Annotated in this window: 60 protein-coding genes (2 of these 60 running past the window's edge); 34 read left to right on the top strand and 26 right to left on the bottom strand. The window is 60.4% G+C overall.

Going from position 1 to position 54867, the window contains the following annotated elements; translation table 11 throughout:
* The 13 genes from rplR to bfr form a co-directional block, all read left to right on the top strand.
* Positions 1 to 57: the final stretch of a 50S ribosomal protein L18 gene (gene rplR, locus BLU71_RS18895; RefSeq protein ID WP_003186037.1), read on the top strand. Its footprint begins 294 nt before the window's first position; 57 of the gene's 351 nt are visible here — the last part of the coding sequence; its start codon lies beyond the left edge, outside the window; it ends in the stop codon at positions 55 to 57.
* A 3-nt stretch (positions 58 to 60) separates the two neighbouring features.
* Complete coding sequence (rpsE, locus tag BLU71_RS18890) at positions 61 to 561, top strand: 30S ribosomal protein S5 (RefSeq protein WP_007955637.1); 501 nt, start codon at positions 61 to 63, stop codon at positions 559 to 561.
* A 2-nt stretch (positions 562 to 563) separates the two neighbouring features.
* On the top strand, positions 564 to 740 hold the full coding sequence (gene rpmD, locus BLU71_RS18885; protein WP_003176408.1) for a 50S ribosomal protein L30: 177 nt from the start codon (positions 564 to 566) through the stop codon (positions 738 to 740).
* 3 nt (positions 741 to 743) lie between these two features.
* Positions 744 to 1181, top strand: coding sequence for a 50S ribosomal protein L15 (gene rplO / locus BLU71_RS18880; RefSeq protein ID WP_003228720.1), 438 nt, complete (start codon positions 744 to 746; stop codon positions 1179 to 1181).
* Entirely contained in the window at positions 1182 to 2510 is a 1329-nt protein-coding gene (gene secY, locus BLU71_RS18875) for a preprotein translocase subunit SecY (protein WP_042610655.1), read from the top strand.
* Between the two features lie 27 nt (positions 2511 to 2537).
* Positions 2538 to 2654 (top strand): 50S ribosomal protein L36, encoded by a 117-nt coding sequence (gene rpmJ, locus BLU71_RS18870; protein WP_002555468.1) that lies wholly within the window; start codon positions 2538 to 2540, stop codon positions 2652 to 2654.
* Between the two features lie 130 nt (positions 2655 to 2784).
* Positions 2785 to 3141 (top strand): 30S ribosomal protein S13, encoded by a 357-nt coding sequence (gene rpsM / locus BLU71_RS18865; protein ID WP_083353677.1) that lies wholly within the window; start codon positions 2785 to 2787, stop codon positions 3139 to 3141.
* Between the two features lie 30 nt (positions 3142 to 3171).
* Positions 3172 to 3561, top strand: a complete 390-nt coding sequence (rpsK, locus tag BLU71_RS18860; protein WP_002555466.1) for a 30S ribosomal protein S11 — start codon at positions 3172 to 3174, stop codon at positions 3559 to 3561.
* A gap of 18 nt (positions 3562 to 3579) precedes the next feature.
* Positions 3580 to 4200 (top strand): 30S ribosomal protein S4, encoded by a 621-nt coding sequence (gene rpsD / locus BLU71_RS18855; RefSeq protein WP_003176404.1) that lies wholly within the window; start codon positions 3580 to 3582, stop codon positions 4198 to 4200.
* A 22-nt stretch (positions 4201 to 4222) separates the two neighbouring features.
* Positions 4223 to 5224 (top strand): DNA-directed RNA polymerase subunit alpha, encoded by a 1002-nt coding sequence (locus BLU71_RS18850; RefSeq protein ID WP_016772946.1) that lies wholly within the window; start codon positions 4223 to 4225, stop codon positions 5222 to 5224.
* A 42-nt stretch (positions 5225 to 5266) separates the two neighbouring features.
* On the top strand, positions 5267 to 5653 hold the full coding sequence (gene rplQ / locus BLU71_RS18845) for a 50S ribosomal protein L17 (protein ID WP_003176402.1): 387 nt from the start codon (positions 5267 to 5269) through the stop codon (positions 5651 to 5653).
* A gap of 240 nt (positions 5654 to 5893) precedes the next feature.
* Entirely contained in the window at positions 5894 to 7348 is a 1455-nt protein-coding gene (locus tag BLU71_RS18840) for a catalase (protein ID WP_065615574.1), read from the top strand.
* A gap of 149 nt (positions 7349 to 7497) precedes the next feature.
* Positions 7498 to 7965: a bacterioferritin gene (bfr, locus tag BLU71_RS18835; RefSeq protein ID WP_042610653.1), complete on the top strand. Its 468-nt coding sequence runs from the start codon at positions 7498 to 7500 to the stop codon at positions 7963 to 7965.
* A 65-nt stretch (positions 7966 to 8030) separates the two neighbouring features.
* On the opposite strand, the gene uvrA is transcribed toward bfr, so the two are convergent.
* The gene (gene uvrA / locus BLU71_RS18830; RefSeq protein WP_042610652.1) at positions 8031 to 10865 is read right to left on the bottom strand and encodes an excinuclease ABC subunit UvrA; all 2835 of its coding nucleotides are present in this window, start codon (positions 10863 to 10865) and stop codon (positions 8031 to 8033) included.
* A gap of 191 nt (positions 10866 to 11056) precedes the next feature.
* Here uvrA and BLU71_RS18825 point away from each other — a divergent pair, with 191 nt between their 5' ends.
* Together BLU71_RS18825 and BLU71_RS18820 are read left to right on the top strand one after the other, a co-directional pair.
* Positions 11057 to 12454, top strand: a complete 1398-nt coding sequence (locus BLU71_RS18825) for an MFS transporter (RefSeq protein WP_083353676.1) — start codon at positions 11057 to 11059, stop codon at positions 12452 to 12454.
* A 9-nt stretch (positions 12455 to 12463) separates the two neighbouring features.
* Positions 12464 to 12985, top strand: coding sequence for a single-stranded DNA-binding protein (locus BLU71_RS18820; protein ID WP_042610650.1), 522 nt, complete (start codon positions 12464 to 12466; stop codon positions 12983 to 12985).
* A 197-nt stretch (positions 12986 to 13182) separates the two neighbouring features.
* Here BLU71_RS18820 and BLU71_RS18815 read toward each other — a convergent pair whose 3' ends face one another.
* From BLU71_RS18815 to BLU71_RS18785, 7 genes are all read right to left on the bottom strand, one after another.
* Positions 13183 to 14340 carry a glutathionylspermidine synthase family protein gene (locus BLU71_RS18815; protein WP_083353675.1) on the bottom strand — a complete coding sequence of 386 codons (1158 nt, stop codon included), beginning with the start codon at positions 14338 to 14340 and terminating at the stop codon, positions 13183 to 13185.
* 1 nt (position 14341) lies between these two features.
* Positions 14342 to 15040: a DUF1190 domain-containing protein gene (locus BLU71_RS18810; protein ID WP_083353674.1), complete on the bottom strand. Its 699-nt coding sequence runs from the start codon at positions 15038 to 15040 to the stop codon at positions 14342 to 14344.
* Positions 15041 to 15058: 18 nt separating this feature from the next.
* Positions 15059 to 15484, bottom strand: a complete 426-nt coding sequence (locus BLU71_RS18805; protein ID WP_083353673.1) for a DUF350 domain-containing protein — start codon at positions 15482 to 15484, stop codon at positions 15059 to 15061.
* Positions 15485 to 15498: 14 nt separating this feature from the next.
* Positions 15499 to 16149, bottom strand: coding sequence for a DUF2491 family protein (locus BLU71_RS18800; protein WP_042610647.1), 651 nt, complete (start codon positions 16147 to 16149; stop codon positions 15499 to 15501).
* 212 nt (positions 16150 to 16361) lie between these two features.
* Positions 16362 to 17060: a PspA/IM30 family protein gene (locus BLU71_RS18795; RefSeq protein WP_042610646.1), complete on the bottom strand. Its 699-nt coding sequence runs from the start codon at positions 17058 to 17060 to the stop codon at positions 16362 to 16364.
* A 17-nt stretch (positions 17061 to 17077) separates the two neighbouring features.
* Entirely contained in the window at positions 17078 to 17659 is a 582-nt protein-coding gene (locus BLU71_RS18790; protein WP_223259112.1) for a YjfI family protein, read from the bottom strand.
* Between the two features lie 230 nt (positions 17660 to 17889).
* Positions 17890 to 18444, bottom strand: a complete 555-nt coding sequence (locus tag BLU71_RS18785) for a cysteine hydrolase family protein (RefSeq protein ID WP_083353672.1) — start codon at positions 18442 to 18444, stop codon at positions 17890 to 17892.
* Between the two features lie 101 nt (positions 18445 to 18545).
* Between BLU71_RS18785 and BLU71_RS18780 the strand changes: the two genes are divergently transcribed.
* From BLU71_RS18780 to BLU71_RS18770, 3 genes are all read left to right on the top strand, one after another.
* Positions 18546 to 19526: a GlxA family transcriptional regulator gene (locus BLU71_RS18780; RefSeq protein ID WP_083353671.1), complete on the top strand. Its 981-nt coding sequence runs from the start codon at positions 18546 to 18548 to the stop codon at positions 19524 to 19526.
* A gap of 302 nt (positions 19527 to 19828) precedes the next feature.
* Positions 19829 to 20938 carry a DUF3182 family protein gene (locus BLU71_RS18775; RefSeq protein ID WP_083353670.1) on the top strand — a complete coding sequence of 370 codons (1110 nt, stop codon included), beginning with the start codon at positions 19829 to 19831 and terminating at the stop codon, positions 20936 to 20938.
* Positions 20928 to 21686, top strand: a complete 759-nt coding sequence (locus BLU71_RS18770; protein ID WP_083353669.1) for an alpha/beta hydrolase family protein — start codon at positions 20928 to 20930, stop codon at positions 21684 to 21686. The genes BLU71_RS18775 and BLU71_RS18770 overlap by 11 nt, the downstream gene beginning before the upstream one ends.
* Before the next feature lie 114 nt (positions 21687 to 21800).
* Here the strand turns inward: BLU71_RS18770 and BLU71_RS18765 are convergent, their stop codons facing one another.
* From BLU71_RS18765 to BLU71_RS18750, 4 genes are read right to left on the bottom strand one after another with little or no spacing between them, the layout of a single operon-like run.
* A complete protein-coding gene (locus BLU71_RS18765) occupies positions 21801 to 22787 on the bottom strand; it encodes a lysylphosphatidylglycerol synthase domain-containing protein (protein WP_083353668.1) in 987 nt (328 codons plus the stop codon).
* A complete protein-coding gene (clsB, locus tag BLU71_RS18760) occupies positions 22784 to 24058 on the bottom strand; it encodes a cardiolipin synthase ClsB (RefSeq protein WP_083353667.1) in 1275 nt (424 codons plus the stop codon). The genes BLU71_RS18765 and clsB overlap by 4 nt, the downstream gene beginning before the upstream one ends.
* A complete protein-coding gene (locus BLU71_RS18755) occupies positions 24055 to 24852 on the bottom strand; it encodes an endonuclease/exonuclease/phosphatase family protein (RefSeq protein WP_083353666.1) in 798 nt (265 codons plus the stop codon). Before BLU71_RS18755 ends, clsB begins: the two co-directional genes overlap by 4 nt.
* The gene (locus tag BLU71_RS18750; RefSeq protein WP_083353665.1) at positions 24849 to 25775 is read right to left on the bottom strand and encodes a DUF72 domain-containing protein; all 927 of its coding nucleotides are present in this window, start codon (positions 25773 to 25775) and stop codon (positions 24849 to 24851) included. Before BLU71_RS18750 ends, BLU71_RS18755 begins: the two co-directional genes overlap by 4 nt.
* Positions 25776 to 26164: 389 nt before the next feature.
* Here BLU71_RS18750 and BLU71_RS18745 point away from each other — a divergent pair, with 389 nt between their 5' ends.
* On the top strand, positions 26165 to 28267 hold the full coding sequence (locus BLU71_RS18745; RefSeq protein WP_083353664.1) for a mechanosensitive ion channel family protein: 2103 nt from the start codon (positions 26165 to 26167) through the stop codon (positions 28265 to 28267).
* Between the two features lie 115 nt (positions 28268 to 28382).
* Here BLU71_RS18745 and BLU71_RS18740 read toward each other — a convergent pair whose 3' ends face one another.
* The gene (locus BLU71_RS18740; protein WP_083353663.1) at positions 28383 to 32669 is read right to left on the bottom strand and encodes a DEAD/DEAH box helicase; all 4287 of its coding nucleotides are present in this window, start codon (positions 32667 to 32669) and stop codon (positions 28383 to 28385) included.
* Positions 32670 to 32945: 276 nt separating this feature from the next.
* On the opposite strand from BLU71_RS18740, the gene BLU71_RS18735 reads away from it, so the two are divergent.
* On the top strand, positions 32946 to 33830 hold the full coding sequence (locus BLU71_RS18735; RefSeq protein WP_083353662.1) for a sugar nucleotide-binding protein: 885 nt from the start codon (positions 32946 to 32948) through the stop codon (positions 33828 to 33830).
* Complete coding sequence (locus tag BLU71_RS18730) at positions 33823 to 34755, top strand: NAD-dependent epimerase/dehydratase family protein (RefSeq protein WP_064364004.1); 933 nt, start codon at positions 33823 to 33825, stop codon at positions 34753 to 34755. Before BLU71_RS18735 ends, BLU71_RS18730 begins: the two co-directional genes overlap by 8 nt.
* A 355-nt stretch (positions 34756 to 35110) precedes the next feature.
* Here BLU71_RS18730 and BLU71_RS18725 read toward each other — a convergent pair whose 3' ends face one another.
* The 8 genes from BLU71_RS18725 to BLU71_RS18690 form a co-directional block, all read right to left on the bottom strand.
* The gene (locus tag BLU71_RS18725) at positions 35111 to 35809 is read right to left on the bottom strand and encodes an OmpW/AlkL family protein (protein ID WP_042610632.1); all 699 of its coding nucleotides are present in this window, start codon (positions 35807 to 35809) and stop codon (positions 35111 to 35113) included.
* A 196-nt stretch (positions 35810 to 36005) separates the two neighbouring features.
* Positions 36006 to 36524, bottom strand: a complete 519-nt coding sequence (locus BLU71_RS18720) for a DUF3299 domain-containing protein (RefSeq protein WP_064364147.1) — start codon at positions 36522 to 36524, stop codon at positions 36006 to 36008.
* Positions 36525 to 36535: 11 nt separating this feature from the next.
* The gene (locus tag BLU71_RS18715) at positions 36536 to 37801 is read right to left on the bottom strand and encodes an ABC transporter permease (protein WP_083353661.1); all 1266 of its coding nucleotides are present in this window, start codon (positions 37799 to 37801) and stop codon (positions 36536 to 36538) included.
* 1 nt (position 37802) lies between these two features.
* A complete protein-coding gene (locus BLU71_RS18710; RefSeq protein WP_042610630.1) occupies positions 37803 to 38513 on the bottom strand; it encodes an ABC transporter ATP-binding protein in 711 nt (236 codons plus the stop codon).
* Positions 38514 to 38652: 139 nt separating this feature from the next.
* Complete coding sequence (locus BLU71_RS18705) at positions 38653 to 39246, bottom strand: DUF2796 domain-containing protein (RefSeq protein WP_065615587.1); 594 nt, start codon at positions 39244 to 39246, stop codon at positions 38653 to 38655.
* 153 nt (positions 39247 to 39399) lie between these two features.
* Complete coding sequence (locus BLU71_RS18700; RefSeq protein ID WP_064364007.1) at positions 39400 to 39966, bottom strand: hypothetical protein; 567 nt, start codon at positions 39964 to 39966, stop codon at positions 39400 to 39402.
* Positions 39963 to 40910, bottom strand: coding sequence for a CHAP domain-containing protein (locus tag BLU71_RS18695; RefSeq protein ID WP_083353660.1), 948 nt, complete (start codon positions 40908 to 40910; stop codon positions 39963 to 39965). Before BLU71_RS18695 ends, BLU71_RS18700 begins: the two co-directional genes overlap by 4 nt.
* On the bottom strand, positions 40907 to 41245 hold the full coding sequence (locus BLU71_RS18690; protein WP_223259113.1) for a hypothetical protein: 339 nt from the start codon (positions 41243 to 41245) through the stop codon (positions 40907 to 40909). Before BLU71_RS18690 ends, BLU71_RS18695 begins: the two co-directional genes overlap by 4 nt.
* Before the next feature lie 378 nt (positions 41246 to 41623).
* Between BLU71_RS18690 and BLU71_RS18680 the strand changes: the two genes are divergently transcribed.
* The gene (locus BLU71_RS18680; protein WP_083353659.1) at positions 41624 to 41983 is read left to right on the top strand and encodes a hypothetical protein; all 360 of its coding nucleotides are present in this window, start codon (positions 41624 to 41626) and stop codon (positions 41981 to 41983) included.
* Positions 41984 to 42095: 112 nt separating this feature from the next.
* Here BLU71_RS18680 and trxA read toward each other — a convergent pair whose 3' ends face one another.
* The 4 genes from trxA to BLU71_RS18660 all read right to left on the bottom strand — a co-directional run bounded on the left by trxA (position 42096) and on the right by BLU71_RS18660 (position 45443).
* A complete protein-coding gene (gene trxA / locus BLU71_RS18675; protein WP_042610625.1) occupies positions 42096 to 42968 on the bottom strand; it encodes a thioredoxin in 873 nt (290 codons plus the stop codon).
* A 112-nt stretch (positions 42969 to 43080) separates the two neighbouring features.
* A complete protein-coding gene (locus BLU71_RS18670; RefSeq protein WP_083353292.1) occupies positions 43081 to 44052 on the bottom strand; it encodes an IS110 family transposase in 972 nt (323 codons plus the stop codon).
* A gap of 273 nt (positions 44053 to 44325) precedes the next feature.
* Positions 44326 to 44982, bottom strand: a complete 657-nt coding sequence (locus BLU71_RS18665) for a class I SAM-dependent methyltransferase (RefSeq protein ID WP_083353658.1) — start codon at positions 44980 to 44982, stop codon at positions 44326 to 44328.
* Positions 44979 to 45443 (bottom strand): YbaY family lipoprotein, encoded by a 465-nt coding sequence (locus tag BLU71_RS18660; RefSeq protein WP_083353657.1) that lies wholly within the window; start codon positions 45441 to 45443, stop codon positions 44979 to 44981. Before BLU71_RS18660 ends, BLU71_RS18665 begins: the two co-directional genes overlap by 4 nt.
* A gap of 128 nt (positions 45444 to 45571) precedes the next feature.
* Here BLU71_RS18660 and nrdR point away from each other — a divergent pair, with 128 nt between their 5' ends.
* The 12 genes from nrdR to BLU71_RS18600 all read left to right on the top strand — a co-directional run bounded on the left by nrdR (position 45572) and on the right by BLU71_RS18600 (position 54466).
* Complete coding sequence (gene nrdR / locus BLU71_RS18655) at positions 45572 to 46036, top strand: transcriptional regulator NrdR (RefSeq protein WP_003228656.1); 465 nt, start codon at positions 45572 to 45574, stop codon at positions 46034 to 46036.
* A complete protein-coding gene (ribD, locus tag BLU71_RS18650) occupies positions 46033 to 47166 on the top strand; it encodes a bifunctional diaminohydroxyphosphoribosylaminopyrimidine deaminase/5-amino-6-(5-phosphoribosylamino)uracil reductase RibD (protein WP_083353656.1) in 1134 nt (377 codons plus the stop codon). The genes nrdR and ribD overlap by 4 nt, the downstream gene beginning before the upstream one ends.
* A 48-nt stretch (positions 47167 to 47214) precedes the next feature.
* Positions 47215 to 47877 carry a riboflavin synthase gene (locus BLU71_RS18645; protein WP_039761896.1) on the top strand — a complete coding sequence of 221 codons (663 nt, stop codon included), beginning with the start codon at positions 47215 to 47217 and terminating at the stop codon, positions 47875 to 47877.
* A gap of 21 nt (positions 47878 to 47898) precedes the next feature.
* On the top strand, positions 47899 to 48990 hold the full coding sequence (ribBA, locus tag BLU71_RS18640) for a bifunctional 3,4-dihydroxy-2-butanone-4-phosphate synthase/GTP cyclohydrolase II (protein ID WP_064364013.1): 1092 nt from the start codon (positions 47899 to 47901) through the stop codon (positions 48988 to 48990).
* Between the two features lie 169 nt (positions 48991 to 49159).
* Positions 49160 to 49636, top strand: a complete 477-nt coding sequence (gene ribE / locus BLU71_RS18635; RefSeq protein ID WP_042610620.1) for a 6,7-dimethyl-8-ribityllumazine synthase — start codon at positions 49160 to 49162, stop codon at positions 49634 to 49636.
* Entirely contained in the window at positions 49633 to 50133 is a 501-nt protein-coding gene (gene nusB, locus BLU71_RS18630) for a transcription antitermination factor NusB (RefSeq protein WP_042610619.1), read from the top strand. The genes ribE and nusB overlap by 4 nt, the downstream gene beginning before the upstream one ends.
* Before the next feature lie 27 nt (positions 50134 to 50160).
* Positions 50161 to 51126, top strand: a complete 966-nt coding sequence (thiL, locus tag BLU71_RS18625) for a thiamine-phosphate kinase (protein ID WP_083353655.1) — start codon at positions 50161 to 50163, stop codon at positions 51124 to 51126.
* Positions 51123 to 51626: a phosphatidylglycerophosphatase A gene (locus tag BLU71_RS18620; RefSeq protein ID WP_039761886.1), complete on the top strand. Its 504-nt coding sequence runs from the start codon at positions 51123 to 51125 to the stop codon at positions 51624 to 51626. The genes thiL and BLU71_RS18620 overlap by 4 nt, the downstream gene beginning before the upstream one ends.
* Before the next feature lie 25 nt (positions 51627 to 51651).
* Entirely contained in the window at positions 51652 to 52389 is a 738-nt protein-coding gene (locus tag BLU71_RS18615) for a substrate-binding periplasmic protein (RefSeq protein WP_083353654.1), read from the top strand.
* 243 nt (positions 52390 to 52632) lie between these two features.
* On the top strand, positions 52633 to 53250 hold the full coding sequence (gene ribA, locus BLU71_RS18610) for a GTP cyclohydrolase II (protein WP_042610616.1): 618 nt from the start codon (positions 52633 to 52635) through the stop codon (positions 53248 to 53250).
* Positions 53247 to 53666 carry an MFS transporter gene (locus tag BLU71_RS18605; protein WP_083353653.1) on the top strand — a complete coding sequence of 140 codons (420 nt, stop codon included), beginning with the start codon at positions 53247 to 53249 and terminating at the stop codon, positions 53664 to 53666. Before ribA ends, BLU71_RS18605 begins: the two co-directional genes overlap by 4 nt.
* Complete coding sequence (locus BLU71_RS18600; RefSeq protein WP_083353652.1) at positions 53666 to 54466, top strand: cobalamin-binding protein; 801 nt, start codon at positions 53666 to 53668, stop codon at positions 54464 to 54466. The genes BLU71_RS18605 and BLU71_RS18600 overlap by 1 nt, the downstream gene beginning before the upstream one ends.
* Positions 54467 to 54603: 137 nt before the next feature.
* Here the strand turns inward: BLU71_RS18600 and BLU71_RS18595 are convergent, their stop codons facing one another.
* Positions 54604 to 54867 carry the 3' portion of a TonB-dependent receptor domain-containing protein gene (locus BLU71_RS18595; protein ID WP_083353651.1) on the bottom strand. 1620 nt of this gene lie beyond the right edge of the window, so 264 of the gene's 1884 nt are visible here — the last part of the coding sequence; its start codon lies beyond the right edge, outside the window; its stop codon occupies positions 54604 to 54606.

The following is a 54867-nucleotide window of genomic DNA, read 5'->3' as shown; positions in this document are numbered from 1 at the left end:
CACGGCCGCGTTAAAGCGCTGGCTGATGCTGCTCGTGAAGCTGGGCTGGAGTTCTAAGTTATGTCAAATAACGACCAAAAGCGCGACGAAGGCTACATCGAGAAGCTGGTTCAAGTTAACCGCGTAGCCAAAACCGTTAAAGGCGGCCGTATCTTCACTTTCACCGCGTTGACCGTGGTTGGTGATGGTAAAGGGCGTGTTGGCTTCGGCCGTGGCAAGTCACGTGAAGTGCCTGCTGCGATCCAGAAGGCAATGGAAGCTGCTCGCCGCAACATGATTCAAGTTGACCTGAACGGCACCACTCTGCAGTACGCAATGAAGTCCGCTCACGGCGCTTCGAAGGTGTACATGCAGCCTGCTTCTGAAGGTACCGGTATCATCGCTGGCGGCGCTATGCGTGCTGTCCTCGAAGTTGCTGGCGTTCAGAACGTTCTGGCCAAGTGCTACGGCTCGACTAACCCGGTAAACGTGGTTCACGCCACTTTCAAGGGTCTGAAGGCTATGCAGTCTCCTGAGTCCATCGCTGCCAAGCGTGGCCTGCGTGTTGAGGAGATCAAGTAATCATGGCTACCGTTAAAGTAACGCTGATCAAAAGCATGACCGGCCGCATCCCTAACCACAAACTGTGCGTTAAGGGTCTGGGTCTGCGTCGCATCGGTCACACTGTAGAAGTCCAGGATACTCCCGAGAATCGCGGGATGATCAACAAGGCTTACTACATGCTGCGTGTCGAGGGTTAATCGATGAAACTCAATGATCTGAGTCCAGCGCCGGGTTCCCGTCGCGAAAAGCATCGTCCGGGCCGTGGTATCGGTAGTGGTTTGGGCAAGACTGGTGGCCGTGGTCACAAAGGTCAGACCTCCCGCTCCGGTGGCACCATTGCTCCAGGCTTTGAAGGCGGTCAACAGCCGCTGCATCGTCGCCTGCCCAAGTTCGGTTTCGTTTCCCTGAAAGCCATGGACCGCGCAGAAGTGCGTCTGTCCGAGCTGGCCAAAGTGGAAGGCGACATCGTTACTGTGCAGTCCCTGAAAGATGCCAACGTGATCAACGTCAACGTACAGCGTGTGAAAATCATGCTGTCCGGTGAAGTGACTCGCGCTGTCACTATCGGCAAGGGAATCGGCGCCACCAAAGGTGCGCGTGCGGCTATCGAAGCAGCTGGCGGCAAGTTCGAGGAATAAATGGCTAAGCAAGGTGCTCTCTCTGCGCTCGGCAAAGGCGGTATGTCTGAACTCTGGGCTCGTCTGCGTTTTCTGTTCCTGGCGATTATCGTCTACCGAATAGGCGCACACATCCCGGTTCCAGGTATCAACCCGGACCGACTCGCAGACCTGTTTCGACAGAATGAGGGGACCATTCTTAGCTTGTTCAACATGTTCTCCGGCGGCGCGCTGGAACGGATGAGCATCTTTGCACTGGGGATCATGCCGTACATTTCGGCATCGATCATCATGCAACTGATGACCGCCGTCAGCCCGCAGCTGGAGCAGTTGAAGAAGGAAGGTGAAGCTGGCCGTCGCAAGATCAGCCAGTACACCCGCTACGGCACCGTCGTCCTCGCTCTCGTTCAGGCTATTGGCATGTCCATTGGCCTGGCGGGGCAGGGCGTTGCGTTCACTGGTGACTTTGGCTTCCATTTCGTCGCGGTAACCACTTTTGTGGCTGGTGCGATGTTCATGATGTGGCTGGGTGAGCAGATTACTGAGCGTGGTGTAGGCAACGGTATCTCGATGTTGATCTTTTCGGGTATCGTCGCCGGTCTTCCGAGAGCAATCGGGCAGTCTTTCGAGTCTGCGCGTCAGGGTGATATCAACATCTTCGCCCTGGTTGCCATCGGTTTGCTGGCAGTAGCGATTATCGGTTTCGTGGTGTTCATTGAGCGTGGCCAGCGTCGTATCGCTGTTCACTACGCCAAGCGTCAGCAGGGCCGCAAGGTTTTTGCTGCGCAGACAAGCCACTTGCCGCTGAAGGTGAACATGGCCGGTGTCATTCCGGCTATTTTCGCGAGCAGCATTTTGCTGTTCCCGGCTTCGTTGGGTGCCTGGTTCGGTCAGTCTGAAGGTATGGGCTGGTTGCAGGACATCTCGCAGTCGATCGCTCCTGGTCAGCCGTTGAATATTCTGCTGTTTAGTGCAGGGATTATTTTCTTCTGCTTCTTCTATACGGCGTTGATGTTCAATCCGAAAGACGTAGCGGAAAACCTGAAGAAGTCCGGTGCCTTTATTCCGGGCATCCGTCCAGGTGAGCAGTCTGCGCGCTATATCGATGGCGTTCTGACCCGCTTGACCATGTTCGGTGCTCTTTACATGACGGCCGTGTGCCTGTTGCCCCAGTTCCTGGTGGTTGCAGCAAACGTTCCGTTCTACCTTGGCGGGACCTCGTTGCTGATCGTGGTCGTGGTTGTGATGGACTTCATGTCCCAAGTACAATCGCACCTCGTTTCGCACCAGTACGAATCCCTGATGAAGAAAGCCAACCTGAAGGGTTACGGCAGCGGCATGTTGCGCTGAGTACCCATAAGGTTCGAGGAGTTGGTGATGAAAGTTCGTGCATCGGTGAAAAAGCTGTGCCGTAACTGCAAGATTATTCGCCGCGAAGGTGTTGTTCGAGTAATTTGCAGCGCGGAACCGCGTCACAAACAGCGCCAAGGCTGAGTGTGATTGTGCTTCAAGCCCGGTAGCTAGTGCGCTACCGGGTTGATTATTTGTTATTACAGCGATATTATCTCGCGCCCTATTTCTTGGCTTCCGGGGCGTAGGTAGCTGTCAATTGGAGTCCCACTGAATGGCCCGTATTGCAGGCGTTAACATTCCAGATAACAAGCATACTGTTATCTCGCTGACCTACATCTATGGTGTTGGTCGCACTACTGCGCAGAAGATCTGTGCAGTGACTGGGGTAAGCCCAGCAGCAAAGATCAAAGATCTGAGCGACGAGCAAATTGAACAGCTGCGTGGCGAAGTGGCGAAGTTCACCACTGAAGGTGACCTGCGCCGCGAAATCAACATGAAAATCAAGCGCTTGATGGACCTCGGTTGCTATCGCGGTCTGCGTCATCGTCGTGGTCTGCCAGTACGCGGTCAGCGTACCAAGACCAACGCGCGTACCCGTAAAGGTCCGCGTAAGCCGATCCGCAAGTAATCGCCCCAGCGAATCGACAGGAATTTAATCATGGCAAAACCTGCTGCTCGTCCTCGTAAAAAAGTTAAAAAGACAGTGGTTGATGGCATCGCCCACATCCATGCATCTTTTAACAACACCATCGTGACCATTACCGACCGTCAAGGTAACGCTCTTTCCTGGGCTACCTCCGGTGGTTCGGGTTTCCGCGGTTCCCGCAAGTCCACCCCGTTCGCTGCTCAAGTAGCTGCTGAGCGTGCTGGTCAAGCTGCGCTGGAATACGGCCTGAAAAACCTCGACGTCAACGTCAAGGGTCCAGGTCCAGGTCGTGAATCCGCAGTCCGCGCTTTGAACGGCTGTGGCTACAAGATCGCCAGCATCACCGACGTGACGCCAATCCCGCACAACGGGTGCCGTCCGCCGAAGAAGCGCCGCGTGTAATCCAGGAGATTGTAAAGAATGGCTCGTTACATTGGTCCAAAATGCAAACTCGCTCGTCGCGAAGGCACCGATCTCTTCCTGAAGAGCGGCGTGCGCGCGATCGAATCGAAGTGCAACATTGAAGCAGCACCTGGTATCCACGGCCAACGCCGCGGCCGCCAGTCCGACTACGGCACCCAACTGCGTGAAAAGCAGAAGGTCCGTCGTATCTACGGCGTTCTCGAGCGTCAGTTCAGCGGCTACTACAAAGAAGCTGCTGGCAAGAAAGGTGCAACCGGTGAAAACCTGCTGCAACTTCTCGAATGCCGTCTGGACAACGTTGTATACCGTATGGGCTTTGGTTCGACTCGTGCCGAATCCCGTCAGCTGGTATCGCACAAGTCGATCAGCGTCAACGGTCAGACCGTAAACGTCCCGTCGTATCAGGTTCGTGCTGGTGACGTGGTTGCAGTTCGCGAGAAAGCAAAAAACCAACTTCGCATTGTCCAAGCTCTCGATCTGTGTGCCCAACGTGGCCGCGTAGAATGGGTAGAAGTAGACACTGAGAAGAAGTCGGGCGTTTTCAAGAACGTTCCTGCTCGCAGTGATCTGTCCGCCGACATCAACGAAAGCCTGATTGTCGAGCTCTACTCCAAGTAAGGGCTAGAAAATAGGTGCATCCATGCAGATTTCGGTAAATGAGTTCCTGACACCCCGCCACATTGATGTGCAGGTTGTCAGTCCAACCCGCGCCAAGATCACTCTCGAGCCTCTCGAGCGTGGTTTTGGCCACACCCTGGGCAACGCGCTGCGCCGCATCCTGTTGTCCTCAATGCCCGGCTGCGCAGTAGTCGAGGCCGAGATTGACGGTGTGCTCCACGAGTACAGCGCCATCGAAGGTGTACAGGAAGACGTAATTGAAATCCTGTTGAACCTTAAAGGTCTGGCCATCAAGCTGCACGGTCGTGACGAAGTTACGCTGACCTTGTCGAAGAAGGGTTCGGGGGTGGTTACCGCTGCCGATATTCAGCTGGATCATGATGTCGAGATCGTTAATCCCGATCACGTAATCGCTAACCTGGCGTCTAACGGCGCCCTGAACATGAAGCTCACCGTAGCTCGTGGTCGTGGTTATGAACCAGCCGACTCGCGTCAGAGCGATGAAGACGAAAGCCGCAGCATCGGTCGCTTGCAGCTCGATTCTTCGTTCAGCCCGGTTCGCCGTATCGCTTACGTGGTGGAAAACGCCCGTGTCGAGCAGCGTACCAACCTGGACAAGCTGGTTATTGATCTGGAAACCAACGGTACTCTGGATCCTGAAGAGGCTATCCGTCGCGCTGCAACCATCCTGCAACAGCAGCTGGCTGCGTTCGTCGACCTCAAAGGTGAAAGTGAGCCGCTGGTTGTCGAGCAGGAAGACGAGATCGATCCGATCCTGCTTCGCCCGGTTGACGATCTGGAACTGACTGTACGTTCGGCTAACTGCCTTAAGGCGGAAAACATCTACTACATCGGCGACCTGATTCAGCGTACCGAAGTAGAGCTGTTGAAGACTCCGAACCTGGGCAAGAAATCCTTGACTGAAATCAAGGACGTTCTGGCCTCCCGCGGTCTGTCCCTCGGCATGCGCCTCGACAACTGGCCGCCTGCAAGTCTTAAGAAGGACGACAAGGCGACTGCCTGATCGTCGTAATCACCGAACGTAGTGTTTGGTAAGGAATGAACCATGCGTCATCGTAAAAGTGGTCGTCACCTGAGCCGCACCAGCTCGCACCGCAAGGCCATGTTCCAAAACATGGCGGTGTCGCTGTTCGAGCACGAGCTGATCAAAACTACTCTGCCAAAAGCCAAAGAACTGCGCCGCGTTGCCGAGCCGCTGATCACTCTGGCCAAGACAGACAGCCTGGCTAACCGCCGTCTGGCTTTCGACCGTACTCGTTCGAAAGCTATCGTTGGTAAGCTCTTCAACGACCTGGGCAAGCGTTACGCTACCCGTGAGGGTGGCTACCTGCGCATCCTCAAGTGCGGTTTCCGCGCTGGCGACAACGCGCCTATGGCGTACGTCGAGTTGGTTGATCGTGCTACTGCTGGCGAAGCTGTATCCGCCGAGTAAGACGTCAGTCTGAAACAAAGAACCGGGCCTAGTGCCCGGTTTTTTGTGCCTGTAAGAAATGCGTCGTCCGTACAAGTTTCTGACATGGTCGAACTGCCACTATGTGCCGGGAAAACATAATTAGTAATTATCTATCGATGTCTGCAAGTTAATGAATTTGTAGCGATAACGTCGATGATCAATACTTCCCGCCAAGCCCATTAGCCGGCAGTTCAAAGACTGACAGAGGAAGAAGACCGCATGAGCCAGACCAAAACGCTTACAACCGCGAGTGGCGCGCCAGTCGCTGACAACCAGAATTCCCGCTCCGCCGGCCCACGCGGTCCGCTGCTGCTCGACGATTTCCACCTGCTCGAAAAGCTCGCGCACTTCAACCGTGAAAACATTCCTGAACGCCGCGTGCACGCCAAAGGCTCGGGCGCTTACGGTACGTTCACCGTCACTCGCGACATCACCGAATATACCAGCGCGAAACTGTTCGAATCGGTAGGTAAACAAACGCCAACCTTCCTGCGCTTTTCCACCGTAGGTGGCGAGCGTGGTTCGGCCGACACCGAGCGCGATCCGCGCGGTTTCGCCTTGAAGTTCTATACCGAAGAAGGCAACTGGGACATCGTCGGCAACAATACGCCGGTGTTTTTCATCCGTGATCCACTGAAGTTTCCGGACTTTATCCACACGCAAAAGCGTCTGCCGCAAAGCAACCTGAAAAGTGCGCAGATGATGTGGGATTTCTGGTCGCATTCGCCTGAAGCGCTGCACCAGGTCACCATTCTGTTTTCTGATCGCGGCATTCCGGACGGCTACCGTCACATGCACGGCTTCGGTAGCCATACGTACAGCCTGATCAATGCCAAAGGCGAGCGTCATTGGGTCAAGTGGCATTACAAGACGCAGCAAGGCATCAAGAACCTGGCGCCCGCCGACGCCGCCCGTTTGGCGGGAACCGACCCGGACTACGCGCAGCGTGACCTGTTCGAGGCCATCGAGCGCGGTGATTTCCCGAAATGGCGCGTGTGCATTCAGATCATGACCGAAGCGCAAGCGGCCGCTCATTACGAAAACCCGTTCGACGTCACCAAAACCTGGTCACAGAAAGAGTTTCCGCTGATCGAAGTCGGTGAGCTGGAGTTGAACCGCAACCCGCTGAACTACTTCGCCGAAGTTGAACAGGCTGCATTCGGCCCGAGCAACATGGTGCCAGGCGTGGGTCTGTCCCCGGACCGCATGCTGCAAGGCCGCGTATTTGCCTACGCTGACGCGCACCGCTACCGCGTTGGCACCAACCACCAGCAATTGCCGGTGAATGCTCCACGCAGTCCGGTGAACACTTATCAGCGTGACGGCTCCATGGCGTTCGGCAGCAATGGTGGTGCGGCGCCGAACTATGAACCGAACAGCTACATCGAGTCGCCGAAACAAGCACCACATTACGCAGAGCCAGCACTGGCCTTGAACGGTGCCGCAGATCGCTATGATCACCGCGAAGATACCGATTACTACAGCCAGGCCGGTGCGTTGTTCCGCTTGATGAGCGAGGAGCAGAAAGCGCTGCTGGTCAGCAACATCGCGGGTGCGATGGCAGGTGTTTCCAGCGACGTCGTCGATCGTCAGTTGCAGCATTTCTACAAAGCCGATCGGGCGTATGGAGAAGCAATCGCAAACCTGCTCAACGTACAGCTTAACGAAGTCTAAACGAGAAGCAGAACCGCCCTCATTTGGGCGGTTTTTGCGTTATTTGGCCTGCTTTTCTCGGAATATCTTCGCTTTTATTGCGCGAAGCGGGTGACCTTCCGGTCAGGTTGGTTCAAACTACAGACTTTCAGGAAGGGAGATGTAGGGCGATGCAAGGCCACCCAGATGTAATCGATTACCTCAATACGTTGCTGACCGGCGAACTGGCCGCGCGTGACCAATATTTCGTTCATTCGCGGATGTATGAGGACTGGGGGTTCACCAAGCTCTACGAGCGCATCAACCACGAGATGGAAGAAGAAGCAGGCCACGCCGATGCATTGATGCGGCGGATCCTGATGCTCGAAGGCACGCCACGCATGCGTCCGGATGATCTGGATGTCGGCACTACGGTGCCGGAGATGCTCGAAGCTGATCTGCGCCTCGAATACAAAGTCCGCGCTGCGCTTTGCAAAGGCATCGAGCTTTGCGAGCAGCACCAGGACTACGTCAGCCGCGAGATTCTGCGGGTTCAGCTCAACGACACTGAAGAAGATCACACCTACTGGCTGGAAAAGCAGTTGGGTCTGATCAAGCTGATCGGTCTCGAGAACTACCTGCAATCCCACGCGTCCTGATTGCAACGGCTACAAAAAAGCCCCTGTCACTTTAACGGTGACAGGGGCTTTTTCATGCCTTGCAGTTAAGCCCGATCGCGGATCAGCAACGGCTTGAGGTAATGGCCGGTGTGAGACTGCTTCATTTCGGCTACCTCCTCCGGCGTGCCGGTGGCAATGATCTGACCCCCTTTGGAACCGCCCTCAGGACCGAGGTCCACCAGCCAGTCAGCGGTCTTGATCACATCGAGGTTGTGCTCGATGACCACCACGGTGTTGCCGTGATCGCGCAGGCGATGCAGAACGTCGAGCAACTGCTGGATATCCGCAAAGTGCAGACCGGTGGTCGGCTCATCGAGGATATACAGGGTCTTGCCGGTATCGCGCTTGGACAGCTCGCGCGACAACTTGACCCGCTGTGCTTCACCTCCGGACAGGGTCGTCGCCGACTGCCCGAGTTTGATGTACGACAGGCCGACATCCATCAGCGTCTGCAGCTTGCGCGCCAGTGCTGGCACCGCGTCGAAGAACTCCCGAGCTTCCTCGATGGTCATTTCGAGGGTCTCGTGGATGCTCTTGCCCTTGTATTTGATCTCAAGGGTTTCGCGGTTGTAGCGCTTGCTCTTGCACACATCGCAGGGCACGTAGATGTCCGGCAGGAAGTGCATCTCCACCTTGATCAGGCCATCGCCCTGACACGCCTCGCAACGCCCGCCCTTGACGTTGAACGAGAAACGCCCAGGGCCATAACCACGAGAGCGTGACTCGGGCACGCCGGCAAACAGTTCGCGGATCGGCGTGAACAGCCCGGTATACGTCGCCGGGTTGGAACGCGGTGTACGACCGATCGGGCTCTGGTCGATATCGACGACTTTGTCGAGATGCTCCAGACCTTTGATGCTGTCGTGTGCCGCCGCTTCAAGCGTGGTCGCGCCATTGAGTGCCGTGGCGCTCAGCGGGAACAGCGTGTTGTTGATCAGCGTCGATTTGCCCGAGCCGGATACGCCGGTCACGCAGGTCAGCAGGCCGATCGGGATATCCAGATCGACATTGCGCAAGTTGTTGCCACGCGCACCTTTGAGCGACAGGTTGAGCTTCTTGTTGCGCGGCGTGCGTTTGGCCGGCACTTCGATCTTCACCCGGCCGGACAGGTATTTGCCGGTCAGCGAATCCGGGTGCGCCATGACTTCGTCCGGCGTGCCTTCGGCAACAATCTGCCCGCCGTGCACACCTGCGCCAGGGCCGATATCGACAACATAGTCAGCCAGACGAATCGCGTCTTCATCATGCTCGACCACGATCACCGTGTTGCCGATATCGCGCAAATGCTTGAGCGTGCCGAGCAGCCGGTCGTTATCGCGCTGATGCAGGCCGATGGACGGCTCATCGAGGATGTATAGAACGCCAACAAGTCCGGCGCCAATCTGGCTGGCGAGACGGATCCGCTGCGCCTCGCCACCGGAGAGTGTGTCGGCGCTGCGATCCAGGGACAGATAATCGAGGCCGACGTTGACCAGGAACTGCAGACGCTCGCGGATTTCCTTGAGGATCTTGTCGGCGATCTCTCCGCGCCGCCCGGTCATCTTCAGTGCAGCGAAATATTCGCAGGCATCGCCGATCGGCAGATTGGTCACTGCCGGCAAGGTTTTCTCACCGACCCACACGTGCCGCGCTTCACGGCGCAGACGCGTGCCGCGGCAATCCGGGCAGGCCTGATGGCTGAGGAACTTGGCCAGCTCCTCGCGCACGCTCGCCGATTCGGTTTCGCGGTAACGGCGCTCCAGATTGGGCACGATGCCTTCGAACGGGTGCGAGCGTTTGACGATGTCGCCACGGTCGTTCAGGTACTTGAAGTCGACGTTCTGCGAGCCGCTGCCGTGCAGGATGAACTTCTGCTGCTCGGCGCTCAGGTCGTTGAAAGGCTTGTCCAGGCTGAACTTGTAATGCGAGGCGAGTGAGCCAAGCATCTGGAAGTAATAGACGTTGCGCCGGTCCCAGCCGCGTATCGCGCCCTCGGCGAGGGTCAGCTCGCCGTTGACCAGACGCTTGATGTCGAAGAACTGCTTCACGCCCAGGCCATCGCAGGTCGGGCAGGCGCCGGCCGGGTTGTTGAAGGAAAACAGCTTGGGTTCCAGCTCGCTGATCGCGTGTCCGCAGATCGGGCAGGCGAAGCGTGCGGAGAAGATCATTTCTTCGCCGGGCTCGTCGTCCATCGGCGCCACAAGGGCAATGCCATCAGCCAGTTTCAGCGCGGTCTCAAAGGACTCGGCCAGACGTTGCTGCAGATCGGCGCGAACCTTGAAGCGATCAACGATCACGTCAATCGAGTGCTTCTTCTGTTTATCCAGCTTCGGCAGCTCGTCGAGTTCGCAAATGCGCCCGTTGACCCGGGCGCGGACGAAACCTTGCGCACGCAATTCTTCGAAGACTGACAGGTGTTCGCCCTTGCGCTCGCGGATCACCGGTGCCAGCAGCATGAGTTTGCTGCCTTCCGGCTGCGCCAGCACCAGATCGACCATCTGGCTGACGGTCTGCGCTTCCAGCGGAATGTCGTGATCCGGGCAACGCGGCGTACCCACGCGGGCATAGAGCAGACGCAGGTAGTCGTAGATTTCGGTGATGGTGCCGACCGTGGAGCGCGGGTTGTGCGAGGTCGACTTCTGTTCGATGGAGATCGCCGGCGACAGGCCTTCGATGGTGTCGACGTCGGGTTTTTCCATCATCGACAGGAACTGCCTGGCGTAGGCCGACAGCGATTCGACATAGCGGCGCTGACCTTCGGCATACAGCGTGTCGAACGCCAGGGATGACTTGCCGGATCCGGACAGGCCGGTGATGACGATCAGTTTGTCCCGTGGCAGGGTCAGGTCGATGTTCTTCAGGTTGTGGGTACGGGCCCCACGTATCAGGATCTTGTCCAAAGTGGCCTCGCTCGGCGGGCGTCGAAAACGTAGGAGTATACGGGCAAATACTGGATGGATGCACACTATCCAACGAAGGGCGTTCTGCCGTTCATGAAGAGAGTTTCATCTATACGCGTCATAGCGTCGCGATATACCCCGTCTTCCGATGGGACTGGTAGAATCGCCGCCGGTTCACACGAGGTTTTTCCATGCACGATCCCCACAGCGAACGCATGAGTGGCAGCGAGACCCGCGCGGCGAGCGGTCTGGCCCTGGTGTTCGCCTTCCGTATGCTTGGCATGTTCATGGTGTTGCCGGTGCTGGCGACCTATGGCATGGATCTGGCGGGAGCGACCCCGGCCCTGATCGGGCTGGCGATTGGCGCTTACGGTCTGACCCAGGCGATTTTCCAGATCCCGTTCGGGATCATTTCGGATCGCATCGGTCGTCGACCGGTGATCTACCTCGGTCTGATTGTCTTCGCTCTCGGCAGTGTTCTCGCGTGCCAGGCCGATTCGATCTGGGGCGTGATCGCCGGGCGGATCCTGCAGGGCGCCGGGGCGATTTCCGCGGCGGTCATGGCGCTGCTTTCCGACCTGACCCGCGAACAGCATCGCACCAAAGCCATGGCGATGATTGGCATGACCATCGGCCTGTCGTTCGCCGTGGCCATGGTCGTGGGGCCATTGCTCACCAGCGCTTTCGGGTTGTCGGGACTGTTCCTTGCCACTGGCGCGATGGCGCTGGTCGGCATCCTGATCATCATGTTCATGGTGCCGCAGTCCACCGGTCCACTGCAGCATCGTGAATCCGGCGTGGCGCGACAGGCACTGATGCCGACGCTCAGGCACCCGGACCTGCTGCGCCTCGATCTGGGCATCTTTGTGTTACATGCCATGTTGATGTCGAGCTTCGTTGCTCTGCCGCTGGCGCTGGTGGAAAAAGCCGGTTTGCCCAAGGAGCAGCACTGGTGGGTCTACCTCACCGCATTGCTGATTTCGTTCTTCGCCATGATCCCGTTCATCATCTACGGCGAGAAGCGACGCAAAATGAAACGAGTTTTGCTCGGCGCCGTCATGACACTGATGCTGACTGAACTATTCTTCTGGCAGTTCGGCGATAGCCTGCGCGCCCTGGTGATCGGCACGGTGGTGTTCTTCACCGCGTTCAACCTGCTCGAGGCATCGTTGCCGTCGCTGATCAGCAAGGTTTCACCGGCAGGCGGCAAGGGCACGGCCATGGGCGTGTACTCCACCAGCCAGTTCCTCGGTTCGGCACTCGGCGGGATACTCGGCGGCTGGTTGTTCCAGCATGGCGGTCTGTCGGTTGTGTTCCTCGGATGCGCCGCGCTGGCTGCACTTTGGCTGGCCTTTGCTGTTACCATGCGCGAACCTCCCTACGTGACGAGCCTGCGCTTGCCGTTGTCGCCCGAAGCGATCCGCGAAGCGGGTCTGGTCGAGCGCCTCAAGGCCCTGGTAGGGGTAACAGATGCAGTGATAGTCGCCGAAGAGGCGGCTGTTTACATCAAACTGGACAAAGAATTAGTGGATCGCACCACCCTCGAACGCCTGGTCAACAACCCGGCCGGGGCTGCGTGCGACGCTTAGGAGAACGTTATGGCCCGTGGGGTTAACAAAGTCATATTGGTCGGCACTTGCGGCCAGGATCCCGAAGTTCGCTACCTGCCTAACGGTAACGCCGTGACCAACCTGAGTCTGGCCACCAGCGAACAATGGACCGACAAGCAGACCGGTCAGAAGGTCGAAAAGACCGAGTGGCACCGTGTGTCGATGTTCGGCAAGGTTGCCGAGATCGCTGGCGAATACCTGCGCAAGGGTTCGCAGGTCTACATCGAAGGCAAGCTGCAGACCCGCGAGTGGGAAAAGGACGGCATCAAGCGTTACACCACTGAAATCGTGGTCGACATGCAAGGCACCATGCAATTGCTCGGCGGCCGTCCACAGCAGGGCGACCAGCAAGGCGGCGGCAACAATTACCAGCAGCAGGCGCCACGTCAGCAGGCCCCACGCCCGCAGCAGTCTGCTCCGCAGCAGCGTTCGGCTCCACCAGCGCCGCAGCAGGCCGCACCGCAACCGGCTCCGGATTTCGACAGCTTCGATGACGATATTCCGTTCTGATTTGCCGCTGTAAACGCTTCCATTGAAAAGGCCCGTCGCTTAAACGACGGGCCTTTTTTGTGAGGCTATTTCAGCGCAACCCCTATCACCTGTAGGAGCTGACGAGTGCAACGAGGCTGCGATCTTTTGATCTTTAAAAGCAACGTCAAAAGATCGCAGCCTCGTTGCACTCGTCAGCTCCTACATGGGGAATCGTTTCAGTCGAGGATCAGGTGCGGCAGGAAGCGGCTGGAGTCCTTGGTGATCAGACTGTTGTCCTCGCGCACACCAATTCCCGCCGCCTCGTCACCAATCACCCACGAACCGATCAGCGTGTAGCTGTCGCCAAACTTCGGCAGCGGCGCGAACTCCTGCAGGATGAACGGCGCATCGGTGTACGGCCCATCCTCTTTGACGATCAGACCCTGGGCCGTTTGCAGCTCGATGTTGGCGCCTTCACGGGAAAAGTACGGCTTGCGCACCCAGCCTTTCGGCACGGCGCTCTGCGGATTCGGATCGAGGTGCGCGGCGAGCAGATTCGGATGACCCTTGTGCAGTTCCCACAGCAACGGCAGCACACCTTTGTTCGACAGAATCGCCTTCCACGCCGGTTCGAAAAACTGCGTGTCGCACTCGGCGATCGCTGTGCCGAACGGTTCGTGGAAGATGAATTCCCAGGCGTGCAGCTTGAACAGGTGCGGGATCCAGCGATCCTGCAGATCGACGAACCGGCCTTCAGCCGTCAGGCCGATGTCTTCGATATCGATGTGGCGTGATTCGATGCCGACCTTTTCCGCGATCAACCGCAGGTAGTCAGTGGTGCCTTTGTCCTCGACCGAATCCTTCATCGAAGCGAAGTAGAACGGCCGCTTCAACTGCAGTTCGGCGAAAGCCTGGTGCAGCCTGGTGTCGATGCTGTTGAACTGGTCGGCATGCGGTGGCAGCGTGCCGCGCTCGATGCACTGCTCCAGCCAGCCCCACTGAAATGCCGCCGCTTCGTAAAGGCTGGTCGGCGTGTCGTAGTTGAGCTCCAGCAGTTTCGCCGGGCCGCTGCCGCTGTAGGAAAAGTCCATGCGACCGTACAGATGCGGATGACCTTCGCGCCAGGAGGTGCGGATCATGTCGTAGTACGCCGCCGGAATGCTCAAGCGATCGAGCCACGCCTCGCTGTTTACCACGCGCTCAACCAGATCCATGCACATCTCATGCAGTTCGGCGGTCGGGTCTTCGAGATCGTTCTCGATCTGCGCGAGGCTGAACTGGTAGTAGGCGCTTTCGTCCCAGTACGGTTCGTCGTCGATGGTGTGGAACAGGAAACCGAGGCTTTCGGCGGTGTGCTTCCAGTCGGGGCGCTCGGCGCAGTGGATCTTTTTCATGTCAGCTGCTCGAGCGTCCGGAACTGCTGCCCCAGCCACCCCAGCCGCTGCGGGCGCTGGACTGGCTACCGAAGCCGCCGCGCGAGGTCGACGCAGCGACGTTCACCGGTTTGCTCTTGCTGCTTTCGTAATCCGGCTGGCTGCGCGTGGTCGTTTCAGCTTTGCGATACTGCGTTGAGGTGTTGTACGGCTGGCGCGTTTCACGATCGCGGTAAACGCTGCGATCGGCGTTGTTGCTCATTGCGTTGCCGATCAGCCAACCGCTCAGCCAGCCATTGCCGCCGCCACCTGAACCGCCGGAAGAGTGCGAGCCGCCGTGACTTGCGCTGCTGCTGGTGGTGTCGCCCGCCGGCATTTGCGCCTCGGCAATGGCATCCAGATTTTGCGGCTCTTCACCCTTCTGCGGCACCTTGAAACCGCCGAGTCTGGGGACGAAGCGGCCATCGGAGTTTTTCTGACACCAGCCAGCGGCAAAGTCTGCGTCGCATTGGGTCTTGTCGTCGTAGGCCGGGGCGATGCGTCGGTGTTCGCCAAGGGCGGCGACGTAGGCGCTGGAGCAGACGTCGGCGGCCACTTCGGCGTCAACGCACTGTTCAACGCTCTGAAAACTGCGCGGCTGATCCACTGCTGCCGCTTCACCGGAAATGGCCATCGCCACTGACGCGGCGAGGGACAACTGCACGTATTTGCTGCGTTTCATCGAGAGGCTTCCTGCCGGTCAGTGGGACGGGGTCATGCACGCGGCATTGAGCATGCCGACGCTGATCGCCACGGCAGCCACATAAATGCCGGCCGCCGCTTCGCCGTTGGCGATGCGCTGGGACGTGCCCTTGAGCACCAGCCCGGTAGCCACGAACGCCAACAATTGCACAACGGCAGCGATAACCGCCCAGAGCACGAAGTCGAGCACGTTGACCGAGTAGGCAATCACATTGCTCGCGGGAATGGCGAAGCCGATGATTGCGCCGGACAGGGCGATAGCCGCAGCAGTATTGCCGGCGCGGATCAGCTCGAATTCCTTGTGCGCGGTGATGCGCGTGTAGACGAATTGAAACAGCATGAACAGCAACACGGCGCCGATCAGGTAGACGACAAAACCGACCAGCGCGGTTTTGTTCAGGGAAACGGCCAACACTTCCAGCATGAAAAACTTCCTTTTTAGATGGCGCTCAAATCAGTCGTGTACAGCGAGATGCCCAGCGAGGTGCTCAGGCTGACGGTGCCTTCTTCATCCTGTTCGACGGAGAACAACAGCAGTTCGCGGCGATCGGTCAGGCCGGTGTCGCGGGCATACAGCATCGCGTGGTGCTTGATGGTGTAGGACTCGTCCGGGTTGACCACGTGTTCGGTCATTGGCACCAGTTCGGTCTGCTGCAGCTCGGTGCCCCATTCGCGCGTGTATTCGACACCGTCACGGGTGTAGGTCGGCAGGCCGATCAGGCTGTTGGGGCCGGCCAGACGCTGCAGTTCGGCGTCGCTGTTGACCGTCACATAGCTGAGGTAATTGAACAGGGTGACCGACTCGATCTGGTCTTCACCCGTGACGTGGATCTGTACCCAGAAATCCTCGTCGTTCATGTAATAGCGGTGCAATTTGTTGGACTGGCCGAGATCGACCCAGCCGGCGCTCCACACCGCTTGATCGAACGGCACCCGCACCGACGTCGAGCCTTCCAGCAGCAGCGCCAGGGTCGTGTCAAAGCGCACGCCTTTGCCTTGCGCCATGCCGAGAGGGCCGCTGGCGCCGGTGGTGGTTGGCGCAGCGGTCTGCCAGGTGCTGGTGCCGAGCAAGTCTTTAAACCATCCCATGGGTACGTTCCTTGAAGCGGGTGGAGGTGTTCGGGGTTGAAAAAGTGGCGGTAGTGTACCGGGCGCAGGGGTGTACGAGCAGGGGCAATAGCTCAGCGCAAACAATGTAGGAGTGAGCCTGCTCGCGATGGCGGCGGGTCAGTCAACACTGAAGTTGAATGTTTTGGCCCCATCGCGAGCAGGCTCACTCCTACAAAGGGTTGCGCAACAGCTTACTGCGCGGACTTCTGCTTCAGCCGCTCAAGAATCGCGTTGGCGCTGCCTTCGTTCGGCGTGATGCCGGCGTCGCGCAGTTTGCGTTCCAGGTCGTTGCCGCTGGAGGCGTCGGCCAGTTCGTCCGCTGCGCTCAGTTCGGCAGCGCGTTGCTGCTGCTTGGCTTGCAGGCGATTCAGGGTGCCGACGGCGGTCTCGAGTTTGCCGTTGGCGCCGCCGCTGGCAATGGATGCGCTGACCTGGGCCTTTTGCACGCTGTCGCGCGCCTTGGCCATGTCGACTTGCTGGCGCAGGCTCTTGATCCGCGATTCGGCTTTGCTGATGTCTTTGCGCATGTTGTCGGCGTAGGCGCCGAATTCATCGCTGAGCTTCTTCTCGGCAGCGAGGTCGTTGGTCAGGGTCGAAATCGCTTCGGCCACTTCCAGCGCCAGGTCTTCACGGCCGGCATTCAGTGCGGCGACGGCCTTGGCTTCAAGATCCTTGATCTTGGCGTCGTACTCGCTAACGCGGTCGGCGGCCAGTTTGTGTTTGGCCATGATCGTCACCAGTTCGCGGCGGGCGTTCGACAGCGCGCTGTCGGCGTCGCGGATTTCCTGATCGAGGATGCGCAGCGCCTGCTGATCGGCGATGGCTTCGCCGACTTCGTTGGCGCCGCCGCGCAGCGCGGTGAACAACTTGCTCCAGATGGACTGAGTCATTGGATATTCCCTGTTGATTACTTGAAGAAGTGTTCGAAGGCTTCGCTGGCGCGCTGCACGTTGTCGACCAGGGTTTTCACCTCGGTGACCACGTTGGTCAGGCTCGAATCAGCGCTGAGGGCGCCGAACATGTTGTAGACGGTCTGCCCGTTGGGCATCGACTCGATACCGATCGACGACAGCGGGAACATCTCGCGGCTGCGCAGCACGGCATCGTTGAACGCCTGGACATTGCTGATCGAGTCGATGTCCACCAGCACGGTGTCGACGATGATCTGCTGGCCGGCCAGGGCGATGTGAATCGGCAGGCCGCCGAATTCGTTCATTTCCAGCTTGATGCTCGGCTCGGAGCTCTGGATCAGCGACAGCGTGATCTCTTGCGAAGCCACCTCGTCCAGCGCCTTGAAGGCATTGAAGAGGCTATCGATGGTCCAGTTGTTGCCTGCGCTCATGTATTTCTCCGACATGAAAGAGCCAGCCAGGATCGGTTGGCGTAGCTGTTGCTCCATTTGCTTGAGCAAGCTTCGGTTTTCCGGAAGCACCCAAGTCTCGTGTTTCACATAACCGGCGGCGGCCAGGCCTGCGCGCATCTGCTTCATGTAGAAGCTCGAGGGTTTTTTCGCTGACGTCCTGGCACGCTCGCCCCTGGGGCTGGCTGCGGCAGGCGTCGGAGTGCGGCTTGTCATGGCTGGAATCCGGTTATGAGCATCTCACGCGTGGGCCACACTACAACCAATGCAAAGTGCCATCAATGACTCACGCGTGAGATTTTCATGACAGACGCAAAAAGGCCCGCAACGCGGCGGGCCTTTGGGTTATGCAGTTGTTGCTAGGCGTTGCTGTGCAGGAATTGGTCAGTCGACACGACAGTGGCGTAGGCGAAACTCAGCGCCGACATGAAGGCTGCGTGCACTTGGGCAGCCGGCACCGTCAGGCCATTGAATTCGAGATCACGGCTGGCGCAGGCATCGTGTATCACCGTAACGCCGTAACCCATGTCCGCCGCCGCGCGGGTGATGCCATCGATGCACATATGGCTCATGCTGCCGATCACCACCAGGTCAGTGATGCCTTGTTCGTCGAGCACCGATTTCAGTTCGGTTTCGCGGAACGAGTTGACGAAGTGCTTGAGTACCACCGGCTCGTTGGCACGGTTGCGCACCTTCGGATGCAGTTCGGCGCCCTCGGAGCCGGGAGTGAAAAACGGTGCATCGTCGGAGGTGAATTCGTGACGAATGTGCACCACGGAATCGCCCGCTTCGCGAAAGGCTGCGATCAGCCGCGCGGCGTTGTCGGCAGTGGCGTCGGCGCCGACCAGCGGCCACTTGCCTTGGGGGAAGTAGTCGTTCTGGATATCGACTACGATGAGCGCTTGCTTGGCCATGGGATTGTCCTCGAGAAGGTGATTGGGTGTGGCCTCAGTATTGACGCTGGCCGAGGATCCGAGGATTAGCCGCACCGACAATAGACGGGGGAAAACTGACAATGGCTGCACAAAAAGCCGCCACCGCTGAGCTGGGCGTGCTGATTTACCCCGGCGCGCAACTGGCGGCGGTGCACGGTCTGACCGATCTGTTCGCGGTGGCCAACCGTATCGCCGCCGAGCATCAGGCTGCGCGGTTGCCCGTGCTGCGGGTCAGTCACTGGCAGGTTGCAGGCGAGCAGTTGCCGGCGCGGGTCTATGACAGTCATCCGGGTACCGAGGACGCTTTGCTTGCCGTGCTGATTCCGCCGTCCCTCGGCGGGTTCGATGCAGCGCAGATGACCGCGAGCCTGACGCAATGGCTGCGCGATCAGCATGCACGCGGCGCAACCCTCGGTGGCGTCTGCGTAGGCTCGTTGATGCTGGCCGAAAGCGGCTTGCTCGACGGGCGCAGCGCCACCACCCACTGGACCTCGGCCCAGGCGTTCGCCGAGCGTTATCCGCACATCAAACTGAAGGCCGACACGCCGATTGTCGATGACGGCGACCTGATCACCACGGCCGGGCTCATGGCCTGGTCGGAACTGGGATTGCGTCTGGTCGATCGCTTGCTCGGCCCGAGCATCGCCACCGCGACCGCGCGTTTTCTGGTGATGGAACACAGCGACAGCGCCAGTGAATGCGGAAGCAATTTCGCACCGATCCTCAGTCATGGCGACGCGGCCATTCTCAAGGTCCAGCACTGGCTGCAAAGCACCGGGGCGACGGAGGTTTCGCTGGCGGCGATGGCCGAGCGCGCGGGACTGGAAGAGCGCACGTTTCTACGCCGATTCCGCGCCGCGACAGGCTTGAAACCGACCGAGTATTGCCAGCACCTGCGGGTGGGCAAGGCGCGGGAAATGCTCGAATTCACCAATGGCACGATCGATCACATTGCCTGGACGGTGGGCTATCAGGATCCAGGCGCGTTTCGCGCGATCTTCAAGAAGATCACCGGGCTGGGGCCAAGTGATTACCGCGCAAGGTTCGGCCTGACGCGATAGCCCAGGCAACGATGAACTACTGTAGGAGTGAGCCTGCTCGCGATAGCGGTGGGTCAGTCACCATTCGTGTTGGATGAGATACCGCTATCGCGAGCAGGCTCACTCCTACAGGGGAATGCGCTGAGGCGCGGGATCGTGCAATTTGCCGGAGTTTTACCCGCCGTCGTGCAGTTTGAAACAGGCGCGATGCCAGCACTTCGGCGGCAAACACCCGATTACCGGGCGGTTTGTTGAGATCGATGATTGGCCTGATCTCTGCAATTTCCGTGAGTGAACCCATCGACTGATGAAAAGGGGAACGCATGACCCCGACACCCAGCAAGAAAATCGTCGTGGCCCATTCGGTGCGTGCCGAGGCGCCGCGACATGAAGTCGAGACCAACAAGGCCCTGGCGCGCTGGCTGGCGCAGATTCTCGGCTGCAAATTCGGCGGCAGTTACGATCCGGCGAAACATTCAGGCCGCGAACTGTACCTGCTGCCGACGCAAACCATCGTCGGCGCCGCCCATGCTCAAGCGCTGGGCATCAAAGGCCCTGATGACTTGTGGGGCGGCTACGTCGAATACGATTTCATCTGCACCAAAGCGATCAGCCACGGCCTGCGCAGCCATCTGGCGCAGGCGCCGCAGGGCTGGTCGCCGCTGTTCTCGGAGCGGGTGCGCAACGTAGTACTCGATGGTCTCAGCGTATTCGCCCTGGAAGATGCGCGGCCCGCCGCCGAGCATCTGCTGTACGCCGGGCCGATTCGCTTGAAACCGATTCACGCGTGCGCCGGTCGCGGCCAGGAAGTGATCAAGAGCCTCGACGCGTTCGATGAAATCCTCGCGCGCCCCGAAGCACAAAGTTTGTTCAGTGACGGCGTAGTGCTGGAGCAGGACTTGCGCAACGTGGTCACCCATAGCGTCGGCCAGTCGTTTATCGGCGGCAAGGTCTTGAGTTACTGCGGTGATCAATACTTGACCGAGGACGGTCACGGCGAAGAGGTCTACGGCGGTTCGAACCTGCTGGTGGTGCAGGGCGGCTATGACGCGTTGCTCGCGCTGGATCTGCCCGATGATGTGCGCCTGGCCATCGAACAGGCGCAGGTATTCGACAGCGCTGCTGACGAAGCCTACCCACGCTTCTTCGCCTCGCGGCGCAATTACGATATCGCCCAAGGCCTGGACGCCGACGGCAACCAGCGCAGCGGCGTGCTCGAACAATCCTGGCGCATGGGCGGCGCCAGCAGTGCTGAAGTGGCCGCGTTGCAAAGCTTCGTCAACGATCCACAGATGCGCGCCATCCGCGTGTCGTCGGTGGAAACCTATATCGATCAGGCGCTGCCGGCGGACGCCATCGAGGTCTATCGCGGCCCGGCGGAAAACAGCGCGTTTCTTCTCAAATATGTGACGGTCCAATCCTATGACGGCTAGAAGCGAAAGCATTCAAATCGACATCGATGACGAACAGATGAGCGGGACTTTTCTCAGTCCCAAATCGAAAGTCCCGGGGGTGTTGTTCGTCCATGGTTGGGGCGGCAGTCAGGAGCGCGATCTGGAACGGGCCAAAGGCATTGCCGGCCTGGGTTGCGTATGCCTGACCTTCGACCTGCGCGGGCATACCGGCGGCACCGGGATTCCCCTGTCCCGCGTGACCCGTGAGGATAATCTGCGTGACTTGCTGGCAGCCTATGATCGCCTGCTGGCGCACCCGGCCCTCGACACCTCGGCGATCGCCGTGGTCGGCACCAGTTATGGCGGTTATCTGGCTTCGATCCTGACCTCATTGCGCCCGGTGCGCTGGCTGGCGCTGCGCGTGCCGGCGCTGTACCGCGATGAACAGTGGCACACGCCCAAGCGCGATCTGGACAAGGCCGATCTGCGCGATTATCGCAATACGCTGGTGCGTGCCGACAGCAATCGCGCCTTGCACGCCTGTTCGCAATTCACCGGTGACGTGCTGCTGGTGGAGTCGGAAACCGACGACTTCGTACCTCACGCGACGATCATGAGTTACCGCGCAGCGTGTCAGCAGACTCACTCGTTGACTCACCGGATCATCGATGGCGCCGATCACGCATTGAGTGATCCGGTGTCGCAGCAGGCCTACACGTCGATCCTGGTGGACTGGATTACCGAGATGGTGGTGGGGGAGCGGTTGAGCATTATCCAATCCAGATGATTTTCGGTGGTCTTGCGGACGCTATCGCGAGCAGGCTCACTCCTACATTTGGAATGCGTTCCCCCTGTAGGAGTGAGCCTGCTCGCGATTGCAATTTCCCATTCAACAACTCTCTCAGGACGGTTTTTTCTCGATCCGCAGCGCCTTGGCCTTGGCCTCCACCACCAGATACATCACCACCGTAATCAGCAGCGGCAACAGAAAATAAATCGCCCGATACGCCAGCAGTCCCGCCACCAGACTGCCGCGCGACGCTTCGTGCTGCAGCAGCGCGACAAACACCGCTTCAAGGACACCCAGCCCTGCTGGAATGTGCGTGATGACCCCGGCGATCGCGCTGATCAACAGCACGCCGAGCACCAGCGGATAATCCAGTTTGCTCGGCAGCAAGGTGAAAATCACCGCCGCCATCAGCGACCAGTTCAAGGCGCCCAACAGCAATTGCAGGACCGCCATGCGCAGCGACGGCAGGTTGATTTCCACGCCGCGTATCGACCACTCGCGGCGCTTGGAAAACTGACACGCCGCCAGGTACCCGGCACTGACCAACAGCAACAACACACCCACCAGTTGCAGCGCGTCACTGCTGAGTTTCCAGCCTGGCGGCATGCGCACCAGACCGCTGCTGAAGACCACACCGGCGATGGTCATGTAGCCGAACCAGTTGGTCGCCAGGCTCAGGCCGAGGATTTTGGCGATGTTGCCCTTGCTTACGCCGAGCCGCGAATACAGCCGATAACGCATGGCGATGCCGCCGACCCAGGCGCTGAGGTTGAGGTTGAAGGCGTAGCTGATGATGCCCACCGGCAGGATCTGCTTCCACGTCAGGTCCTGACGAATGTAGGTGCGGCCGATCAGGTCGAAACTGGCGTACACCAGAAAGCTCAGCAGGGTCAGGCTGGCAGCGATGACCAGCGTGCGCACCTTGAAATCGGCGAGGGTTTCCAGCACCTCGGCCCATTCGATGCGGGTGGCGAACATTGTCAGCAGGACGATCAGCGCGAGGAAAAACAGGAGCGTCAGCGGACGTTTCCAGCGGCTCCATTTCGACGGCGCCGCGGGTGCCGAATGGCTATCGGAATGGACTTCGGAATGACTCATGGCCGCGCACCTCGGAAAGGCTTCAGACGCGGTTTATGCGCCGGCAGCCAACCGGCCATGGCCGGGAAGTGCCGCAGGAAGTGGAACACCAGAAAACCCACAGTCATGTGCCAGATCCGTCCACGCGGCAACAGATTGGCGTCCATGGCCTTGCAGTGGTTCTGGCTGAGGTCTTCGAGGCGTTCGTACAGGTGCTGATTGAAGGCGCGGTCGCGGATCAGCACGTTGGCTTCCAGATTCAGCGACAGGCTCAGCGGGTCGAGATTGCTCGAGCCCACGGTGCTCCAGTCATCGTCGACCAGCGCGACTTTGCCGTGCAGCGGGCGTTGGCAATATTCATGAATCTGCACGCCGGCGCGCAGCAGATAATCGTAGGTCATGCGCGCTGCCAGTTTCGCGACGAGCATGTCTGGCTGGCCCTGCAGGATCAGCCGCACATCGACGCCTCGGCGGGCGGCGTTGCGGATTTCGCGCAGCAAACGGTAACCGGGGAAGAAGTAGGCATTGGCGATGATCACCCGGCGCTTGGCCTTGCGCAGCACCTGCAGATAGACGTCTTCGATATCGGTGTTGTGTTGATCGTTATCGCGGAACACCAGCCGTACCTGGCCGTCGTGATCGGTGAAAGCCATTTCCGCCAGACGCTGGCGCCGACGCTGCCACCAAAACCGCGCGCGTCCCGGACGACCGCTTTGCAGCAGGGCGAAGTGATGGATATCGGCGACCACCGGGCCCTGGATCTCCACCGAATAATCCTGCTTGGCTTCAGGGCCGAAATCGGCCAAATGATCGCCGGAAAAATTGATCCCGCCAATGAACGCGATCAAACCGTCGACCACCACGATCTTGCGGTGCAAACGGCGAAACCAGTTGGTGCGGATGCCCAGGTGCTTGGGCGCTGGATCGAAGATCTGCAGATGCACGCCGGCATCGCTCAATGCCGACAGATAGCCGGTGCTCAGCTCGCCGCAGCCGAAGCCGTCGAGGCTGACCGTGGTGCGCACGCCACGCTGGGCGGCTTCGATGAGGATCTGCTGCAACTCGGCGCCGACCTTGTCTTCGAAGACGATGAAGGTCTCCAGCAGAATTTCGCTCTTGGCCGCGCGCATCGCTTCGAACACACGGGGGAAATATTCCTCGCCGTTTTCCAGCAGTTCTACGCGGTTATTGCTGTGCCATTGATACTCGACGTCAACGTGGCCGGGCTCGCGCACCGGCGGGTTCAGCGTGACCGGTTCGACGGCGGATTTTTCCAGTGGCGCACTGTTCATAGTTCAATCTCCACCGATAACGGTGCGTGGTCGGAAAGATGTGACCAGGGCCGGTTGGTCAAGACTTTCGGCAGGCTGGCCTTGAGGTTGCGCACGTAGATGCGGTCGAGCCGCAGCGCTGGCAGTCGCGCGGGAAAGCTGCGCGCCGGTTTGCCGTGGTGTTCGGCGAATACTTCGCGCAGGCCACAGGGCTTGAGCTGCGCATCGGCGCGCTGGCGCCAGTCATTGAAGTCGCCGGCGACAATCACCGGCGCATCGGCGGGCAATTCGGCGAGACGTTGCAGCAGCAGATCCAGTTGTGCATTGCGATGGCTTTCGCGCAGGCCCAGATGCACGCAGATCGCATGCACCTCGGTGCCGTCTCCGGGCAGGCGCAGCACGCAGTGCAGCAGGCCACGGTTTTCATGGCCGCTGATCGATACGTCGAGGTTGTCGTGGCGGATGATCTGGAATTTCGACAGCAGTGCATTGCCGTGGTCGCCCGCCGGGTACACCGCGTTGCGCCCGTAGGCGAACTGCGGCCAGAGGCTGTCGGCGAGGAATTCGTATTGCGGCATCGTCGGCCAGTTGTCGTAGCGTTTCGGATGCTGCTCGTGGGTGCCGTGGACTTCCTGCAGAAACACCACGTCGGCGGCGACGCTGCGCACCGCTTCACGCAACTCCGGAAGGATGAAGCGCCGGTTCAGCGCGGTGAAGCCCTTGTGGGTATTGACCGTCAGGACAGTGAACGTACGCACCGAGGGTGAGACCACGGAGCCTTCGTCGGTAAAACCGACCGGTTCGGGAATGCTCATGACAGAACTCCTTCAGCGGCGACTTGCCCGGGAGTTGTGGCGAGGTCTTGGTCGAGGTCGAAGCGCTGCAACAGATTGCGTGCGTCGTAGGGCGCGCGGACTTTGATGTCGTTGTCAAAGTAGCAGAACACTTCACGGGATTTGCGTGCGCGGGGTTTCAGGCGTGGGGCTATCAGATGTGCGTCCTCCGGCTGTTTGCCGTGATGCCAGGCGTCGATGCGCTCGGCCCAGCGCTTGAGTGCTTGTTCGGAATAGCCGCTGGCGTAGAGCTCTTCAGCGCCGTGCAGGCGCAGATAGACGAAGTCGCTGGTGAGGTCTTCGCGGTACGGCCATTTGCCGGCGGTGTCGGCAATGACCAGTGCGGTGTTGTAGCGTTTGAGCAGGCGCACGAATTGCGGGTCGATGAAACTTTCATGACGGATTTCCACCGCATGGCGCAGCGGTTTCTTGCGCCAGGCCTTGACGCTGGCATGGCCGGGCAGATGCGAATCGTGCTGGCGGGCGAGGGCGGCTGCGGCTTGGGTATCGTGGGGCAGTTGCGCAAGAAACTGGTCGAAGCGCTCGGCGTCGAATTTGAAGTTGGGCGGAAACTGCCAAAGGATCGGCCCGAGTTTTTCCTTCAGCTCCAGCACGCCTGAGGCAAAGAAATTCGCCAGCGGCTTTTCGATTTCGCGCAAGCGGCGCACATGGGTGATGAAGCGCGGCGCCTTGACGCTGAATACGAAGTCATCGGGGGTTTCGGCGTACCACTGGGCGTAACGTTCGGGTCGTTGCAGGGCGTAGAACGATCCATTGATTTCAATGCTGTTGACCGCGCGAGAGGCGAACTGCAATTCGCGCTTCTGCGCCAGTCCCTTCGGGTAGAAGTCCCCGCGCCACGGGGCGTAGCGCCAGCCTGAAATACCGATGTGAATCGTCGCCATCCCATCCTCCCGTAGAAAGTCCTCGTGTTGCCGATGTTCTGTGATGACTGCGCCGGGGGCGGGAAAGTTTCGGTGGTGTTACGGACGGTCGCGGGTGAAGCGAGGATCAAGAGCTCACCCCCTCACCCCAACCCTCTCCCCCAAGGTGGCGAGGGGGAAGGGAGCAGATCTTCATGTCACCTGAAATCGCGTACGACTGTGAAGGGAGCAGATCTTCATGGTCTTCAGGACTTGAGTTCGACTCAAGACGTGCAGTTGGTGAGTTTGGTCATGCAACTCGGTCGGCTCCCTCTCCTGGGGGAGAGGGCTGGGGTGAGGGGGCTCTTGAACTTGCCGGGCAATTACCGATCAGTTCCTTACAGGTTGTTCAGCCACGGGAGATCGGAGTTTTGCGCAATTTCAGGATCGCCATTCTGCTGGGAGCGCTGTTGTGCTTCGGCGTCACCACATCGCAGGCCGCCGCGCTGCCGGGCGTTCCGGCTCCCGCTGACACGGCGGAAAAGCCCGCCGAACCGGAACCGCTGGTGCAGGGCGGTCTGCTCGGGGCGATCAGTACGAGCATCGACGACGTGCAGGAAAAACTCGATCTCAACGAACACCTGGTCGATGCCTGGCGGCTGCGTGCTGACCGCGCGGCGGATGAGGTCGATCGGCTGGTCAAGCAACCGTCGAACCGTTCGGGCTGGAGCGTGGCCGGGGATTTCCTCACGCTGTCGGGTGTGTGGCTGGGCAGTTTCGCCCTGTTGACCGTGCTTGGCAGTCTGCTGGCCAAGCGTCTGCGCGAGGGGCGCTGGTTGCGCACTCGCCAGCGCAGTCAGGACCTGCTCGGCTATGTGCTGCCGTACACCGTGCCGGCACTGATCTGCCTGCCGCTGACGCTGTATGTCAGCCATTTTCTGCAAGGTTCAGTGGGGCGCGCGCTGGCGCTATGTCTGGCCTACGCCACCAGCAGCGGTATCTTTTCCACGTCGATGTTGTTGTGCGTCGTGGTGATGTTCAACGTCGGCCACAAACGCACCGCCGCGCGAATTATCCGTGAATACTGTCCGCGACCGCTGTTCCTGATCGGTTTTCTCGCTGCTCTCAGTGATGCCCTGACCAGCCCGCAGATCGCCCGGCAACTGGGCGGCAATATCACCAGCAGTATCGCCGTGTTCACCGGGCTGATCGCCTCGGTGATTTTCGGTTTGCTGGTGATCCGCCTGCGCCGGCCGGTGGCCCATCTGATCCGCAATCGCCCGTTGGCCCAGCGTTTGAAACAACCGTCGCTGCAAGAGTCGCTGCGGATATTTTCCGGGTTGTGGTACTGGCCGATCGTGCTCATGGTGCTGGTCTCGGCGGTCAGTCTGATCGGCATCGGCGAGGACAATCAGAAAGCCCTGCGCTGCGCCTTGTTCACCACCGTGCTGCTGATCGCCACGGTATTCCTCAGCACTGTGTTGCAGCACCTGTTCAAGTCGCGCAAGGCCGAGGCGCTCCAGCGCAGCAGTGCCTACAAGGAACGCTTTCTCAGCCTGTTGCATGCCTTGCTGCGCATCGTCATGGCGATTGTGTTCATCGATATTCTCGGGCGGATCTGGGGCGTGTCATTGCTCGATTTCGCCCAGAGCAGCACGGTGGGCCGGGCGATCAGCAATGCCTTGAGCAGTATCGGCCTGATCTTCCTGGTGACGTGGTTGCTGTGGGTCGTGCTCGACACGGCGATTCAGGAAGCGCTGAAACCGCCGGTCAGCAAACGCGCGGCACGCCAGCCGAGCACGCGGGTGAAAACCATCCTGCCGTTGTTGCGCAATGCGATCAAAATCATCCTCGTGGTGATCTGCGCGATCACTACCATGGCCAATCTTGGCATCAACGTCGCGCCGCTTCTGGCTGGTGCCGGTGTGGTCGGTCTGGCCATCGGTTTCGGTTCGCAGCAACTGGTGCAGGATGTGATCACCGGGCTGTTCATCATCATCGAAGACACCCTGTCGATTGGCGACTGGGTGGTGCTGGATTCCGGCCATGCCGGCACTGTGGAAGGCTTGACCATCCGCACCCTGCGCCTGCGTGACGGCAAGGGTTTTGTGCACTCGGTGCCATTCGGTCAGATCAAGGCTGTGACCAACCAGTCACGCCAGTTTGCCTTCGCGTTTTTCTCGGTGCAGTTCACTTACGACACCGACGTCGACAAGGCCATCGAGCTGATCCGCGAGGCCGGCGATTCGATCCGCGAAGACCCGTTCCTCAAGTACAACCTGCAAGGGCCGCTGGATGTGTTCGGGGTGGACAGGATGGATCTCAACGGCGTGGTACTGACGGCGCAATTTCGCACGGTGTCCGGTGGGCAATATGCGGTGAGCCGGGCGTTCAACCAGCGCTTGAAGAAGCTTGTGGATAACACTGCAAATGTGCATTTTGCGCAGACTTATCCACAGCACGTCTTTTTGCCGAAGCGGCAGGAGGAGGGGGCGGTGGTGGCGGCTGAGGTGCCGCAGGAGTCGCGGACCTGATCTGAGCTCTGCGTTGAATGTCCCGGCCTCATCGCGAGCAGGCTCACTCCTACAGGGGAATGCATTCCAGAATGTAGGAGTGAGCCTGCTCGCGATGGCACTACAACAGACACCCTCAATGCCGGATCAACTTCCGGCCTATCTGCTCCATGGCCACTTGGTCCAGTTCCACCCAGATCTGCTGTTTGCCGGCAATCACAGCCGCCACGGGCACGCCATCGCGATACACCAGCCGATTACTCACCAGCGCCGGCACTTTCACCCCGGGCAACAGTGTCCCCGCCAGGTTCAGCGGATCAACTCCACATACCGCCACCAGACTGCCGTCATGCGGGCGCCGGCGCACTTCGCGCAATAGGGGAATCGCCTCCGGCAGCGCGAATTGCTCGCCCGCCAGACCACTGACAAAGCGCCCGCCACGAATCTCGCCCTGCGCCTCCAGTCGATGGAAGGTGCGCAGCAATTCCCGCCAGCTCGGCAGCCAGTCTGCTTCCCGTTCCAGCAAGCGCCAGAACACCACGCCGTAGCGGCGCAGCAGGGTCATGGCCACATGTTCGAGCGTCTCGGCTGTGTCTGCTGACGAACCACGGCGCAGCAACGCCCAGCGCCCGGCATCGTCCATTCCGCCGATAAACGCGCCGCGCCCGCGTCGGCTACTGCGCTGCTGGCGCTTGCTTGCCGGGGTGATCAGCGCGCGCAGGCCGGCGAAGCTGTCGGCATTCACCAGCCCGGCGGCGACCAGTTCCTGCAGGGCGATTTCCAGCTCGCTGCGCAGCAGGCGCGCTTCATGAATCAGCTCATCAAAAAACAGCGCGCCATGCTGACTCAGCGCCTCGAAGACTTTCTGCGTTTTCAGCGATAACTCACTCACTGGGGTTTGCTCAGCCAGCGCACTCCACAAACCCACCTGACTGCGCGGCAGCAGGACAATCGGCGTGCTGCGCAATGCCGAGCCGCTGACTTTCTGTCGCGCGCTGATACGCGTCCACACCAGTTTGCCGTTGCGGCACAGCTCATCCAGCCAGCTCGGCGAATAGTCCTTGAGGCGTGCCGGCAGGATGTCGCTGTCCCACGCCGAAGCTGCCGCCGGGTAACCTTCGAACTGGCCGACAATCGCTGGCAACACTGCGCTGCCCTGACCTTGGGTGGTCGGTGACAAATGCTGCCAGTCGAATAGAAAGCGCGTGAAGTCCTGCAACGCCACCGGTTCGATTTCCCGACGCAGGCGCTTGACCGTGTAGCGATGGATGCGCGCGAGCAGATGGCGTTCGCACCATTCTTCAATCGCGCTTTTCGGCGTGAACTGCCCGCGCAAGACGTAACCTTCACGCTCCAGTCGGGCGAGGGCCTGACTCACTTGCGCGGCGGGCAGGGCGAGCGGCTCGGCAATGGCTGGCAAAGGGGTCGGCCCAAAGGCACCGAGGCGGGCGCGGATCACTTCGACCAGCGCTTCATCGAATGTCCACGCCTCGTCGAATCCGGGTAGCGCCACTGCTGCGCTCGACAACGTGGCCTGTGGATAAAGCGCCTGCAGGCAACTCAAGCGTTCGCGGGCCAGCCATAACTGATGCTCGGCGTCGATCCGCAGTAGGCAGGCGCGCCCGCTGGCCATCAGCGCCTGCAACCAATCCAGCCAAGCCGTGTTGGCTCGCGCTTCGGCGTCACTGATGCAGGCAAGGCTCATCAGTGCTTCGTGCATTTCATCCATGGAATTGGGCGCCGGCCAGGCTTCTTCGCGCACCGCCGTGATCGCATCGGCGTCCAGCGCGCCGAGGTCATCGGTCGATTGCGGATCGCTCCAGCGCCGGTTGATCACCGCTTGCGTGCGCCGTTCTTCCAGCGGCGCGTCATCAAGAAACGTGTACGGCCGGGCGCTGAGGATTTCCGCCGCCAGCGGCGACGGTGCCGGCAGGTCGCGGCTGATCAGCCGCACCTCGCCACGCTCCATGCGCCGCAGCAGGGTCAGCCAGCCTTCGCTGTCCATCGCTTCGTGCAGGCAATCGTCGAGGGTCTGTTCCACCAGCGGATGCTCGGGGACTTCGCGCTCGCCGGCGAGGTTTTCCAGGCAGGCGATCTGGTCGGGAAACACGCTGGCGATCAGGTCTTCGCTTTTCATCCGTTGCAGCTGCGGGGCGACTTTGCGTCCGCCGGTAAAGCGCGGCAGCGCCAGCGCCACCCCGGCATTCCAGCGCCAGCGCACGCCGAATAACGGCGCATCGAGCACGGCCTGAATGAGCGTGTGTTCGGCGCTATTACTGTGCAGATAACGCCAGACTTCATCAAGCTCGAAGCTGTGACTGGCGGACAGCGACAGCACGATCGCGTCTTCGCTGGCGGCGGCCTGCAACTCGAAGTTGAAGGTGCGGCAGAAACGCTTGCGCAGGGCCAGGCCCCAGGCGCGGTTGATGCGGCTGCCGAACGGCGTATGGATGATCAGTTGGGTGCCGCCGGACTCGTCGAAAAACCGCTCCATCAACAGCGTGTCCTGCGAGGGCAGGGCGCCGAGGGTTTGCCGCGCGCGAGCGAGATATTCGACCAGTTGCTCGGCGCTGGCGAGGCTGAGGCCAAGTGTCGCGGTCAGCCAGTCGAACGCCGGTTGCAGATTACCGGGGCTGGCGCTGAGCAGCTCATCCAGATGCCCTTGCAGGCGCGCGACGGCGGCCGACAGTTCATCGCTGCGCCCCGGGGCTTCGCCGAGCCAGAACGGAATGGTCGGTGGCATGCCCTGCGCATCCTCGACGCGGACCTTGCCGCTCTCCACCCGCAGGATTCGGTACGAGGTATTGCCGAGCTGGAACACGTCGCCAGCGATACTTTCCACGGCGAAATCTTCGTTGACGCTGCCGATGCTCAAGCCCTGCGGTTCGAGCAGCACGCTGTAGTCGGCGTTGTCCGGGATGGTGCCGCCACTGGTCACGGCGGTCAGTTGCGCGCCGCGCCGGCCGCGCAAAGTGCGGTTGACGACGTCGCGATGCAAGTACGCGCTACGGATGCCCTGACGGCCGTTGTACCCTTCGGCGAGCATGCTAAGCAGGGCCTGATAATGTTTTTCGTCGACATCGCGGTAAGGCCAGGCGCGACGGAACATCGCCAACAAGGCGTCCTCCGACCATTCCTGGCAACTGACTTCGGCAATGATCTGCTGCGCCAGCACGTCGAGCGGTTTTTCCGGTATGTGCAGCGTATCGAGCTCGCCCCGGCGCACGCAGTCGAGCAGAGCGGCGCACTCGATCAGGTCGTCGCGGGTGGTGGCGAACAGACGGCCCTTGGGTGTGCCGCCGACCTGATGGCCAGAGCGGCCAACCCGTTGCAGAAACGCGGCAATCGAACGCGGCGAGCTGATCTGGCAGACCAGGTCGACTTCGCCGATATCGATGCCCAGCTCCAGCGACGCGGTGGCGATCAGTACCTGCAACTCACCGCGCTTGAGGCGCTGTTCGGCGTCGAGGCGAAACTCCTTGGCGAGGCTGCCGTGGTGCGCCGCCACCGCCTGCTTGCCGAGGCGTTCGCTCAGATGCCGGCTCAGGCGCTCGGCGAGGCGTCGGGTGTTGACGAAAATCAGCGTGGTGCGGTGCTCGCGAGCAAGTTCGGCGAGGCGGTCATACACCAGTCCCCAGACATCGGTGGCCATCACCGCCGACAACGGCACCGGCGGCACCTCGATGCCCAGGTCTCGTGGGCGGGCGTGGCCGATGTCGACGATTTCGCAGGGGCGTTCGTGACCGACCAGAAACTGTGCCACCGCCTCCACCGGTTTCTGCGTGGCGGACAGGCCGATCCGGGTCAGCGGCTCGGCGCAGAGTGCTTGCAAACGCTCCAGGCTCAAGGACAGATGACTGCCGCGCTTGCCGGCGGCCATGGCATGGATTTCGTCGATGATCACCGTGCGCGTGGTGCCGAGCATCTTGCGCCCGGATTCCGAACCGAGCAGCACGTACAGCGATTCCGGCGTGGTGACCAGAATGTGCGGTGCGTTCTTGCGCATGGCGGCGCGATCTTTTTGCGGCGTGTCGCCGGTGCGTACGGCGGTGGTGATGGTCAGCTCGGGCAGGCCCAGTTCGCGCAATTGCGCGGTAATGCCGGCCAGCGGATTCTGCAGGTTGATCTGGATGTCGTTGGACAGCGCTTTCAGCGGCGAGACATAGACCACCAGGGTTTCGGCGGGCAGGCCGTCGGGGTGTTCGAGGCCGCGGTGGACAAGCTCATCGAGCACGGCGAGAAACGCGGTCAGGGTTTTCCCCGAGCCGGTGGGCGCCGCGATCAGCGTCGACCGGCGCTGCTGGATCAACGGCCACGCACGGGCCTGAGCGGCGGTGACCGCCGGGAAAGTCTTGTTGAACCAGGCGCTGACGGCGGGGTGAAAGCCTGCCAGAGCGCTGTTGGCGGGGAGGGGCAGATTCATGACAGAAGTTATGCGGGCGAGGGCGGGAAGATGCAAGTACCGTTCGGACCCCTTCGCGAGCAGGCTCGCTCCAACCTTGGAATGCGGTCCCCTCTAGGAGTGAGCCTGCTCGCAATAGCACCAGTGGGGGCGATACAAATCCCGGCATCTACACTTTACGGGTGACGGTTGCGCACTAAACCCGCAAAATGCAACGATTCCGGCAATGATCGACCACGGCGCCACGCGTGCCGTCGTCAAAGCCATCGTTCCAATCAGACTGGGCCTGCTGACTCTATGCGAATGCGCCTTATGTTACTGGGCGGCGGAAATGCCCTTGGGCAGGCGCTGATTCGCCTCGGTGCGGAAGAAGACATCGGTTTCCTCGCCCCCCGCCCGCCCGAAAACGGCTGGGATGCCGCGAGCCTCACACAACTGCTCGACGACACCCGTCCCGATGCGTTGATCAACCTCGCCTACTATTTCGACTGGTTCCAGGCCGAGAGTGTGAGCGAAAGCCGCATGATCGGCCAGGAACGCGCCATCGAGCGTCTGGCCGAACTGTGCCAGCATCACAACATTGTCCTCGTGCAACCGTCGAGCTATCGCGTGTTCGATGGCTCGCGGGCCACGGCTTACAGCGAAAAGGACGAACCGGTGCCGCTGGGCCTGCGCGGTCAGGCCTTGTGGCGCATTGAACAGAGCGTGCGCGCGACCTGCCCGCAACATGTGCTGCTGCGCTTTGGCTGGCTGCTCGACGACAGCCCCGACGGCACCCTCGGGCGCTTTCTCGCCCGTGCGGAAAAACCAGAAGAATTGCTGCTGGCCGATGACCGTCGCGGCAACCCCACGCCGGTCGATGACGCGGCGCGGGTGATCATTTCCGTACTCAAGCAACTCGACTGCGCCGCGCCGCTGTGGGGCACTTACCATTACGCCGGCCACGAAGCGACCACGCCGCTGGCGCTGGGCCAGGCGATTCTCACCGAAGCACGCAGCCTGCACGCGCTGGCCATCGAAGCACCGACTGCGCAGGCACACGCCGCGCGCCCGGATGCTGCCGAAGAGCCACAACATGCAGTACTGGCCTGCAAGAAAATTCTCCACACTTTCGGGATCAAGCCGCGCGCCTGGCGTGCCGCCCTCCCGGGCTTACTGGACAGGTTCTACCGACATGGCTGAAGGAACGGTTTTAATCACTGGCGGAGCCGGATTCATCGGCTCGCACCTGACCGATGCCCTGCTCGCCAAGGGCTATTCGGTGCGCGTGCTCGACGACCTGTCGACCGGCAAACGCAGCAACCTGCCGCTGGACAATCCCAAGGTCGAATTGCTGGTTGGTGACGTTGCCGATGCCGCATCGGTGGCCCGCGCCATGCAGGGCTGCAGCGCTGTTGCGCATCTGGCTGCCGTGGCCTCGGTGCAGGCCTCGGTGGACGATCCGGTGAAAACCCACCAGAGCAATTTCATCGGCACCCTGAATGTCTGCGAAGCCATGCGTCTGGCCAGGGTCAAGCGTGTGGTGTACGCCTCCAGCGCGGCGGTGTACGGCAACAATGGCGAAGGCGAGTCGATCGACGAAGACACCCCGAAAGCCCCGCTGACGCCGTATGCGTCGGACAAACTGGCCGGTGAGCAGTACTTCGATTTTTATCGTCGCCAGCATGGCCTGGAGCCGGCGATTTTTCGCTTCTTCAACATCTTCGGCCCACGCCAGGATCCGTCCTCGCCGTACTCCGGGGTGATCAGCATCTTCAGCGAACGCGCCTCCAAAGGTTTGCCGATCACCGTGTTTGGCGATGGCGAGCAGACCCGCGATTTCCTGTATGTCGGCGATCTGGTCGATTTGCTGGTGCAGGCGATTGAAAAGCCCGAAGTGCAGGAAGGCGCGGTCAACGTTGGCTGGAATCAGGCGATGAGCCTCAAGCAGATGCTCGAAGCGTTGAAATCGGTAGTCGGCGAGCTGCCGCCCGTGAGTTACGGGCCGGCACGTTCGGGTGATATCCGCCATTCAAGGGCGGATAACCGACGCTTGCTGCAGCGCTTTGAAATGCCGCCGCAGACGCCGATGAGTGTGGGCTTGGCGCGGCTGCTTGGGCGTGCCTGATAAAGCCCTCACTAACCCTCTCCCAAAGGGAGAGGGGACTGACCAGGGTGACTGGGCGAAATACGCCGACCTGGAATACCGAGCCGAACTCAGGTGTTGAACAACACACAAATCGGCTCCCTCTCCCTCGGGAGAGGGCTGGGGTGAGGGGCCCCGATCTCGAACCCACCACACGACTCAGCACCAAATGAAAAAGGCGCCCTGCAACAGGCGCCTTTTTCACGGCCGGAATATCGCTATCCCTGTGACGAGGGAATCTTATCCCCCGATCGACTGCGTACGGTCGTCGTCAGTTCTGTGCCTGCCCGCCACCAAGCCTCATTCACCACCACGTGAACGTTCGGTCAAAGTCAGCTTAGAACTTATAGCCCAAACCAACCATGTAGATGAATGGATCGACGTCCACATTCACCCGTGCACGGGTGCCGGGTGCGACGGCATTGTTCTCGACGGTCGCGCGGGTGTCGATATCGATGTAGCGCACCTGGGCGTTGAGCATGATGTTGTCGGTGATCATGTAGTCGGCGCCGACCTGCCAGGCCAGGCCCCAGGAATTTTTCGCCTTGAAGTTGCTGAAGCCGTTGGCGCTGGCTTCGCTGCCGACGTGTTCGTCGTAGATCCAGGTGTAGTTGATGCCGCCGCCGACATAAGGCTGGAACGGCGATTTCGAATCCAGCGGGTAGTAGACGACGCTAAGGGTCGGCGGCAGGTGTTTCAGGGTGCCGAGCTTGCCATTGGCAGCGGGCAATGCGGTGCCCTTGAGCTTGACGTCATGCTCGAACGGCGTCGCCGCGAGCAGCTCGATACCAATGTTGTTGGTGAGCATGTAGGCGAAGTTCAGACCCAGTTGGGTGTCGCTGCTCATGGTCGCCTTGCCGCCCAGGTTGGTGCCGCTCAGCGGACCCTGATCGACCTTGACGCTGGAGCTGTCGGCCTTCGGGTTGACGGTGATCGCGCCGGCGCGCACGAGAATGTCACCGGCTTCGTGGGCGTGGGCGAGCGGGGCTGCGAGCGCAAGGGCAAACAGCGAGGCGCTGAGCAAGGACTTGTTCATGGGGGCTCCGAAAGACATGAAAAATGTTCGATGTCCTAGGGTACGAAGCCGTCTGATACGGTGTTTTGACTCAGCTCAATGAAACCGTCATACCCCCAAAAAGATCGCAGCCTTCGGCAGCTCCCACAGTTGAAATGCGATCCCATGTAGGAGCTGCCGAAGGCTGCGATCTTTTGATCTTGAAATCTACCGGAGTCTACTCCGGCAGCTCATACGCATAAATCTTCTCCGCCTCCATCTGATACCCGGCATCGGCCAGCTCACTGCTCGACGCTTTCACCTGTAACGGTCCTTCAACCCAGTACGGCTGATACAGCTCATCGAGCTTCACCCCCAGTTCGCTTTTCACATGGACGATCTGGTTCGACGGCGGCGGCGGTACGTGGATGCAGGCGCCGAAATACGGCACCAGCAAGAAGTCCGTGGTGCGCCCCTCCTCGCTGACTTCCAGCGGCACGATGTAACCTGGCAGGCGAATGTTCTGCCCGTCGAGGCTCTTCACCACCGGTGCGTTCGGCATGTCCTGCTTGGCCGCCGGCGCGGATTCGGCGGAGAGTGCGTCGCCCATCTTCGACAGGTCATGCAACGGCGTCATGTTCGGCACTTCCGGCGCAGCGTCCGAAGGGATCATTTCCGACCAGGTCAGGTCTTTCGGCGCCGCGGCCCACACGGGCAGGGCGACCAGCATCAGCAGCGCAAGCAGGGCGCGGGGCATGGTGAACATCCTCATAAACGGATCGACAGGCCATCGGCCAGGGATTGGCGATACGCGCGCCAGGCCGGCACGCTGCCCATCAGCAGCGCGGCCGCCAGAATGCCACCGAGCAGCGTCCATTCATACTCGCTCGGCCACGCCAGTGGCAGGTACAAGCCGTAGTTGGCCTGCACGTAACCTTGCGCAGCGGCGATGCCGATGTACAACAACGCCAGCCCGGCGATCACCCCGGTCAGCGCCAACGCAAAGGCTTCCAGCACCAAAAGGCTTGCGATGTGCCACGGTCGCGCGCCTACCGAGCGCAGAATCGCCATCTCGCGGCGACGCTCATTGAGGCTGGTGAGAATCGCCGTGAGCATGCCGATCAATCCGGTCAGCACAACAAACAGCGAAACCACGAACAGGGCTTTTTCAGCGGTGCTCATCAGGCTCCACAATTCCTGCAAGGCCACGCCCGGCAGAATCGCCAGCATCGGTTCGCCGCGGTATTCGTTGATCTCGCGTTGCAAGGCAAAGGTGGAAATCTTGCTGTTGAGACCGAGCATGAACGCGGTGATCGCTTGCGGCGTCAGGTCCATGTTGCGTGCCTGGTCGGCGCTGATCCGCCCGTTGCCACGCGCCGGCACACCGTTGTGCCAGTCGATGTGAATCGCCTCCATGCCGCCGAGGCTGATATGCAGCGTGCGGTCTACCGGGGTGCCGGTGCGCTGGAGGATGCCGACCACGGTGAACGGTTTGTCGTCGTGCTTGACCAGGCTGATCGCCGCCACGCCGTGGGCCAGTACCAGTTTGTCGCCGAGCTTGTAATGCAGCGCTTCGGCGACTTCGGCGCCGAGCACCACTTCGAAAGGATCATTGGCAAACGCACGTCCGTCTGCCAGCGCCAGATGTTGCTGGCGCCCGTACTGGTAGTGCTCGAAATAGGCTTCGGTGGTGCCCATCACACGATAGCCGCGATGGGAATCGCCGAGGGACATGGGGATCGCCCACTTCACTTTCGGGTTGCTGGCGAAATGTTCGAAGCTGTCCCAACGAATGTTGTTGGTCGCATTGCCGATGCGAAACACCGAATACAACAGCAGATTGACCGAGCCGGAGCGGGCGCCGACGATCAGGTCAGTGCCGCTGATGGTGCTGGCGAAACTGGCTTTGGCTTCGGTGCGTACGCGCTCGACGGCGAGCAGCAGGCACACCGAAAGAGCAATGGCGAAAGCGGTGAGCAGGGCAGTGAAACGGCGGTTGGCCAGGCTGGCCATAGCCAGACGAAACAGATACATCTCAGACCTCGGCAGACGTGGCGGCGCGGTTAAGCTCGGCCAGGGACAGGTGACGGTCGAACAGCGGCGCCAGGCTCTGGTCGTGGCTGACGAACAACAGACTCGATCCCGCCTCGCGGCATTCGGCGAACAGCAGGCGAATGAAGTTCTCGCGGGCGTCGTAATCCAGCGCCGAGGTCGGTTCGTCGGCGATCACCAGTTCCGGTTGGCCAATCAATGCGCGGGCGGCAGCGACCCGTTGTTGCTGGCCGATGGACAATGAATCGGCGCGGCGACTGAGCAGGCTTTGGTCTTTCAGACCCAAGTGGGCAAGCAACGTGGCGGCGGCTTGATCGACGCTGCCGTGGCGCTGTTTCGCTCGTTGCGCGCGCAGTTTCGAGAAGTGACACGGCAACTCGACGTTCTCGCGCACCGAGAGAAACGGCAGCAGATTGAATTGCTGGAAAATGTAGCCAGTGTGATCGACACGGAACGTATCGCGCTTGCCGGCGGAGAGTTCGGTCAGCTCCTGGCCGAGCAGGCGAATGCTGCCGCGATTGGGCTTCTGCACCCCGCCAAGCAGGCCGAGCAGGGTGGTCTTGCCGCTGCCGCTGGGGCCTTTGAGAAACAGGGTTTCGCCGGCTTCCAGACGAAACGCCGGGATGTCCAGCAGCGTCGGGTGACCGGGCCAGTTGAAGCCCAGGTCGGAAAGTTCGATGAGTGCTTGGGTCATTTGAAACCGATCGGGTAGTTGCGTGGCCACTGTGTAGGAGCGAGCCTGCTCGCGATGGCGGTGGGTCAGTCAGCATAGATGCTGAATGTGCTGGCCTCATCGCGAGCAGGCTCACTCCTACAGGGGGTCTCTACAATATTCAGAATTTCAGCGCAGCCGATTTCGCCGTCACTTCCGTGCCTTGCTGGCCGCTGGCGCTGATCAGTTGTACCTGAATCTTCTGCGTAGCCGGGAAGGTCTTGAAGACGTTCGCCAGATCCAGCGTATTCAGCGCCCCCGGTGTGGCGCAGTTGAACTGGTAATGCGCATGGATTTCGCTGTGGTCGTGGTGATGCTCGTGACCGTCCTTGTCCGCTTCATCTTCGTCGTGATCGTCAGCGTCCGGCTTGTCGCCGAACAGCGGGCTTTCCAGTTCCTGGCTGACCACTTTGCAACCGGCCGCAGCGGGCAGACTGAACAGCGCCAATGGTTTTTCCAGCTGCGCACGAGCGGCAGCGACTTTGGCCTTGTCCGCGTCCGACGTGGCCGCATGTTCGAAACCGACCAGGTTCATCGCCGGGCTTTCCAGTTCCAGCTCCAGGGTCTGACCGTCGAGCGCGGCGTTCAGGCGACCCACACCATGCTCATGCGCGCCGAGGCTGCCGTGCTCATGGTCGTGATCGTGCTCATCAACCGCATGGGCAGCGGCCAGCGGCAACAGGGCAAACGGCAAAGCGAGCAGCAAACGACGCATGGCGGACTCCAAAAAATGAAAAATTTGTTATGTAATCTTATAACGAAAGTGCGCAGAGTGTGCCCGTGCGCTTGGGATTGCGCAAGACTTGGCTAGGCACCGCCCGGGATGAGTTCGCGGGCGGTGCTGGGATTGGATGTCATGCTTGCAGAATCAGAAGCCTGCGCCGGGATAGTCGAACCAATAGTGTCCCGAAAGAACATCGTTGATCAGATTTGCGTCGAGCACGCTCGGGGCATCGCGACTGAAACGCTGTCGCCAAGCCGGAAGCCACCAGTAGTTGATGGCTGTTCCGCGCGGAAATACCACCAGAGTCAGCACCTCCTTATCCATTTTGCCCTGCGTGTAGAGTTGATGACTGCGATCCATCAGGGCCATGTACTGGTCGATTGGCAGTCTGAACATCAGTGCTAGGGTGAAGATTTTTTCACTCTGACTGAACGCCGGACTCTGCAGTACCCGCAATGCTTCGCAAGTGTGTGAATTCGGTTGACTCGCTATGCTCTGGCCTTCGGGGGTTGAAAGTATGTCGAAACGATCATCCATGTTTCGCCAGTCGGTCCGGCTATTGCGCTCAAAGTAATCACGAATAACAAGGGTCAGTGGACCTGCAGTTTCCCCGTCAGCGGGACAAGCCGAAAGATCGGCAGGCAACCAGATGCGCCATGCCACAATGAGCAAAAACGGAATTATGAGGAGGAGCGAATAAGGGCGTTTCATTGTGGCGTGCTGTGTTTGTAGCGTCGGAAAATAGTGAAGTCATGGTCGCTGGGATTTGCATTACCGGTCGCATGGCGAAAACCTGCGTCGTTAACTTCAACTTTTTCCCACCCTGCAGAAATGCATACGCCCTTCGTTAGAACGAAGCCGACATGGCCGCTGGCGTCGGAATAATTCATTGCGTAAGCGCCGACGTCCCCGGGCAACGGCGTGCGCTCGACTTTCCAGCTGTTGAGCAATCGTTGTCCATTCGCCCATTCACCCGCGAGCGGAGGGCTAACCTTGGAGAAATATGGCAGGTATTTCGATTTGCCATGTTCAATCAACGCCACGTTGACCCCAATTGCGGTCAGCACGTCGTAGACGAACAGATTGCATTTATTTGTGTTTGGTGGAAATTCCACGCTCTGCCTGAGAGTAGGGTGTGGTAGCGACTTTTTGCTTTTATTCCCTGCCCATTGTGTTGATCCCCGGTGTGACAGCGCCTCCATCAGTATCCTGCGCGGCATGTCCTGAATGACGACTTTCACCGTTCGGGTTTCATTGGTACGTTTCACACCATATTCGACTTCGTAGAACGCGTCGTTCGAGACAGCGCCGCTGGTCGTAAGCGGGACTTTTACCCACGGTGATATCGCTACGATCGAAAGAGACTTCCCTGGATTCAACGTCGCAGTGTGCATACCTTTTTTTGTACCGGAGTTCCCCACAATCTGAACCGTCACTTCGTGGGTGTCTCGGGTCTTGATCGACGATAGTTCCTTGCCCGCGAGCGTTATAGCGATCTGGCCGTTTTTGGACATTAATGAATACATGCGAGGCCTGTCATCGTTTTGAACGATGTTGTCATCTACGACTTGACCGTCAATAAGCAGCTGAAATTTTACGCCTGGCGGTGGCTGCATCAGAAAGTCTTTAAAGATGAGTTTGATTTCCGATTTCATGACAAATCCTGTGTCAGGGGCTCTTCATAGGCATAGAAAGTCCATTCGGAATCTTCCCCTACCAACAGGGTGTCGTAATCCGAAGCGTTTTTTACCGGGTGTTCGCAGCCTTCGCCTGTGAGGTTGCAAGTGCTGTCTTGTAAAACGGCAACCTTCGCCTTGTCCTTGAGTTTGTAAGCCAAACCTGGCTTTTCCGTGTCATCGAGGCGTTCGATGATGACCTGCAAGTAGCGATAAGAGGTCAGGGCAGCAATCGGTGGCCCCATGTCAATTGGAGCGGGCCGGCCAATTCCTGCAAAACCACTGTGTTGCTGAGTGAGCAGCTTATTTGTCATGGGCGGACAACCGCAGGCGACGTAGTCACCCTCTAGCGCAGCTGGTCCGGCAGGTAAAATCAGCGTTCTTTCACCCACTGCTACGATGGGGCCTTTGCCAGGCCCACAAACCGGACAACTGGCGAGTTATCCAATGGAAGCGATTATTCTTCCTTCGATATTGAGGTTCTCATTTCCTTCAAGTATCACGCCACCTGTAGAGGTCGGGCCTCCTTTAGAGGCCAGTTTTCGTCCTGAAGACATTGGGAATCCTTCCCGCAAAAAGAGATTAATTTAGCCGATTAACCGGGAATTACCAGATGTGTTTGGCGCCCTTTACTTGGCGTTGCACAAGTCCCGTGGGAGCATGCAGGTCAGAAAAATGCAGGAGCGAACTCGATGTTGCGGATACGCGGAACGGTCGGCGAGGTGCCGGTGGATTTGACGGTGGAGCTGGATGACAGCGATTGGGCGAGGCTCGGTTCGGCGCTGAGCGGGCAGGCGCCGGTTGCGCAGTCTGAGGCAGTGACGTCGGCCCCGGCGGCGAAGCCGGTGAGTCAGGACGATGCGCTGTGGCAGGTGGCCAGAGACTTGCTGCGCAAGGCTGGGCAACTGAGTGGACCGGATCTGCTCGATCAGTTGGAGGCGCTGACCGGCAGTGCGGCGGCGGGCAAGCGTTTGCTGGTGCGTTTGCGCCACAGTACCGATGTGAAGGTGGCGAGCGGCGGGGATACGCCGCTCTATAGCTGGATCGAGTGAACCGCTAAAGATCGCAGCCTTCGGCAGCTCCTATAGAATCAGCGTTCCTCCGCAAAAACCGCGGTGAACACGATCCGATGTAGGAGCTGCGGCACGCTGCGATCTTTTGCTCTCAATAAAGCGCAGCAAACATCTTGCGGCGATACACCGTCACCAACGGGTGATCATTGCCCAGCAGCTCGAACACCTGCAGCAAGGTCTTGTGCGGCAAGCCTTCGCCATAGTTGCGGTTGCGGATGAACAGTTTGAGCAGGGCGTCCAGCGCCGCTTCGTATTGCTGGCGTGCCAGTTGCTGGATCGCCAGTTGATACACCGCTTCATCGTCCTGCGGATTTTGCGCCAGGCGGCTCTTCAGGTCGGCGGCGTCCGGCAGGTCCCGGGCGAGGCCGAGGAACTGGATCTGCGCCTTGGCCCCGGCCAGTGCGGCTTTGTGCTCATCGCTCTTGACCGCGTCGAGCACAGTTTGCGCTTCGCCCAGCTCACCGCGTTCGGTCAGGCAGCGTGCGTAGAGGATCAGCGCCCTGGCGTTGGTATTGTCTTCATTGAGCAGGGCGACCAGAGCCGCTTCGGCCTCGGCGAAACGGCCGTCGTCGAACATCGCCTGAGCCTGTTCGAACGGGTCGGCAGCAGCCGGTGGCGGCATTTGCACATGCGGTTCGAGCAGGGCGCGCACGGCAGATTCCGGTTGAGCGCCGGCAAAGCCATCGACCGGCTGACCGTCCTTGAACAGCACCACGGTCGGCAGGCTGCGAATGCCGAAGCGGGCGACGATGTCCTGCTCGATGTCGCAATTGACCTTGGCCAGCAGCAGCTCGCCCTGATAGCTCTCGGCAATGCCTTGCAGCATCGGCATCAACGCCTTGCACGGCGCACACCATTCGGCCCAGAAATCCACCAGCACCGGCTTGTTGAAGGAGGCTTCGATCACCGACTGGTCGAAATCGGCAGTCGTGGCGTCGAAGATGTACGGCGTTTGCTGACTCATGGGGGATCTCTCTAAGCGTCAATGAACGCACTATAAGGGGTGGCGCAAAAGATCGCAGCCTTCGGCAGCTCCTACATGGGAACGCTATCCAGAGTAGATACCGTCTTGAGCCTTACCGGGCAAGCGCAAGTTTCGGGTCATATGGCAGTCCTGACTTGAGCACTCCGTAAACGAAGTGCAGCAGCTTGCGCATTGCTGCGCAGATGATCTGCTTGGGAGCCTTGCCGTTGGCTTCCAGGCGTTCTTTCATCGCCTTGATCGCCTTATTGTGTTTCAGCGCCACCATGCCAGGCATGTAGAGGCCTGCACGCAGCCGTGCTGACCCTACTCTTGAGATCAGGGTATGACCTTTGAGCTTTCCTGATTCCTGCAGCTTTGGATTGAGCCCCGCAGCAGCGACCAGTTGGCGAGGGTCACTGTATTTGCGCAAGTCACCCAGTTCGGCCAGCAATCGTTCAAGCGTTTTTTGTCCGATGCCGTCGATGGTTACGATCAGATTCCGCATCTGACGCATATCCGGGTCGTCATCGATGTGTTTTTTGATCGCCTTATGCGTTTCCACGATCTCTTTTTCGATATGGCGCAGAACAGAGTTGATCGAGTCTTTGACCTTTTCGTCGGAAACGTCCAGACGATTAAGCTCCATTTGTTCCATTTCCTGAAGGTCATCCAGGCGGCGCACCATTGCTTTCAACTGGCGGTATTTCAGCGGCTCAGGCGCCCATGGGTGAAGTTTTTGATCCTTTTCCCGGGCAAAGTCAGCGATCAGTTTGGCATCACTTTTATCAGTCTTGATGCGGCGCAGTTCGCTGTCAGCGTACGCTTTGGTCGTAGCCGGGTTCACGACGCAGACCCGGAAGCCTTTGTTGTAAACGAACTCCGCGAGCTCCAAGTGGTAGACGCTCGTGGCTTCCATCACGATCAGGGCCGAACGCTCGGCGTTTTTTTCTAGCCACGCCTCAAACTCTTTAAAGCCCTTTGGGTCGTTGGCCAGCTTGGCCTTGGTTTTGTGCTTGCCATTGGGCAGGTGTGTAGCGATATCAAAGGTGTTCTTTGCGATGTCGACGCCAACGAAACCAGACATGATCGTTTCTCCACTTGTTCCCTGTTGCGATCATCACTTCACTCTGTCCAACCTTGCGAATGCGGGCTCTCGCCGGAGGCGGGCCCAAGATACCGTGCGAACTGTACGAGTGAGTGTGGAGGGCTGGAGCACGATCTACGTCACAGGCAAAAAGCCTAAGGAGCTGCGCGGCTTCCAAGTCCCTCCCTCGATGATCAGTCGAGAACTATCGCTCCTGGCGGAGCGTTAGTCGAGATACAAGGAGCTGCCGAAGGCTGCGATCTTTTGGCGGCGTCAGTCACGCCGCGCATGGTAGAGGCTGACATGTCGGAATTCTTCCGGCTCCGCCAGATCCGGCAAGGTCATCGCCTCGAGCATTTCAATCCGCTCATACAGCGGATGACGAAAATCGCGCACCCGCGAATCCGCCACCAGCGCCTCGCGCCCGCGACTGAGAAACGCATCGAGCAGCGGCAGATTGGCCCGGTCGTACAACACGTCGGCGACCAGTATCAGATCGAAGCGATCGGCTTCGGCAAAGAAATCCGTCGAGTAGCTCATCTGCACAGCATTGAGCTCGGCATTCGCCCGGCACGCGGCGATCGCCAACGGATCGAGATCGCAGGCCACCACTTCCAGCGCGCCGGCCTTCACCGCCGCGATCCCGGCAATCCCGGAACCGGCGCCGAAATCCAGCACGCGTTTGCCGCCCACCCACTCTGGAAACTGCGCCAGATAACGCGCCACGGCCAAGCCGCTGGCCCAGCAAAAACTCCAATAGGGCGGTTCATGCAGGATGCGCTGGGTTTCTTCCTGGCTGAACTCGCGGGCCATGTTATCGCCGTCGATCAGCCACAGATGCAAATCGGTGCCGGGCAACGCGCAGGCTTTCAGTCTGGCGTCGCCGAGCAATTCGCCCAAGGCATGTTGCAGGTCGAGCGGTGCCTTCATGGCGCTTTGACGAATTGCAGCTGGCCCAACGCCTGAGTGGTCGGTTGGGTGATGGTCTGCGACGGCAGGTGCAGAATCAGTTGCCCGGACTGGCTGGCGCGACCGCGCAGTTCAACCCGTGCGCCGGGCGGAAACGCCTCAGGGTTGAAGCGCAGGTGAAACGGCAGGATCTGGTTATTGCCGATCAGGCTGGAACTGGCGAGCAGTTGCTGCGGGCGGTCCTTTTCGTCGATCACCAGCAGCGCCAGTTCGACTTCGGCGCCGGCCGGCACGCCTTGCAGGGTGCCGCTCAGTTCGCGCTGATGCGCCGGCAGCGGGCCGAGTTCGGCGGCTTCCTTGGCTTTTTTCTGCGCCTGCTGCGGCGCAGGGCCTGGCGTCGGCGGTTGCGGCTTGGGTGCGTCGCTGCCACAGGCCACCAGCAGGCTGAAAAGACTGAGCAAAACGAGCGGACGTAACGGCATTGGAGACTCCGGCAGAATGAATTCCATGGATCAGACGATCATGCCGTTCTGTATACCGCAAAGCCTATGGCTTGTCTTGCCACGGGGATGCGCTACCATGGCCCTCCCATTTTTTGTTGCCAGCCACCATGCACTGTCCCTTCTGCGGTGCCAACGACACCAAGGTCATCGACTCGCGTCTGGTCGCCGAGGGCGAACAGGTGCGCCGCCGGCGTGAATGCCTGGCCTGCGGCGAACGTTTCACGACGTTCGAGACGGCCGAACTGGTGTTGCCGCGCCTGATCAAAACCGATGGCAGCCGCCAACCATTCGACGAAGAAAAGCTCCGCGCCGGCATGCAGCGCGCGCTGGAGAAACGTCCGGTCAGCGTCGAGCGCCTCGAATCCTCTCTGGTCCACATCAAGCACAAGTTGCGCGCCACCGGCGAGCGCGAGGTCAAATCCCTCGTGGTCGGCGAACTGGTGATGGCCGAACTGCAAAAACTCGATGAGGTCGCGTATATCCGTTTTGCCTCGGTGTACCGGCGCTTTCAGGACCTCAATGAATTCCGCGAAGAGATCGACCGCCTCGCCCGCGAACCGGTGAAAGAATGACCACCGCCGCCGAGCAGGCGATCCTCGACGCGCATTTCATGGCGCGCGCGCTGGAACTGGCGCGCAAGGGCCACTACACCACTCATCCCAATCCACGGGTCGGTTGCGTGCTGGTGCGTGACGGGCAGATTGTCGGCGAAGGCTGGCATGAGCGCGCAGGCGAACCCCATGCCGAAGTCCACGCCCTGCGCGCCGCGGGCGAGCAGTCCCGCGGCGCGACGGCGTACGTGACTCTCGAACCCTGCAGCCACCACGGGCGCACGCCGCCGTGCGCCGATGCCTTGGTGACCGCCGGCGTTGCCCGGGTCGTGGCGGCGATGCGTGATCCCAATCCACAGGTCGCCGGACGCGGTTTGCAGCGCTTGGCCGAGGCCGGTATCGCCACGCAAAGTGGTGTGCTGGAAGCGGAAGCGCGCAAGCTCAATCAAGGTTTTCTGAAACGCATGGAACACGGCTTGCCGTTCGTGCGGGTCAAGTTGGCCATGAGCCTCGACGGTCGCACAGCGATGGAAAGCGGCGAGAGCCAGTGGATCACCGGCCCGGCGGCGCGTTCTGCGGTGCAGCGTTTGCGTGCAGAAGCGGCGGTGGTGCTGACTGGCGCCGACACGGTGCTGGCCGATGGCGCACGGCTGACCGTGCGCGCTGACGAACTCGGTCTCGACAGCGAACAAACTGCGCTGGCCATGAGTCGTCCGCCGCTGCGCGTGCTCATTGACGGCCGCCTGCGGGTGCCGCTGGATGCGCCGTTTTTCAAGGCCGGGCCGGCGCTGGTCGCCACCTGTGTTGCGGTCGAAGAGCAATACGCCAACGGCCCGGAATGCCTGATCGTGCCGGGTGAAGACGGCCAGGTCGATCTGCATCGGTTGCTCATCGAACTGGCCAATCGTGGCACCAACGAGGTGCTGGTCGAGGCTGGTCCGCGTCTGGCCGGCGCCTTTGCGCAACTCGGTCTGGTCGACGAATTCGTGATCTTCATCGCCGGCAAGTTTCTCGGCTCCACGGCGCGTCCGTTGCTCGACTGGCCGCTGGCGCAGATGAAGGACGCGCCGGAGCTGAAAATCAGTGAAATCCGCGCGGTGGGCGATGACTGGCGAGTCACTGCGATCCCTGTCCCTTCAGCCCGCGTATAATTCCCGGCCATCGCGTTAGCGCTGGCCCCCGTTCTCAAGGAGAACCCCATGTTCACCGGCATCATCGAATCCATCGGCAGTATCCGCGCACTGACCCCAAAGGGTGGTGATGTGCGGGTGCACGTCGCAACCGGCAAGCTCGACCTGAGCGACGTCAAACTGGGCGACAGCATCGCGGTCAACGGCGTTTGCCTGACCGCCGTCGAGTTGCCCGGTGACGGCTTTGCCGCCGACGTCAGCCGCGAAACCCTCGATTGCACCGCCATGAATGACCTGAAAAGCGGCAGCCCGGTCAACCTGGAAAAAGCCCTGACCCCGACCACTCGCCTCGGTGGGCATCTGGTCAGCGGTCACGTCGATGGTGTCGGCGAAGTGGTCTCACGCAGCGACAATGCCCGCGCCGTGGAATTTCGCATCCGCGCGCCGAAGGAACTGGCCAAGTACATCGCCCATAAAGGCTCGATCACCGTCGACGGCACCAGCCTGACCGTGAACGAAGTCGATGGCGCCGAATTCATGCTGACGATCATTCCGCACACCTTGAGCGAAACCATCATGGCTGCGTACAAGCCGGGCCGCCGGGTGAACCTGGAAGTCGACCTGCTGGCGCGTTATCTGGAGCGTTTGCTGCTGGGCGACAAAGCCGCTGAGAAGACCGCCGGCAGCACCATCACCGAAAGCTTTCTGGCCCAAAACGGCTACCTCAAATAATTTAAAAGAAGGGGGTGCCTTGTGGCGCTCAATAGCATCGAAGAACTGGTTGAAGACATCCGCCAAGGCAAGATGGTCATCCTAATGGATGACGAAGACCGCGAGAACGAAGGCGATCTGATCATGGCCGCCGAATGCTGCCAGGCCGAACACATCAACTTCATGGCCAAGCACGCCCGTGGCCTGATCTGCATGCCGATGAGCCGCGAGCGTTGCGAATTGTTGAAGCTGCCGCTGATGGCGCCGCGCAACGGTTCCGGTTTCGGCACCAAGTTCACCGTATCCATCGAAGCCGCCGAGGGCGTGACCACCGGTATTTCCGCTGCGGATCGCGCGCGCACCGTGCAAGCGGCTGCCGCCAAAGACGCCAGGGCTGAAGACATCGTCAGCCCGGGCCACATTTTTCCGCTGATGGCCCAGGCCGGCGGCACCCTCGCGCGCGCCGGCCACACTGAAGCCGCTTGCGACCTGGCGCGCATGGCCGGTTTCGAGCCGAGCGGAGTGATCTGCGAAGTGATGAACGACGACGGCACCATGTCCCGTCGCGCTGAACTTGAAGCATTCGCCGCTGAACACAACATCAAGATCGGCACCATCGCCGACCTGATTCACTACCGGATGATCCACGAACGTACCGTTCAGCGGATTGCCGAGCAGCCGCTGGACAGCGAACTGGGCCAATTCAACCTGGTGACCTATCGTGATTCGGTGGAAGGCGACGTGCACATGGCCCTGACGCTGGGCACTGTCTGCGCCGAAGAGCCGACCCTGGTTCGCGTGCACAACATGGACCCGCTGCGCGACCTGTTGATGGTCAAGCAACCGGGCCGCTGGAGCCTGCGCGCCGCCATGGCTGCGGTCGCCGAGGCCGGCAGCGGTGTGGTGCTGTTGCTCGGTCACCCACTCGATGGCGACGTGTTGCTGGCGCATATCCGTGAAACCGGTGAGCAGGCAGCGCCGAAAAAACCGACCACCTACAGCATTGTCGGTGCCGGTTCGCAGATCCTGCGTGACCTCGGCGTGCGCAAAATGCGCTTGATGTCGGCACCGATGAAGTTCAATGCGATATCCGGTTTCGATCTGGAAGTTGTAGAATACGTGCCCTCCGAATAATGACCCGGTGAATTCGGCATTGTTGACGTAGATCGATTGTGGCGAGGGAGATTGCTCGCCACAGGTTCATCATCGAGCAGCAATGCGGTGTTTCCGGCCATGAAATCGCGGCTTATATCACTGAGGGATGCGTACGAGACGCGTCCCGGCTCTTTAAGAGAACTGACGAATGACCCTGAAGACCATCGAAGGTACCTTCATCGCCCCTAAAGGCCGCTACGCTCTGGTAGTGGGCCGTTTCAACAGCTTCGTGGTTGAAAGCCTGGTCAGCGGTGCCGTTGATGCCCTGGTTCGCCACGGCGTGAGCGAAGGCGACATCACCATCATCCGCGCACCGGGCGCCTTCGAAATCCCGCTGGTTGCGCAGAAAGTCGCCCAGAAAGGCGAGTTCGCAGCCATCATCGCCCTCGGCGCGGTCATTCGTGGCGGTACTCCGCACTTCGAATACGTGGCTGGCGAGTGCACCAAAGGCCTGGCCCAGGTCTCCATGGAGTTCGGCGTACCGGTCGCGTTTGGCGTACTGACCGTTGATTCCATCGAGCAAGCCATCGAGCGTTCCGGCACCAAGGCCGGTAACAAAGGTGCCGAAGCTGCCCTGTCCGCTCTGGAAATGGTCAGCCTGCTGGCGCAGTTGGAGGCCAAGTGATTAGCGACGAAAGCGATCGTTTCAACCCGCGCGATCCGAAACCTGCGGATGCCGGCAAGCCGTCGAAAAGCGCCAAGCGTCGCGAAGCCCGTCAGCTCGCGACTCAGGCGCTGTACCAATGGCACATGGCCAAGCAATCGCTGAACGAGATCGAAGCGCAGTTTCGCGTTGATAACGATTTCACCGATGTCGACGGTGCCTACTTCCGCGAAATCCTTCACGGGGTTCCGCAGTTCAAGACCGAAATCGACACCGCCCTGACGCCGTGCCTGGATCTGACGATCGAAGAGCTGGACCCGGTTGAACTGGCGGTTCTGCGCCTGTCGACCTGGGAGCTGCTCAAGCGTGTCGACGTGCCGTACCGCGTTGTGATCAACGAAGGTATCGAGCTGGCCAAAGTGTTCGGTTCGACCGACGGCCACAAGTTCGTCAACGGCGTGCTCGACAAGCTGGCCCCGCGCCTGCGTGAAGCTGAAGTGAAGGCGTTCAAGCGCTGATCGGCGCTTGAATACTTTTTCTCGGCCATGGGCGAGTTTGAGCTGATCCGCAATTTCTTCGCCGCCGCGCCTTGTGCGCAGGGCGGCGAGGGCGTTGCTTTGGGGGTCGGCGACGACTGCGCCTTGCTGGCAGTTCCCGCAGGGGAACAGCTGGCGGTTTCCACCGATACGCTGGTGGCCGGTGTGCATTTCGCCGACCCCTGCGATCCGTTTCTGCTCGGTCAGCGTTCGCTGGCCGTCGCGGTCAGCGATCTGGCCGCCATGGGTGCCGCGCCCGTTGCCTTTACTCTTGCCCTGACTTTACCGACGGTGACTGCCGATTGGCTGCAAGCCTACGCCCGTGGTTTGAACCAGATGGCGCAAGGCTGCGGCGTGGCACTGGTCGGCGGTGACACCACGCGCGGGCCTTTGAGCCTGACGGTCACCGTGTTCGGCCGCGTACCTGCAGGGCAGGCGTTGACCCGCAGCGGCGCGCAGTCCGGTGATCTGCTCTGTGTCGGTGGCGAACTGGGCAATGCGGCCGGCGCCTTGCCGCTGGTGCTGGGCCAGCGTGATGCCGCGCCCGAGGTCGGCCAGCCGCTGCTCGATCATTACTGGTCACCACAGCCGCAACTGGCGCTCGGTCAGGCTCTGCGCGGCAAGGCCACGGCGGCGCTGGACATCTCCGACGGCCTGCTCGCCGATTGCGGGCATATCGCGCTGGCCTCCGGGGTGCGACTTGAAATTGAACGCGAGCGCGTACCGTTGTCGGATGCTTTAGTCGCGTTTCTCGGTCAGCGCGGTGCCGAGCGCGCGGCATTGAGCGGGGGCGACGACTACGTGCTGGCCTTCACCTTGCCGTCCGCCGCGTTGCCGGCACTGCTGGGCGATGGCTGGCCGATCCATGTGATCGGGCGCGTGGCGTCGGGCCAGGGCGTGGTCCTGCTGGATCGTGACGGGCGCGACATCACTCCGCAAATCCGCGGCTACCAACACTTTCAGGAGACACCGTGACAGATCACCCGAAACAGGTCCCTGCCGAATTCGTGCCTCCTTCGGTCTGGCGCAATCCGTGGCATTTCCTCGCGTTCGGCTTCGGCTCCGGCACCTTGCCCAAGGCGCCGGGCACGTGGGGCTCGCTGGTGGCGCTGCCGTTCATTCCGTTGTGGCAGATGCTGCCCGACTGGGGTTACTGGCTGATGCTCGGCATCACCATGCTGTTCGGCTTCTGGCTGTGCGGCAAAGTCGCTGACGACCTGCGCGTGCATGACCACGAAGGCATCGTCTGGGACGAAATGGTCGGCATGTGGATCACCCTGTGGCTGGTGCCGGAAGGCTGGTACTGGTTGCTTGCGGGTTTTCTGGTATTCCGCTTCTTCGATATTCTCAAGCCGTGGCCGATCCGCTGGATCGACAAGCATGTGCATGGCGGCGTCGGCATCATGCTCGACGACGTGCTCGCCGGTGTCTTCGCCTGGCTGGCGATGCAAGGGCTGGTCTGGGTATTCGCCTGATTCGACTCACGTGAGGAAACAAGCAATGCTGCGACGCGGGTTGGCCCAGCTGGTTCTGGCTCTGCTGGGCACGTTCGCCCATGCGCACGCCGCCGCGCCTGTACCCGCGGTCATCCATCTGGCCAGCGAAGACTGGGAAGACTATACCGCCGCCGATGGCCATGGTCTGGCCTGGGACGTGCTGCGCAAAGTCTTCGAGCCGGCCGGGGTGAAGCTGGATATCCGCACGGTGCCGTACACCCGTTCGATCGGGCTGGTGCAGTTGAAGGAAGTCGACGCGCAGGTCGGCTCCTACCGCGACGAAGCCGAGCACGTGTTGTACCCGCAATGGAATTTCGACTCCGATCACGTTTACGCACTTGGCCTGGCCAGCAGTCCGCCACCGACTCAGGCAACCTTGGGCAAATACCGCCTGGCCTGGGTGCGCGGCTACCGCTACGACAACTACCTGCCGAACATCAAACGCTTCAACCAGATCGAACGGCGCACCGGCATTCTGCTGATGCTCAAGCAGGGGCGGGCCGACTACTACATCGACGCGCTGACCGAGATTCAGGCGGTCATGCGCGATGCGGCGGATCCGGCGCAGTACCGTTATTCGCATCTGGCTGAATTGCCGCTGTTTCTCGGTTTCGCCGATACCCCACAGGCCCGGACGTTGATGGCGCTGTATGACCGGCGCATGGCGGAGCTGGTGAAGAGCGGAGAGTTGAAGGCGATCTTCGCGAAGTGGCAGCAGCCATATCCGTTCAACCCGAACTGAAGCCCAACACAAACCCCCTGTAGGAGTGAGCCTGCTCGCGATAGCGGACTGACATTCAGCAATGATGTCGTCTGATCAACCGCTATCGCGAGCAGGCTCACTCCTACAAGGAACCGATGCAGGGCAGTCTGTCATCAAACTTTTTGATGGTTATGCCCGATAATTCAGCCTAAGCGTCCACAGGAACCTGCTGTTACAATGCCGGCCTGCGAATTTTCAGTCTTCTAGATCAGGAGCACATCGGTGCCTGTCGTCTTCGTCGCCGCTTCCAAGCTGCCAACGCCTTTTGCGCAATTCACCATGCACGGCTTTCTCGATGAGAGCACCGGGCGTGAGCACGTCGTGCTGAGCCTCGGTGAATTTGCCGATGGCGCCCCGGTACTTGGCCGCCTGCACTCCGAATGCCTGACCGGCGATGCCTTGTTCAGCCAGCGCTGCGACTGCGGCTCGCAACTGGAAGCCGCGTTGCAGGCGATCGCCCGCGAAGGCCGTGGCGTGCTGCTGTATCTGCGTCAGGAAGGCCGCGGCATCGGGCTGCTGAACAAGATTCGCGCCTACGAGTTGCAGGACGGCGGCGCCGACACCGTGGAAGCCAACGAGCGTCTGGGCTTTGCCGCCGATCAGCGTGATTACGCCATGTGTCTGCCGATGCTCGAGCATTTGGGCGTGAAATCCCTGCGTTTGATGACCAACAACCCGCGCAAGGTCAAAGCGCTGACCGACATGGGCATCGTCGTCGCCGAACGCGTGCCGCTGCACACCGGCCACAATCCGCACAACAAACTCTACCTGGCCACCAAGGCCAGCAAGCTCGACCACATGATGGGCAACGAGCATCAGGGCGAGGTCGACCGCGCGTGACTCGCGGCCAGGTGCGACGTCGGCTGTCGGTGGCCTGGTGGCAATACCTGGCGTTGGCCCTGTTGCCGCTGTTCGTGCTCAACGCGCTGTTTGGCGAAGGCCAGGGCCTGTTGCCAGTGTTGGCGATGCCCTTGTTCATCGCCGGCGTCGCCTCGATGTTTATCAGCCTGAAATATTTCGCTCGCTACAAACACGCGCTGATCGCCACGCAAAAAGCCCTCGATACTGCCGATGAACCCGCTGCGTGGATCGCCTTGGCGGCGCGTCGGCGCGCAGCGTTGCTGGTGGCATCTTTGCCGGCGTGGATCGGCGCCCTGGCGGTATTCGTCGGCCTCGAAGCCGTGCCGTTGATGCTGCTGGCGCTGTCCACCGCCGTGCTGTTCTACCTCTACCGAATCCCGCGTCAACTCGGTTGATGCGTCGCCTGTGGCTGGCGGTTCTGCTGCTCGCCCTGAGCAGCCCGGCGGTGGCCGGATTGCGGGTAGTCAGCCTCGCGCCGTCGCTGTCTGAAATTGTCGTTGAACTGGATTCCGCCGATCTGCTGGTCGGCGTGCTGGATGCGGGCGAGCGTCCGGCGGCGATTGCAGATGTTCCGTCTGTGGGCCGCTATGGCCAGCTCGACATGGAACGCTTGCTCAGTCTCAAACCGGATCTGCTCTTGCTCTGGCCCGGCAGCGTTGGCGCAGGGCAGCGCGATCAGCTCAAGCGCCTGAACATTCCCACCTTCATCGCCGAGCCGCATACGTTGACGCAACTCGCCGCGCAGATCGAAGCCATTGCCGAACAGCTCGGGCGTCCTGAACGTGGGGCGAAACGGGCGGCCGAATTGCGCGCGCAGCTGGAGGGTATGCGTCAGCGTTATCAGCGTGATGTACCGTTGCGTGTGTTCTATCAGGTCTGGGACAAGCCGCTGTACACCGTCGGGGGCGGGCAGATCATCAGCGATGCACTTGAAGTGTGCGGCGCACGCAATGTGTTCGCCGACTTGAATCTGCCGGCGCCGCAGGTGAGCATCGAGGCAGTGTTGCAGCGAGATCCCGAGGTGATTGTTGCCAGTGATCAGGCCCAGCTAGGGGCGTGGAAGGTCTGGCCGCAGGTGGCGGCGGTCAGGCAGGGGAGGCTGCTATTGGTCACTGATAAAGGCCTCGAGCGACCGAGCGGGCAGATGATCAGCGCCACCGCCAAGCTTTGCCAATTGATCGCGCCGGATCGGTAGATCGTATCGCCTGTATTCGCGTGCAGGCTCGCTCCCACACTGGACTTGCGGTGAAAACAAAAGGTGTGGCCGCACTCCGTCTACTGTGGGAGCGAGCCTGCTCGCGAAGAGGCCAGCCCGCCAATAAAAATCTCAGCTCAGAGTTCAGGGGTCCAGGTCACCCCGAACATCCACGCCCGACCTTCCTCGCGATAACCATACTGCGCGCCGTCATAGCTGTAATTCGCCCGGCTGTAACCCTTGTCCAGCAGGTTGTCGACCTTCAGATCCAGCTTGATCTCACGGTTCAACGCCCAACTGCTGCGCAGTCCGAATGTGCCGTAGCCACCCAGCGATTGGGTGTTGTTCAGATCATCGTAACTGCCGCTGACCAATTGCCAACTGGCGCCGAGCCCCAAACG

This window comes from Pseudomonas moraviensis, assembly GCF_900105805.1.
In the GTDB taxonomy this organism is placed as follows: domain Bacteria; phylum Pseudomonadota; class Gammaproteobacteria; order Pseudomonadales; family Pseudomonadaceae; genus Aquipseudomonas; species Aquipseudomonas moraviensis_A.
This window is presented reverse-complemented; position numbering and strand designations above follow the sequence as displayed.

Bases quoted from the DNA above. Each gene is read 5' to 3' on its own strand.
- BLU71_RS18820 (WP_042610650.1), top strand. From the start codon at position 12,464: ATGGCCCGTGGGGTTAACAAAGTCATATTGGTCGGCACTTGCGGCCAG.
- BLU71_RS18710 (WP_042610630.1), bottom strand. From the start codon at position 38,513: ATGACCCAAGCACTCATCGAACTTTCCGACCTGGGCTTCAACTGGCCC.
- BLU71_RS18705 (WP_065615587.1), bottom strand. From the start codon at position 39,246: ATGCGTCGTTTGCTGCTCGCTTTGCCGTTTGCCCTGTTGCCGCTGGCC.
- BLU71_RS18795 (WP_042610646.1), bottom strand. From the start codon at position 17,060: ATGACTCAGTCCATCTGGAGCAAGTTGTTCACCGCGCTGCGCGGCGGC.
- BLU71_RS18735 (WP_083353662.1), top strand. From the start codon at position 32,946: ATGCGAATGCGCCTTATGTTACTGGGCGGCGGAAATGCCCTTGGGCAG.
- rpsK (WP_002555466.1), top strand. From the start codon at position 3,172: ATGGCAAAACCTGCTGCTCGTCCTCGTAAAAAAGTTAAAAAGACAGTG.
- thiL (WP_083353655.1), top strand. From the start codon at position 50,161: ATGGGCGAGTTTGAGCTGATCCGCAATTTCTTCGCCGCCGCGCCTTGT.
- BLU71_RS18740 (WP_083353663.1), bottom strand. From the start codon at position 32,669: ATGAATCTGCCCCTCCCCGCCAACAGCGCTCTGGCAGGCTTTCACCCC.
- BLU71_RS18825 (WP_083353676.1), top strand. From the start codon at position 11,057: ATGCACGATCCCCACAGCGAACGCATGAGTGGCAGCGAGACCCGCGCG.
- nrdR (WP_003228656.1), top strand. From the start codon at position 45,572: ATGCACTGTCCCTTCTGCGGTGCCAACGACACCAAGGTCATCGACTCG.
- BLU71_RS18615 (WP_083353654.1), top strand. From the start codon at position 51,652: ATGCTGCGACGCGGGTTGGCCCAGCTGGTTCTGGCTCTGCTGGGCACG.
- BLU71_RS18805 (WP_083353673.1), bottom strand. From the start codon at position 15,484: ATGCTGGAAGTGTTGGCCGTTTCCCTGAACAAAACCGCGCTGGTCGGT.
- BLU71_RS18730 (WP_064364004.1), top strand. From the start codon at position 33,823: ATGGCTGAAGGAACGGTTTTAATCACTGGCGGAGCCGGATTCATCGGC.
- BLU71_RS18670 (WP_083353292.1), bottom strand. From the start codon at position 44,052: ATGTCTGGTTTCGTTGGCGTCGACATCGCAAAGAACACCTTTGATATC.
- BLU71_RS18700 (WP_064364007.1), bottom strand. From the start codon at position 39,966: ATGAAACGCCCTTATTCGCTCCTCCTCATAATTCCGTTTTTGCTCATT.
- BLU71_RS18690 (WP_223259113.1), bottom strand. From the start codon at position 41,245: ATGACAAATAAGCTGCTCACTCAGCAACACAGTGGTTTTGCAGGAATT.
- BLU71_RS18720 (WP_064364147.1), bottom strand. From the start codon at position 36,524: ATGCCCCGCGCCCTGCTTGCGCTGCTGATGCTGGTCGCCCTGCCCGTG.
- BLU71_RS18715 (WP_083353661.1), bottom strand. From the start codon at position 37,801: ATGTATCTGTTTCGTCTGGCTATGGCCAGCCTGGCCAACCGCCGTTTC.
- BLU71_RS18790 (WP_223259112.1), bottom strand. From the start codon at position 17,659: ATGAAGCAGATGCGCGCAGGCCTGGCCGCCGCCGGTTATGTGAAACAC.
- ribE (WP_042610620.1), top strand. From the start codon at position 49,160: ATGACCCTGAAGACCATCGAAGGTACCTTCATCGCCCCTAAAGGCCGC.
- rpsD (WP_003176404.1), top strand. From the start codon at position 3,580: ATGGCTCGTTACATTGGTCCAAAATGCAAACTCGCTCGTCGCGAAGGC.
- rpmJ (WP_002555468.1), top strand. From the start codon at position 2,538: ATGAAAGTTCGTGCATCGGTGAAAAAGCTGTGCCGTAACTGCAAGATT.
- ribD (WP_083353656.1), top strand. From the start codon at position 46,033: ATGACCACCGCCGCCGAGCAGGCGATCCTCGACGCGCATTTCATGGCG.
- BLU71_RS18695 (WP_083353660.1), bottom strand. From the start codon at position 40,910: ATGAAATCGGAAATCAAACTCATCTTTAAAGACTTTCTGATGCAGCCA.
- BLU71_RS18800 (WP_042610647.1), bottom strand. From the start codon at position 16,149: ATGGGATGGTTTAAAGACTTGCTCGGCACCAGCACCTGGCAGACCGCT.
- BLU71_RS18780 (WP_083353671.1), top strand. From the start codon at position 18,546: ATGGCTGCACAAAAAGCCGCCACCGCTGAGCTGGGCGTGCTGATTTAC.
- rpsE (WP_007955637.1), top strand. From the start codon at position 61: ATGTCAAATAACGACCAAAAGCGCGACGAAGGCTACATCGAGAAGCTG.
- rpmD (WP_003176408.1), top strand. From the start codon at position 564: ATGGCTACCGTTAAAGTAACGCTGATCAAAAGCATGACCGGCCGCATC.
- rplO (WP_003228720.1), top strand. From the start codon at position 744: ATGAAACTCAATGATCTGAGTCCAGCGCCGGGTTCCCGTCGCGAAAAG.
- BLU71_RS18840 (WP_065615574.1), top strand. From the start codon at position 5,894: ATGAGCCAGACCAAAACGCTTACAACCGCGAGTGGCGCGCCAGTCGCT.
- rplQ (WP_003176402.1), top strand. From the start codon at position 5,267: ATGCGTCATCGTAAAAGTGGTCGTCACCTGAGCCGCACCAGCTCGCAC.
- BLU71_RS18750 (WP_083353665.1), bottom strand. From the start codon at position 25,775: ATGGCGACGATTCACATCGGTATTTCAGGCTGGCGCTACGCCCCGTGG.
- secY (WP_042610655.1), top strand. From the start codon at position 1,182: ATGGCTAAGCAAGGTGCTCTCTCTGCGCTCGGCAAAGGCGGTATGTCT.
- rpsM (WP_083353677.1), top strand. From the start codon at position 2,785: ATGGCCCGTATTGCAGGCGTTAACATTCCAGATAACAAGCATACTGTT.
- BLU71_RS18680 (WP_083353659.1), top strand. From the start codon at position 41,624: ATGTTGCGGATACGCGGAACGGTCGGCGAGGTGCCGGTGGATTTGACG.
- BLU71_RS18755 (WP_083353666.1), bottom strand. From the start codon at position 24,852: ATGAGCATTCCCGAACCGGTCGGTTTTACCGACGAAGGCTCCGTGGTC.
- BLU71_RS18785 (WP_083353672.1), bottom strand. From the start codon at position 18,444: ATGGCCAAGCAAGCGCTCATCGTAGTCGATATCCAGAACGACTACTTC.
- trxA (WP_042610625.1), bottom strand. From the start codon at position 42,968: ATGAGTCAGCAAACGCCGTACATCTTCGACGCCACGACTGCCGATTTC.
- BLU71_RS18600 (WP_083353652.1), top strand. From the start codon at position 53,666: ATGCGTCGCCTGTGGCTGGCGGTTCTGCTGCTCGCCCTGAGCAGCCCG.
- BLU71_RS18810 (WP_083353674.1), bottom strand. From the start codon at position 15,040: ATGAAACGCAGCAAATACGTGCAGTTGTCCCTCGCCGCGTCAGTGGCG.
- BLU71_RS18725 (WP_042610632.1), bottom strand. From the start codon at position 35,809: ATGAACAAGTCCTTGCTCAGCGCCTCGCTGTTTGCCCTTGCGCTCGCA.
- bfr (WP_042610653.1), top strand. From the start codon at position 7,498: ATGCAAGGCCACCCAGATGTAATCGATTACCTCAATACGTTGCTGACC.
- BLU71_RS18850 (WP_016772946.1), top strand. From the start codon at position 4,223: ATGCAGATTTCGGTAAATGAGTTCCTGACACCCCGCCACATTGATGTG.
- clsB (WP_083353667.1), bottom strand. From the start codon at position 24,058: ATGAACAGTGCGCCACTGGAAAAATCCGCCGTCGAACCGGTCACGCTG.
- BLU71_RS18645 (WP_039761896.1), top strand. From the start codon at position 47,215: ATGTTCACCGGCATCATCGAATCCATCGGCAGTATCCGCGCACTGACC.
- BLU71_RS18660 (WP_083353657.1), bottom strand. From the start codon at position 45,443: ATGCCGTTACGTCCGCTCGTTTTGCTCAGTCTTTTCAGCCTGCTGGTG.
- BLU71_RS18765 (WP_083353668.1), bottom strand. From the start codon at position 22,787: ATGAGTCATTCCGAAGTCCATTCCGATAGCCATTCGGCACCCGCGGCG.
- BLU71_RS18665 (WP_083353658.1), bottom strand. From the start codon at position 44,982: ATGAAGGCACCGCTCGACCTGCAACATGCCTTGGGCGAATTGCTCGGC.
- BLU71_RS18770 (WP_083353669.1), top strand. From the start codon at position 20,928: ATGACGGCTAGAAGCGAAAGCATTCAAATCGACATCGATGACGAACAG.
- BLU71_RS18815 (WP_083353675.1), bottom strand. From the start codon at position 14,340: ATGAAAAAGATCCACTGCGCCGAGCGCCCCGACTGGAAGCACACCGCC.
- BLU71_RS18775 (WP_083353670.1), top strand. From the start codon at position 19,829: ATGACCCCGACACCCAGCAAGAAAATCGTCGTGGCCCATTCGGTGCGT.